The sequence below is a fragment of the Reichenbachiella sp. genome (genome assembly GCF_039969095.1).
Taxonomy (GTDB): Bacteria; Bacteroidota; Bacteroidia; order Cytophagales; family Cyclobacteriaceae; genus Reichenbachiella.
The window spans coordinates 692056-749153 of sequence record NZ_JBDVOL010000010.1; the positions used below are offsets into that span (position 1 = coordinate 692056).

59 protein-coding genes (2 of these 59 only partly in view) are annotated in these 57098 nt (G+C 38.7%); 20 read left to right on the plus strand and 39 right to left on the minus strand.

Annotation, left to right across the window (positions count from 1 at the left end; translation table 11 throughout):
* Nucleotides 1-87, plus strand: the final stretch of a protein-coding gene (locus tag ABJH98_RS06245; RefSeq protein WP_348306776.1) for a HAMP domain-containing sensor histidine kinase. 1248 nt of this gene lie to the left of the window's left edge; the window shows 87 of its 1335 coding nt (coding positions 1249-1335); its start codon lies beyond the left edge, outside the window; the stop codon is at nucleotides 85-87.
* On the opposite strand, the gene ABJH98_RS06250 is transcribed toward ABJH98_RS06245, so the two are convergent.
* From ABJH98_RS06250 to ABJH98_RS06345, 20 genes are all read right to left on the minus strand, one after another.
* A complete protein-coding gene (locus ABJH98_RS06250) occupies nucleotides 88-576 on the minus strand; it encodes a CAP domain-containing protein (RefSeq protein ID WP_348306777.1) in 489 nt (162 codons plus the stop codon).
* 71 nt (nucleotides 577-647) lie between these two features.
* Complete coding sequence (locus ABJH98_RS06255) at nucleotides 648-2735, minus strand: thiamine pyrophosphate-dependent enzyme (RefSeq protein ID WP_348306778.1); 2088 nt, start codon at nucleotides 2733-2735, stop codon at nucleotides 648-650.
* A gap of 64 nt (nucleotides 2736-2799) precedes the next feature.
* A complete protein-coding gene (locus tag ABJH98_RS06260) occupies nucleotides 2800-3558 on the minus strand; it encodes an enoyl-CoA hydratase/isomerase family protein (RefSeq protein WP_348306779.1) in 759 nt (252 codons plus the stop codon).
* 120 nt (nucleotides 3559-3678) lie between these two features.
* On the minus strand, nucleotides 3679-5724 hold the full coding sequence (gene paaZ, locus ABJH98_RS06265) for a phenylacetic acid degradation bifunctional protein PaaZ (protein ID WP_348306780.1): 2046 nt from the start codon (nucleotides 5722-5724) through the stop codon (nucleotides 3679-3681).
* 83 nt (nucleotides 5725-5807) lie between these two features.
* Nucleotides 5808-6404, minus strand: coding sequence for a transferase hexapeptide repeat family protein (locus ABJH98_RS06270; protein ID WP_348306781.1), 597 nt, complete (start codon nucleotides 6402-6404; stop codon nucleotides 5808-5810).
* 60 nt (nucleotides 6405-6464) lie between these two features.
* A complete protein-coding gene (locus ABJH98_RS06275) occupies nucleotides 6465-7082 on the minus strand; it encodes a YdeI/OmpD-associated family protein (RefSeq protein WP_348306782.1) in 618 nt (205 codons plus the stop codon).
* A gap of 3 nt (nucleotides 7083-7085) precedes the next feature.
* Nucleotides 7086-8291 (minus strand): 3-oxoadipyl-CoA thiolase, encoded by a 1206-nt coding sequence (gene pcaF / locus ABJH98_RS06280; RefSeq protein ID WP_348306783.1) that lies wholly within the window; start codon nucleotides 8289-8291, stop codon nucleotides 7086-7088.
* A 56-nt stretch (nucleotides 8292-8347) separates the two neighbouring features.
* Entirely contained in the window at nucleotides 8348-8791 is a 444-nt protein-coding gene (gene paaI / locus ABJH98_RS06285) for a hydroxyphenylacetyl-CoA thioesterase PaaI (protein ID WP_348306784.1), read from the minus strand.
* Complete coding sequence (locus ABJH98_RS06290; protein WP_348306785.1) at nucleotides 8791-9948, minus strand: 3-hydroxyacyl-CoA dehydrogenase NAD-binding domain-containing protein; 1158 nt, start codon at nucleotides 9946-9948, stop codon at nucleotides 8791-8793. Before ABJH98_RS06290 ends, paaI begins: the two co-directional genes overlap by 1 nt.
* Nucleotides 9945-10724: an enoyl-CoA hydratase-related protein gene (locus ABJH98_RS06295; RefSeq protein WP_348306786.1), complete on the minus strand. Its 780-nt coding sequence runs from the start codon at nucleotides 10722-10724 to the stop codon at nucleotides 9945-9947. Before ABJH98_RS06295 ends, ABJH98_RS06290 begins: the two co-directional genes overlap by 4 nt.
* A gap of 36 nt (nucleotides 10725-10760) precedes the next feature.
* The gene (paaD, locus tag ABJH98_RS06300) at nucleotides 10761-11255 is read right to left on the minus strand and encodes a 1,2-phenylacetyl-CoA epoxidase subunit PaaD (RefSeq protein WP_348306787.1); all 495 of its coding nucleotides are present in this window, start codon (nucleotides 11253-11255) and stop codon (nucleotides 10761-10763) included.
* On the minus strand, nucleotides 11249-12007 hold the full coding sequence (gene paaC / locus ABJH98_RS06305; protein WP_348306788.1) for a 1,2-phenylacetyl-CoA epoxidase subunit PaaC: 759 nt from the start codon (nucleotides 12005-12007) through the stop codon (nucleotides 11249-11251). The genes paaD and paaC overlap by 7 nt, the downstream gene beginning before the upstream one ends.
* Nucleotide 12008: 1 nt before the next feature.
* Nucleotides 12009-12296, minus strand: a complete 288-nt coding sequence (paaB, locus tag ABJH98_RS06310) for a 1,2-phenylacetyl-CoA epoxidase subunit PaaB (protein WP_084370801.1) — start codon at nucleotides 12294-12296, stop codon at nucleotides 12009-12011.
* Nucleotides 12297-12313: 17 nt separating this feature from the next.
* Nucleotides 12314-13252 (minus strand): 1,2-phenylacetyl-CoA epoxidase subunit PaaA, encoded by a 939-nt coding sequence (paaA, locus tag ABJH98_RS06315; protein WP_348306789.1) that lies wholly within the window; start codon nucleotides 13250-13252, stop codon nucleotides 12314-12316.
* Between the two features lie 51 nt (nucleotides 13253-13303).
* The gene (gene paaE, locus ABJH98_RS06320; protein ID WP_348306790.1) at nucleotides 13304-14377 is read right to left on the minus strand and encodes a 1,2-phenylacetyl-CoA epoxidase subunit PaaE; all 1074 of its coding nucleotides are present in this window, start codon (nucleotides 14375-14377) and stop codon (nucleotides 13304-13306) included.
* Between the two features lies 1 nt (nucleotide 14378).
* Nucleotides 14379-15722: an NAD(P)/FAD-dependent oxidoreductase gene (locus ABJH98_RS06325; RefSeq protein ID WP_348306791.1), complete on the minus strand. Its 1344-nt coding sequence runs from the start codon at nucleotides 15720-15722 to the stop codon at nucleotides 14379-14381.
* Nucleotides 15719-16306 (minus strand): TetR/AcrR family transcriptional regulator, encoded by a 588-nt coding sequence (locus ABJH98_RS06330; RefSeq protein ID WP_348306792.1) that lies wholly within the window; start codon nucleotides 16304-16306, stop codon nucleotides 15719-15721. The genes ABJH98_RS06325 and ABJH98_RS06330 overlap by 4 nt, the downstream gene beginning before the upstream one ends.
* 78 nt (nucleotides 16307-16384) lie before the next feature.
* On the minus strand, nucleotides 16385-16936 hold the full coding sequence (locus ABJH98_RS06335; protein WP_348306793.1) for a YfiT family bacillithiol transferase: 552 nt from the start codon (nucleotides 16934-16936) through the stop codon (nucleotides 16385-16387).
* 91 nt (nucleotides 16937-17027) lie between these two features.
* A complete protein-coding gene (locus ABJH98_RS06340; RefSeq protein WP_348306794.1) occupies nucleotides 17028-17324 on the minus strand; it encodes an SCP2 sterol-binding domain-containing protein in 297 nt (98 codons plus the stop codon).
* A gap of 1 nt (nucleotide 17325) precedes the next feature.
* A complete protein-coding gene (locus ABJH98_RS06345; protein ID WP_348306795.1) occupies nucleotides 17326-18402 on the minus strand; it encodes a glutaminyl-peptide cyclotransferase in 1077 nt (358 codons plus the stop codon).
* A 142-nt stretch (nucleotides 18403-18544) separates the two neighbouring features.
* Between ABJH98_RS06345 and ABJH98_RS06350 the strand changes: the two genes are divergently transcribed.
* The gene (locus tag ABJH98_RS06350; RefSeq protein WP_348306796.1) at nucleotides 18545-19384 is read left to right on the plus strand and encodes a universal stress protein; all 840 of its coding nucleotides are present in this window, start codon (nucleotides 18545-18547) and stop codon (nucleotides 19382-19384) included.
* 2 nt (nucleotides 19385-19386) lie between these two features.
* Here the strand turns inward: ABJH98_RS06350 and ABJH98_RS06355 are convergent, their stop codons facing one another.
* Complete coding sequence (locus ABJH98_RS06355; protein ID WP_348306797.1) at nucleotides 19387-20637, minus strand: sodium:proton antiporter; 1251 nt, start codon at nucleotides 20635-20637, stop codon at nucleotides 19387-19389.
* A gap of 255 nt (nucleotides 20638-20892) precedes the next feature.
* Here ABJH98_RS06355 and ABJH98_RS06360 point away from each other — a divergent pair, with 255 nt between their 5' ends.
* On the plus strand, nucleotides 20893-21438 hold the full coding sequence (locus ABJH98_RS06360) for a DinB family protein (protein ID WP_348306798.1): 546 nt from the start codon (nucleotides 20893-20895) through the stop codon (nucleotides 21436-21438).
* Nucleotides 21439-21673: 235 nt separating this feature from the next.
* Entirely contained in the window at nucleotides 21674-22108 is a 435-nt protein-coding gene (locus ABJH98_RS06365) for a hypothetical protein (protein ID WP_348306799.1), read from the plus strand.
* On the opposite strand, the gene ABJH98_RS06370 is transcribed toward ABJH98_RS06365, so the two are convergent.
* The 3 genes from ABJH98_RS06370 to ABJH98_RS06380 are packed head-to-tail and all read right to left on the minus strand — an operon-like array spanning nucleotide 22105 to nucleotide 23718.
* Nucleotides 22105-22533 (minus strand): cytochrome c, encoded by a 429-nt coding sequence (locus tag ABJH98_RS06370; RefSeq protein WP_348306800.1) that lies wholly within the window; start codon nucleotides 22531-22533, stop codon nucleotides 22105-22107. The genes ABJH98_RS06365 and ABJH98_RS06370 overlap by 4 nt on opposite strands.
* Nucleotides 22533-23195 carry an SCO family protein gene (locus ABJH98_RS06375; RefSeq protein WP_348306801.1) on the minus strand — a complete coding sequence of 221 codons (663 nt, stop codon included), beginning with the start codon at nucleotides 23193-23195 and terminating at the stop codon, nucleotides 22533-22535. The genes ABJH98_RS06370 and ABJH98_RS06375 overlap by 1 nt, the downstream gene beginning before the upstream one ends.
* Complete coding sequence (locus ABJH98_RS06380) at nucleotides 23188-23718, minus strand: CopD family protein (protein ID WP_348306802.1); 531 nt, start codon at nucleotides 23716-23718, stop codon at nucleotides 23188-23190. The genes ABJH98_RS06375 and ABJH98_RS06380 overlap by 8 nt, the downstream gene beginning before the upstream one ends.
* Nucleotides 23719-23870: 152 nt before the next feature.
* On the opposite strand from ABJH98_RS06380, the gene ABJH98_RS06385 reads away from it, so the two are divergent.
* Nucleotides 23871-24515 carry a Crp/Fnr family transcriptional regulator gene (locus tag ABJH98_RS06385; protein WP_348306803.1) on the plus strand — a complete coding sequence of 215 codons (645 nt, stop codon included), beginning with the start codon at nucleotides 23871-23873 and terminating at the stop codon, nucleotides 24513-24515.
* A gap of 6 nt (nucleotides 24516-24521) precedes the next feature.
* On the opposite strand, the gene topA is transcribed toward ABJH98_RS06385, so the two are convergent.
* Nucleotides 24522-27053 carry a type I DNA topoisomerase gene (gene topA / locus ABJH98_RS06390; RefSeq protein WP_348306804.1) on the minus strand — a complete coding sequence of 844 codons (2532 nt, stop codon included), beginning with the start codon at nucleotides 27051-27053 and terminating at the stop codon, nucleotides 24522-24524.
* 115 nt (nucleotides 27054-27168) lie between these two features.
* Between topA and ABJH98_RS06395 the strand changes: the two genes are divergently transcribed.
* Nucleotides 27169-27669 carry a histidine phosphatase family protein gene (locus ABJH98_RS06395; protein WP_348306805.1) on the plus strand — a complete coding sequence of 167 codons (501 nt, stop codon included), beginning with the start codon at nucleotides 27169-27171 and terminating at the stop codon, nucleotides 27667-27669.
* A 5-nt stretch (nucleotides 27670-27674) separates the two neighbouring features.
* Nucleotides 27675-28691, plus strand: coding sequence for an agmatinase family protein (locus ABJH98_RS06400; protein ID WP_348306806.1), 1017 nt, complete (start codon nucleotides 27675-27677; stop codon nucleotides 28689-28691).
* A gap of 1 nt (nucleotide 28692) precedes the next feature.
* On the opposite strand, the gene ABJH98_RS06405 is transcribed toward ABJH98_RS06400, so the two are convergent.
* From ABJH98_RS06405 to der, 3 genes are all read right to left on the minus strand, one after another.
* Nucleotides 28693-29433 (minus strand): hypothetical protein, encoded by a 741-nt coding sequence (locus tag ABJH98_RS06405; protein WP_348306807.1) that lies wholly within the window; start codon nucleotides 29431-29433, stop codon nucleotides 28693-28695.
* Between the two features lie 188 nt (nucleotides 29434-29621).
* Nucleotides 29622-30236 carry a SprT-like domain-containing protein gene (locus ABJH98_RS06410; protein WP_348306808.1) on the minus strand — a complete coding sequence of 205 codons (615 nt, stop codon included), beginning with the start codon at nucleotides 30234-30236 and terminating at the stop codon, nucleotides 29622-29624.
* A 2-nt stretch (nucleotides 30237-30238) separates the two neighbouring features.
* Complete coding sequence (gene der, locus ABJH98_RS06415; protein WP_348306809.1) at nucleotides 30239-31555, minus strand: ribosome biogenesis GTPase Der; 1317 nt, start codon at nucleotides 31553-31555, stop codon at nucleotides 30239-30241.
* 309 nt (nucleotides 31556-31864) lie between these two features.
* Here der and ligA point away from each other — a divergent pair, with 309 nt between their 5' ends.
* Genes ligA through dapA form a run of 3 tightly spaced genes read left to right on the plus strand, consistent with a single transcriptional unit; the run spans nucleotide 31865 to nucleotide 35289 of the window.
* The gene (ligA, locus tag ABJH98_RS06420) at nucleotides 31865-33874 is read left to right on the plus strand and encodes an NAD-dependent DNA ligase LigA (protein WP_348306810.1); all 2010 of its coding nucleotides are present in this window, start codon (nucleotides 31865-31867) and stop codon (nucleotides 33872-33874) included.
* A gap of 10 nt (nucleotides 33875-33884) precedes the next feature.
* Nucleotides 33885-34403, plus strand: a complete 519-nt coding sequence (locus tag ABJH98_RS06425) for a hypothetical protein (RefSeq protein WP_348306811.1) — start codon at nucleotides 33885-33887, stop codon at nucleotides 34401-34403.
* A complete protein-coding gene (dapA, locus tag ABJH98_RS06430) occupies nucleotides 34396-35289 on the plus strand; it encodes a 4-hydroxy-tetrahydrodipicolinate synthase (RefSeq protein WP_348306812.1) in 894 nt (297 codons plus the stop codon). Before ABJH98_RS06425 ends, dapA begins: the two co-directional genes overlap by 8 nt.
* A gap of 33 nt (nucleotides 35290-35322) precedes the next feature.
* Here dapA and ABJH98_RS06435 read toward each other — a convergent pair whose 3' ends face one another.
* The gene (locus ABJH98_RS06435; RefSeq protein ID WP_348178874.1) at nucleotides 35323-35499 is read right to left on the minus strand and encodes a histone H1; all 177 of its coding nucleotides are present in this window, start codon (nucleotides 35497-35499) and stop codon (nucleotides 35323-35325) included.
* 106 nt (nucleotides 35500-35605) lie between these two features.
* Nucleotides 35606-36853 (minus strand): pyridoxal phosphate-dependent aminotransferase family protein, encoded by a 1248-nt coding sequence (locus ABJH98_RS06440; RefSeq protein ID WP_348306813.1) that lies wholly within the window; start codon nucleotides 36851-36853, stop codon nucleotides 35606-35608.
* 169 nt (nucleotides 36854-37022) lie between these two features.
* Here ABJH98_RS06440 and ABJH98_RS06445 point away from each other — a divergent pair, with 169 nt between their 5' ends.
* The 3 genes from ABJH98_RS06445 to ABJH98_RS06455 are packed head-to-tail and all read left to right on the plus strand — an operon-like array spanning nucleotide 37023 to nucleotide 40379.
* Nucleotides 37023-38510, plus strand: a complete 1488-nt coding sequence (locus ABJH98_RS06445) for an acetyl-CoA carboxylase biotin carboxylase subunit (RefSeq protein WP_348306814.1) — start codon at nucleotides 37023-37025, stop codon at nucleotides 38508-38510.
* A gap of 17 nt (nucleotides 38511-38527) precedes the next feature.
* On the plus strand, nucleotides 38528-39829 hold the full coding sequence (locus ABJH98_RS06450; RefSeq protein ID WP_348306815.1) for a DUF1015 domain-containing protein: 1302 nt from the start codon (nucleotides 38528-38530) through the stop codon (nucleotides 39827-39829).
* Nucleotides 39804-40379: a Maf family nucleotide pyrophosphatase gene (locus ABJH98_RS06455; RefSeq protein ID WP_348306816.1), complete on the plus strand. Its 576-nt coding sequence runs from the start codon at nucleotides 39804-39806 to the stop codon at nucleotides 40377-40379. The genes ABJH98_RS06450 and ABJH98_RS06455 overlap by 26 nt, the downstream gene beginning before the upstream one ends.
* Here ABJH98_RS06455 and ABJH98_RS06460 read toward each other — a convergent pair.
* From ABJH98_RS06460 to ABJH98_RS06475, 4 genes are all read right to left on the minus strand, one after another.
* Nucleotides 40376-40825, minus strand: a complete 450-nt coding sequence (locus ABJH98_RS06460; protein ID WP_348306817.1) for a hypothetical protein — start codon at nucleotides 40823-40825, stop codon at nucleotides 40376-40378. The genes ABJH98_RS06455 and ABJH98_RS06460 overlap by 4 nt on opposite strands.
* Before the next feature lie 94 nt (nucleotides 40826-40919).
* Nucleotides 40920-42209 (minus strand): citrate synthase, encoded by a 1290-nt coding sequence (locus ABJH98_RS06465; RefSeq protein ID WP_348306818.1) that lies wholly within the window; start codon nucleotides 42207-42209, stop codon nucleotides 40920-40922.
* 75 nt (nucleotides 42210-42284) lie between these two features.
* The gene (locus ABJH98_RS06470; protein WP_348306819.1) at nucleotides 42285-43109 is read right to left on the minus strand and encodes a prohibitin family protein; all 825 of its coding nucleotides are present in this window, start codon (nucleotides 43107-43109) and stop codon (nucleotides 42285-42287) included.
* Between the two features lie 86 nt (nucleotides 43110-43195).
* A complete protein-coding gene (locus ABJH98_RS06475) occupies nucleotides 43196-44458 on the minus strand; it encodes an asparagine synthetase B (protein ID WP_348307244.1) in 1263 nt (420 codons plus the stop codon).
* Between the two features lie 116 nt (nucleotides 44459-44574).
* Here ABJH98_RS06475 and ABJH98_RS06480 point away from each other — a divergent pair, with 116 nt between their 5' ends.
* The 4 genes from ABJH98_RS06480 to ABJH98_RS06495 all read left to right on the plus strand — a co-directional run bounded on the left by ABJH98_RS06480 (nucleotide 44575) and on the right by ABJH98_RS06495 (nucleotide 49514).
* Nucleotides 44575-45804 carry an ABC transporter permease gene (locus ABJH98_RS06480; protein ID WP_348306820.1) on the plus strand — a complete coding sequence of 410 codons (1230 nt, stop codon included), beginning with the start codon at nucleotides 44575-44577 and terminating at the stop codon, nucleotides 45802-45804.
* Between the two features lie 76 nt (nucleotides 45805-45880).
* Nucleotides 45881-46651, plus strand: coding sequence for a hypothetical protein (locus ABJH98_RS06485; protein ID WP_348306821.1), 771 nt, complete (start codon nucleotides 45881-45883; stop codon nucleotides 46649-46651).
* A 185-nt stretch (nucleotides 46652-46836) separates the two neighbouring features.
* On the plus strand, nucleotides 46837-47400 hold the full coding sequence (locus ABJH98_RS06490; protein WP_348306822.1) for a Crp/Fnr family transcriptional regulator: 564 nt from the start codon (nucleotides 46837-46839) through the stop codon (nucleotides 47398-47400).
* Between the two features lie 143 nt (nucleotides 47401-47543).
* Nucleotides 47544-49514 carry an MAC/perforin domain-containing protein gene (locus ABJH98_RS06495; RefSeq protein ID WP_348306823.1) on the plus strand — a complete coding sequence of 657 codons (1971 nt, stop codon included), beginning with the start codon at nucleotides 47544-47546 and terminating at the stop codon, nucleotides 49512-49514.
* A gap of 80 nt (nucleotides 49515-49594) precedes the next feature.
* Here the strand turns inward: ABJH98_RS06495 and ABJH98_RS06500 are convergent, their stop codons facing one another.
* Together ABJH98_RS06500 and ABJH98_RS06505 are read right to left on the minus strand one after the other, a co-directional pair.
* The gene (locus ABJH98_RS06500) at nucleotides 49595-50986 is read right to left on the minus strand and encodes a sodium-dependent transporter (RefSeq protein ID WP_348306824.1); all 1392 of its coding nucleotides are present in this window, start codon (nucleotides 50984-50986) and stop codon (nucleotides 49595-49597) included.
* A gap of 156 nt (nucleotides 50987-51142) precedes the next feature.
* Nucleotides 51143-52558, minus strand: a complete 1416-nt coding sequence (locus ABJH98_RS06505; RefSeq protein WP_348306825.1) for a TonB-dependent receptor — start codon at nucleotides 52556-52558, stop codon at nucleotides 51143-51145.
* Between the two features lie 159 nt (nucleotides 52559-52717).
* Here ABJH98_RS06505 and ABJH98_RS06510 point away from each other — a divergent pair, with 159 nt between their 5' ends.
* Nucleotides 52718-53269, plus strand: a complete 552-nt coding sequence (locus tag ABJH98_RS06510) for a hypothetical protein (protein ID WP_348306826.1) — start codon at nucleotides 52718-52720, stop codon at nucleotides 53267-53269.
* A gap of 16 nt (nucleotides 53270-53285) precedes the next feature.
* Here ABJH98_RS06510 and ABJH98_RS06515 read toward each other — a convergent pair whose 3' ends face one another.
* The gene (locus ABJH98_RS06515; protein WP_348306827.1) at nucleotides 53286-54167 is read right to left on the minus strand and encodes a hypothetical protein; all 882 of its coding nucleotides are present in this window, start codon (nucleotides 54165-54167) and stop codon (nucleotides 53286-53288) included.
* Nucleotides 54168-54372: 205 nt separating this feature from the next.
* Nucleotides 54373-54807 carry a peptidylprolyl isomerase gene (locus tag ABJH98_RS06520; RefSeq protein WP_348307245.1) on the minus strand — a complete coding sequence of 145 codons (435 nt, stop codon included), beginning with the start codon at nucleotides 54805-54807 and terminating at the stop codon, nucleotides 54373-54375.
* 96 nt (nucleotides 54808-54903) lie between these two features.
* Between ABJH98_RS06520 and ABJH98_RS06525 the strand changes: the two genes are divergently transcribed.
* Together ABJH98_RS06525 and ABJH98_RS06530 are read left to right on the plus strand one after the other, a co-directional pair.
* On the plus strand, nucleotides 54904-55908 hold the full coding sequence (locus tag ABJH98_RS06525) for an amidohydrolase family protein (protein ID WP_348306828.1): 1005 nt from the start codon (nucleotides 54904-54906) through the stop codon (nucleotides 55906-55908).
* Nucleotides 55909-55923: 15 nt separating this feature from the next.
* A complete protein-coding gene (locus ABJH98_RS06530; RefSeq protein ID WP_348306829.1) occupies nucleotides 55924-56418 on the plus strand; it encodes a hypothetical protein in 495 nt (164 codons plus the stop codon).
* A gap of 54 nt (nucleotides 56419-56472) precedes the next feature.
* Here ABJH98_RS06530 and ABJH98_RS06535 read toward each other — a convergent pair whose 3' ends face one another.
* A protein-coding gene (locus tag ABJH98_RS06535) for a universal stress protein (protein WP_348306830.1) crosses the window boundary here: on the minus strand, nucleotides 56473-57098 show its 3' portion. Its footprint extends 217 nt past the window's final position; 626 of the gene's 843 nt are visible here — the last part of the coding sequence; its start codon lies off the right edge, out of view; it ends in the stop codon at nucleotides 56473-56475.

The following is a 57098-nucleotide window of genomic DNA, read 5'->3' on the forward strand; positions in this document are numbered from 1 at the left end:
GCAGAACTTTTGCAAGGACGTGTGTGGTACGAAGGTGAATTTGGGGTAGGGTCTACATTCGGAGTAGAGTTTCCAGTTCTGAAGTAATCAATAAGGCTTTTGACCTACAAAATTTCCAGGTGGGTTATAATTACAAATCCAAATAACAGAGCCATCACAGAGAGTTTTGGCACAGCCAATTTCTGTTGTGTTCTTCCAAACAATTTGGGTATAATGGCCGCAGATTTTCCCAGTTTCACACTTGTTCTTTTTGTAGTCATAATTTTGTTTTTCGGCACCCCATGAATCTACCGCATCGCCAACAGTGAAATAACCAACAGTTCCTTTGAATATATTCTCTCCATAGGCATTTTGGCTCGTGCTAAAGTTACATCCCTGTTTTTTTAATTCAATAGCCCAGCTATTGGCTGCTGTCGCCAATTCATCAGAATAGCTGATGTCTCCAATTCCAACTTCTGAGCGCCAATAATTGTGTTTTTCAATCAATAATTTCATCTCTTGATCATTAGCCTTTTGAGCTAAAAGGAGCTGAGAAGAAAAAATCGTAATTATGAACAGTGCAGCAGATTTTTTCATTTTGGTTATTTTAAACCAAGTTACTCAAATCTTACTGCTACATTTATCATTTTAGGATTGAATATTATGGGTTAATCATTCAATATCTGAGCGATCACAGATTCTACCTTCTCCGCTGAAGGTATCATGGCCGCTTCTAATGTCGAATTCAAAGGTATAGCAGGCATGTTTTCAGATCCAATGGTACGAACTGGCCCATCCAAATACTCAAAACAATTTTCTTGAATTCTTGCAGCAATACTTTGTGCGAAAGTATTGTTTACCGGTTCTTCAGTTACCACTAAGCACTTTCCATGCTTTCTTACGGACTGATATATGGTAGCCGTATCCAGTGGATGTATCGTTCGCAAATCTACAATCTCTACTTTTCCTTTGAATTTTTTGGCAGCGTTTAGCGACCAATGCACACCCATGCCGTAAGTAATGATTGTCATGGTTTCACCATTGGCAACAGCTTCTTTATCAGCATTCAGCGCAATTCTAGCTTTTCCAAATGGAATGACATAGTCAGCATCTGGTTCAACTGTTTTCGCCGCATCTGTTCCCCTTACTTTAGACCAATACAAACCTTTGTGTTCAAAAATCACTACAGGATTGGGATCATAATAGGCAGACTTCATCAGACCTTTCATGTCTGCCCCTGTACTTGGGTAGGCAATTTTAATCCCACGGATGTTGGCCACCACTGATTCCACACTAGATGAATGATATGGTCCACCACTGCCATAAGCTCCGATGGGTACTCTAAGAATCATGCTGACGGGATATTTACCATTGGTGAGGTAGCATGAGCGACTCACTTCTGTGAATAACTGATTCAATCCAGGCCAGATGTAGTCGGCAAACTGTACTTCAACGATTGGCTTTAAACCCACCGCTGACATTCCTACCGTACTTCCTACAATGAAGGCCTCTTGAATAGGCGTATTAAACACTCGATCCTTTCCAAATTTTTGAGCAAGGGTAGCTGCCTCACGGAATACCCCGCCGAGTCGATGCCCAACGTCTTGGCCATAGAGTAAGCATTCTTCATGCTTCTCCATCAATTCTTGTACAGCAAACAAGGCACTATCAACCATTACCGCTTTTTCTTTTCCTTTTGGCGTTCGCTCTCCCTTTTCTTCAGTGATGGGAGTTGGCGCATAGTCATGAGTAAATAGATCTTGGGGACTAGGATCTTCTGCTTTTAAGGCTCTGTCATAATGGTCATCGACAAGTAATCTGGCGTCTTCTTCACGATTGTCTAATTCTGATTTTTTGATGCCTATATCTTCCAATTGTTTTCTAAAGAAAGGATAGGGGTCATATTGCATATGTTCCTCTAAATCATCGCGATACCATTCCATTCGTACGCCAGAAGTATGGTGATTAAGTAATGGAACTTTGGCATGTACAAGCACTGGTTTTCTCTCCTTGCGTACATATTGGATGGCTTCTTCTATGGTTTCATAACACTTCAAGAAGTTGGTACCATTTACCTTCATGGCTTTGATACCTGGAAATCCTTTGATGTATGCTGATGCATCTCCTGATCGGATCTCACTGGCATGAGCTGAGATATCCCATTCATTATCTTGTACCAGATAAATAATTGGTAATTGCTTTAATGCCGCCATTTGAAAGGCTTCGGAAACTTCTCCCTCCGTGATGCATGCATCTCCTAAGGAACAGACTACTACGGGAGCCTCATTGTGTTGTTCTCCTATTTTTCTCAATTCCTTGTATTGAATCCCCATGGCTATTCCAGTGGTTGGTATAGCCTGCATGCCAGTCGCCGACGATTGATGAGGAATTTTAGGCTTGTCATCATCCTTCAAACTAGGGTGGGAGTAGTAGGTTCGGCCACCAGAAAATGGATCGTCTTTTTTAGCCATCAATTGAAGCATCAAATCGTAAGGTGTACATCCTATAGCAAGCAATGTGGCGTCGTCACGATAGTAGGCAGACAAATAATCTTGTGGCAATAATTGCATGCCTGTCGCAATTTGAATGGCTTCATGTCCTCTGGATGTCGCATGTACATACTTAGAAACCACTTTAAAAGTTTCCTCATATTTATCAGCCAGTGTTTTAGCTGTAGCCATGAGTTTGTACGCTTTTAGAAGAGTTTGCTTACTAATGTTTGTTAGTTTATTGCTTGCTTTTTTCGTCGTTGCCATTATTGGGTATTTAATGATTTATATCGACCGACTTTCCTTGTTGTATAAGAAAAGACGAAATGATTCAATTACTTGTTTTAAATGTATTGATTGCGTTTCGAGTAAAGTCCGAAAGCACCAGTTTCCCACTCATTCCTGCTCGCTCAGCTAACAGCTCATCCCAGTGCTCAGTTCCTTCCCAGAAAATTTGTTTGAGAAGAAGCATGGCCTGCGGATTTGAAGAAGCTAACTTATCAGCTAACACTTGAATGGCCTCATCCATTTCTTCCACACTTTCATAAATGTCAGTGTATAATCCCTTTGTTTTTGCCCATTCGGCCGTTTGCCACTCTGTAGCATTGATGGACATTTGTGACATGGCTGAAACTCCAATCTTGCGTTCTACAGCAGGACCTACTACAAAGGGGCCAATCCCTATGGCCAACTCACTCAACTTCACTGCCGCAAATTTGGTTGCCATACAATAATCTACGGCACTGGCCAATCCAACTCCTCCGCCCACAGCTTTTCCTTGTACCCGTCCTATAATCAATTTAGGGCATTTTCTTGAGGCATTAATTACCTTCGCAAAACCAGAGAAAAACTCCTTTCCAGTTTCAAAATCCTCTATTGAAATCAATTCATCAAAACTTGCACCAGCACAAAAAGCTCGGTCACCTTCGCTTTTTAGAACAATTACTTTAACGTCTTCGTTCTCACCAGCTTGAGTTATGGTATTGGCCAATAGGTTTAATATTTCACCTGGCAATGAATTGCTTTGTGGGTGAAAAAAGGTGATGGTACCTATGCCGCTTTTAATTTCAATATTAACGCTTCCGTTCATTTGCTTATCTGTTGTTTTTAATTCGTCATCGCCAGGCTTGTCCGGGCGATCTATTGTTCAATCCTCTGCTCTCATCGGCGCAGATACCCCGAATAAATCGGGGTATGGCATAAAGGAACGCTAGGACTGATCCAATTTTCTAATCATCGTTAAAATCGTAGCAATAGCTATGGTCTCTCCAGTTTCGTCATAGACATCCACTAAGAACTTAACTATACCTTTTGCTATATCGTCTTTCTTTTCCTGATCAATTTTTTCCTTTACCGTCAGGCGTACGCCAATGGTAGCACCAGCATAAACAGGCTTGGTGAATCTACACTCTTCTAAGCCATAGTTCAGTAACACAGGTCCTTTCTTAGCCTGAACGAACAATCCTGCTGCAGCAGATAGAATGAAGTAGCCATGTGCGACCCGCTGTTCGAAGATGGTGCCGTCAAGTGAAGTCTCATCAGTGTGCGCGTAAAAGTGATCCCAGCTCACATTGGCAAAGTTGACAATGTCACCTGTGGTCACTGTTCGTTTCGCAGTAATGTATGTCTCACCAATTTCTAGTTCTTCCCAGTGCTTGCTAAATGGATGAGCTACATCTTCTTTGTACGCTCCTCCATATTGATACACATTGGCAATTTCTGTGACAGTTGTTGGATGTCCTTGCACCGCACATCTTTGCATGTAGTGCATGACGCCACGCTTACCACCCATTTCTTCACCGCCTCCAGCTCGTCCAGGGCCACCATGCGTAAGCAGTGGCATCGGTGAACCGTGACCAGTACTTTCTTTTGCAGAGTCCTTGTTTAGGGCCAAAATTCTTCCGTGGTGTGAGGCTGCTTCTAGGACGTAATGTTTGGCGATTTGATGATCTGCTGTCACGATAGACGAACAAAGCGAACCCAATCCTTTCTTCGAGATAGCAATGGCTTCGTCCAAATCTTTGTAAGGAAGAATCGTACTCACTGGACCGAAAGCCTCAACGCTATGAACCTCGTCGCTATTCATAGGGTCTTTATTGAGCAACAGCGTAGGGGAGATGAAAGCTCCCTTAGATTTATCTGCGCCAAGCACTTCAAAGTCTTCATTACTATAAACAACCTCAGAGGATTTTTTAAGTAGGTCAATTTGCTGCTTTACAATGTCTACTTGCGTTTGATTGATCAAAGCACCCATGCGTACGCCTTCTACATCAGGATCACCAATGGTGGTTTTAGCCAAAGCTTTGCCTAAAGCAATTTGAACGTCTTCGACGAGTTTTTCAGGAACGATGATTCTTCTTATCGCAGTACACTTCTGTCCACATTTAACAGTAATTTCTTTTCTGACTTCTTTGATAAATAGATCAAATTCCTCCGTGCCTGGAACTGCATCTATTCCTAGTACTGAAGAGTTTAATGAATCAGCTTCCATGGTAAATGGAATGGAATGTTCAACCAAATTAGGGTGCTGCTTTAGCATCTTTCCAGTTTTGGCCGATCCAGTGAAAGTCACCACATCCTGCATGCCCACATGATCTAAAATCCCTTTGCCTGAGCCTGCAATAAGTTGTAGCGCACCATTTGGTAAAATTTTAGAATCAATAATTTCTTTCACCATCAATTCGGTCAAGAAGCAGGTTTGCTCTGCGGGTTTGACTACCGCTGGCATGCCTGCCAACCAGTTAACAGCTACTTTTTCGAGCATACCCCATATTGGAAAGTTGAAGGCATTGATATGTACTGCCACACCTTCTTTAGGAACCATAATGTGCTGACCAATGAAACTGCCACCTTTGGATAGAGGTGCAGTGTCACCATCAATGTAGTGTGCTTCATTTGGGAATTGCCTTCTTAAGCTCGCATAAGCAAATAAGTTTCCGATACCCCCTTCAATGTCGATCCAAGAATCCACTCTTGTGGCACCTGTAGCCTTACTGAGCTCATAAAACATTTCCTTTTTGCTATGCAAGTGCATGGCTAGGGATTTAAGCATTAATCCTCTTTCCTGAAAGGTCATTTTGCGCAAAGCAGGATTCCCTACATTTCTTCCATAATCCAAAATGTCTTTAAAGTCTAGGCCCTCTATGGAATGGGTGAAAATAGGATCGCCTGTAATGGCATGATGTAGCACTTCGCCGTCGCCAGCTCCGGTGATCCATTGTCCATGGGTGTAGTGTTGTATTTTTTGTGGGTTCATTGTTCGTTATTATTTACGTCATTGCAAACGGAGTGAAGCAATCTTTTCTATTGATGAGATCGCATCGTTCCTCGCGATGACGGTCAAGTTTGTTTGGTGCTTTTCCAAGTTTTAAAATTTACTACTTGTTCAGGTCTATTAGGTTCTTCTTCTGTTAATGGCTCGCAGGAGACTAAAGATTCCATGCAGTCCTTTGGTAATTCTTGATAGAGTTTCGTGCCCTCTGTTTTCCAAGCAATCATTTCATCAGAAACTTCTTTAATGATTTTAGCTGGATTACCAGCGACAAGGCTTCTATTTGGTATTTGCATTTCACCTTTCACAAAAGCCAATGCTCCAATAATACATTCTTTGCCAATCACTGCATTGTCCATCAATACGGCATTCATTCCTACCAATGAGTTTTCACCCACTTCTGCTCCGTGAATGATGGCTCCATGGCCAATATGAGCACCTTTTCTCAGATAGACGGTTGTACCTGGAAACATGTGGATGGTACAATTTTCCTGGACATTACATCCATCTTCTATCACGATCTTACCCCAATCTCCACGAATAGCCGCTGATGGACCAATATAGACATCCTTTCCAATGAATACATTGCCAGTTACGGTCGCTTGTGGATGCACAAATGCACTAGGGTTAATGACAGGTTTTAATCCTTTGAATTCGTAGATCATTTTTTCAGATTCAAGATTCAAGATTCAAGACTGTTTTAGGTCTTGGATCTTGAATCTGTATTAACAATTCATATATTTCCAGTTTCTTACTTTGCCTTCGGCAATCCATTCGATAGCCTGAACCATTCTTTTATCTCTTGTTGCTTCACGTTTGGCTTCAGTTAGCCATTCGATATAGTCTCTACGCTGTGCATCAGTAAAGTTGTCGAATACAGTTTGTGCTGCCTTGTTCTTAGCCAGTGCTTCCTTGAAATAAGAAGGAGTGTCTAATACTTTTTTGGGTAGTTCAACTTTGATATTTTGCTCATTGAGTGTGATAGCTTGCTTCACATAGTCCTGAAGTGCATTTGTATCTACTTCTTGAATCGTATGATAGTGAATCATTCGATTGCCTTTTTCAGCTCCTTCTGCTTCAATAAAAACTTTGTGTGTATCCTTGATCAAAGCACCTTTATAGAAGTTTACTCCCACATGGTTTTTAAACCCAACAAACCAGCAGATCAAACCATCTAAATAAAAACAGGGTGCTCCCCACTTCCAATCTTCAAGAATTCGATCGTCTAAACTGTTTAAAGTCTTTCTAATCAACTCAAGGATGGGACGTTGCTCATCGGATGCTTTGGCTAGGTAAGCATCGATGTTTTTCGTAGCATCTGGATTTACTTTAGGTTTTGCCATGATTTATGCCTTTTCTAAAACTGCAGCGTAACCCTGGCCAACTCCGATGCACATAGTCACGAGCGCATATTTTTTGTTTGTCAAATTCAATTCTAAGGCTGCAGAATAAGCGATTCTTGCTCCTGTCATACCTAATGGATGGCCAATGGCTATTGCACCGCCATTCGGATTTACTCTAAGGTCATTGTCTTCCAATCCCCATTCTCTAGTGCAAGCCAAACTTTGGGCTGCAAAAGCTTCATTCAACTCAATCACGTCCATATCAGCCATGGTTAAACCTGCTTTTTCTAAGGCTTTCTTTGAAGCTTTGACAGGACCAATACCCATGATCCTTGGCTCAACTCCAACCACAGCTGAAGATACAATGCGAGCCATTGGTTTAAGGCTGTGGTTCTTGATTGCATCTTCGGAAGCGACTAAGACCGCAGCAGCACCATCATTTAACCCTGATGCATTTCCTGCTGTTACTGACCCGTCTTTTTTGAATGCTGCTCGAAGGCCGGCTAGGGCTTCAAGTGTTGTATTGCCTTTGATAAACTCGTCGTCTGAAAATACAATGGGATCTTTTTTTCTTTGAGGAATAGAAACTGGTGCAATTTCTTTTGCTAGTCTTCCAGAAGCTTGAGCAGCCGCTGCTTTTTGCTGAGACCAAAAGGCAAAAGCATCTTGATCTTCTCGACTGATATTGAATTTTTCAACCAAATTCTCTGCAGTCATGCCCATGGCATCAGTGCCATATTGTGTATCCATTTTGGGGTTGATGAATCTCCAACCGAAGCTAGAATCATACATTTTCGAGTCTGTGCCAAACGGTTTGGCCGATTTAGCAATGACTAATGGACTTCGAGTCATATGCTCTACACCACCGGAAATAAAGATTTCTCCATCGCCAGTTTTGATGGCACGATTGGCTTGAATGATCGATGAAAGTCCAGAAGAACACAACCGATTGACAGTTTCGCCAGGAACGGAATAGGGGAGCCCAGCCAATAACGCTGCCATACGAGCCACATTTCGATTGTCTTCACCAGCCTGATTGGCACAGCCCAAAATACAATCATCAATGAGTGCAGGGTCTAGTGACTCATTTTTTGCCATCAATTCACGAATAACATGAGCTGCTAAATCGTCTGTTCGAACTGGGCTGAGTGTTCCTCCAAATTGTCCAATTGGAGTTCTGACTCCATCTATGATATAAGCTTCTTTCATTTATAAAGTTTCCTTTCTGGTTCGTTGTTTATTTGCACCAATGTTCAAATCACTCGTTATGTTTTCTTGTTTTGCTCCGGCCATGCCGGTTCACTCCAAGGCGTGTCTTTTCTAAATACTGTTCCCTTAAATAATGCTACCACTTCATTATCTTGATTGGTGACTGTGATGCTGTAGATACCTAACCGATTAGCTAGATTATCTTCTTGGGCAATCGCTGTTAGTTTGTCACCTTCGTTCACTGCTTTGGTGTGTGAGATTGAAGTCTCAATTGAAACTGCGTGTCTGCCTTGAGAATTAGAGGCAAAGGCGAAAGCACTATCGGCCAAAGAATAGGTGATGCCGCCATGGGCAATTCCAAAGCCATTGAGCATATTTCCTTTAACAATCATGCTGATTTTAGCAAATCCTTGTTCAATTTCTTCCACTACGATTCCCATCCATTGACTAAATGTGTCATTGGCATACATCTGATCTACTATTGCCTTTGGGGTCATCATTAATAAAATGCTTTTTTATCTCTCACCATTCTACGAAGCAATGGACTGCATCTATACCTGTCTTCCAAGTACTCATCATACAACTGATCCATTTGTTTTACGCAATTGTCGATACCAAATTCATCTGCCCATCGAAGAAGGCCAGCAGGATAATTGACTCCTTTTGTCATGGCCAAATCAATGTCTTCCTTGCTGGCGATATTCCAGAATAAAGCATCTGCTGCTTCATTGATCAGCATCACTAAGATTCGATTGAATATTTTAGTGCCTAAAGCCTTGTCAAAATTCGGCTCTGGATTATTGGCGTTTTCTGAATAATCGTAATATCCCTTGCCTGACTTTCTACCTAGATAACCAGCTTCAGCCAATCTTTTTTGAGTAAAAGCAGGTTTGTATCTGGGATCGTAGAAAAAGGATTTGAATACCGTTTCTGTAACCGTGTAATTGATATCATTTCCAATGAAATCCATCAGTGTAAAGGGGCCCATTCGGAATCCACCGATTTCTGTCATGGCCCAGTCGATGGTAGCAACATCGGCGATTCCTTCTTCTAATATCCTTAAAGCTTCGCCATAGAAAGGTCTTGCCACACGATTCACAATAAAGCCTGGAGTATCCTTAGTTAGAACTGTGATTTTCCCCCAACTGTCGATAGTTTTTTTAGCTTCTTTTAAAACTGCTTCATCCGTCTGGATGGCAGGTATGATTTCAACCAAAGGCATCAAAGGTGCTGGATTGAAGAAATGAATACCCAAAACTCTTTGAGGATTGTCGCAAGCGCTGGCGATGGCTGACACAGATAGAGAAGAGGTGTTGGTTGCAAGGATGCATTTTTTGTCTACAATGCTTTCTAATTCTCTGAAAATTTGCTTTTTGATATTCAAATCCTCGATGATGGCCTCAATAATCAAGTCACAGGAATCAAATTCTTGTAATGTATCAGTGAATTGAATACGATCTAAAATTGTTCCGGCTTCAGTCTTGGTCAGTTTTCCTTTTTCAGCTAGACGGTCTAAGATTTTCTTTAAACTCTGTTTTGCCTTTTCAAGCATGGGTTTACTGCTATCCAATAGAATAACTTTATGGCCTGCAGTAGCCGCCACTTGAGCAATACCGCTGCCCATGGATCCTGCGCCGATGATTCCTATTACTTTCATTTTCCTGTGAATTCTGGTTTGCGTTTTTCCAAAAATGCTTGAACTCCTTCTTCATAATCAGCAGTTTTCCCTGCCTTTGATTGATAGATTTCCTCTTGATCAAGTTGCTCGTTTAAGTTATTGGTCAAACCTGCATTCAATAATTTCTTAGTGTACACTAATCCCTTTGTTGGCATTTTTGCTATGGTCTGTGCGATCTTCATAGACTCAGCTTCAAATTCTTCAGGGCTAAATACTTTGTATAACATACCTAGTTTTTCCGCATCTGTTGCGGAAACTTTATCACCCATCATCATCAATGCGCTGGCTTTTTGGAAGCCAATGAGCTTAGGTAAGAAGAATGTTCCGCCACTGTCTGGAATCAAGCCAATTTTACTAAAAGCTTGTATGAATGATGCCGTCTCTACTGCCACTACGATGTCACAGGCTAAGGCCATGTTGGCACCAGCACCAGCAGCTACTCCATTGACTGCACAGATGATTGGTTTCTCTATTTCTCTGATACGACAGACGATAGGATTGTAATGCTCGGCCACGATATTTTCTATGAATGGTGCATCTGAAGCTGTGACTTCTGCTAAATCTTGACCTGCACAAAAGGCTTTTCCGTTTCCCGTGAGATAAATAGCTCGGACTTCATCGTTTTGACCACATTGATCTAAAAGCTCCTGAAAACCAAGTGCCATTTCCCGATTGAAACTATTGAATACATCTGGTCTGTTAAATTTTATGATGGCAATACCATCTTTGATTTCGTGCTCTAAGGTTTGGGTCATTTTAGTGTTTTTGTGTTTGTTTTTAAGTGTTTGGCGTTAAATACATTTAAAATAGTCGAAGGGTTCTAAGCAGTCTTTGCACTTGTATTGTGCTTTACAGGCTGTAGAGCCAAATTCGCTGACTAGTATTGTGTTTTTGGATTCACACTGTGGGCAGGGAACAGTTTCGTCCTCTAGAAACAAAGCTCGTTTTGAGGTACTTCCTTGCGGAGGCGCAATGCCATAAGCTTTCAATTGTTCTCGGCCATGCGCTGTTAGCCAATCCGTGGTCCATGCAGGTTGCAAGACTGTTTTTACATCCACATTCTTATGTCCATTGTCAAGTAAACATTTTTTAATGTCCTCTTCTATCGTATTCATAGCAGGACATCCAGAATAAGTAGGAGTGATGGTCACCACCAAATGATCAGTTATTTCAATATGTCTGATGACTCCCATGTCAACCACTGACAGCACTGGAATCTCAGGATCCATTACGGATCGTAACGTTTCCAGCACTTTTTCAGGTGATATGGTGGGGGGTTTTACCATTCGGCGCCTGGATAAGCTCTTTGTAAATGTTGCATTTCGGCTAATAGATAGCCTAGATGCTCAGAGTGCATGCCTGTTTTTCCGCCAGTTTGATTCCAAGTACTTTCAGGTATTTTTAAGGTCGCTTCTCGTAAATGAGATTCGATTTCTTTTCGTACGATTGGTGCAATCTTATCTAAATCAGCACCGATTCCTTCAGATGCCATTTGTTTGTCCAAATCATCTTTTACAATACTCTCAAAAGCATAAGACCAAAAATGATCTAGCGCATCTTGCATTTTTTGATTGCTTTCTTCGGTTCCATCTCCTAAACGTAAAACCCATTGACCACTCCATCTTTTGTGATAGGTTACTTCTTTGATGCTTTTTTGAGCAATTGAAGCTATTTTTTCATCCTTGCTTGAAGCCAATTCATTCAACAAATGAAAATGGAAAACATCAAATAAGTATTGTCTGATGATGGTATAGGCGAAGTCTTTATTTGGTTGCTCAACGAGTAGTAAGTTTTGGTATTCCCTATCATTTCGAAGAAACGCCACATCGTCTTCTGATTTTGCACCACCGGTGAGTTCAGAAGCATATTGATAGTAATTTCTGGCTTGACCTATCAAATCCAAAGAGATATTGGTCAAGGCAATGTCTTGTTCTAAAACAGGGCCATGTCCACACCATTCGGCCAATCTTTGTCCAAGGATCAAGCAGTTGTCTGCTAATCGTAGGACGTAGTTATATGTATCGTTCTGTTCAGCCATCTTACATGTTTTTCAACTCGTCGGGTAAATTGTAGAAGGTTGGGTGACGGTAGACCTTGCTTTGTGCTGGTTCAAATAACTCCGCCCCTTCTTCTGGATCCGATGCCGTAATCTCACTCGATGGAACTACCCAGATACTTACACCTTCGCTTCTGCGTGTATAGACATCTCTGGCGTTTTCTACAGCCATTTCTGCATCTGCAGCGTGTAAACTACCCACATGCTTATGGTTGATGCCTGATTTACTTCTTATAAATATTTCCCACAGGGGCCAATTTTTGTTGCTCATGATTATCGAATTTTGGGTTATGCTGCTGATTTTTTCTTTCTTTTCTCAGAATAGGCCAAAGCCGCTTCGCGAACCCATGCTCCTTCTTCATAGGCTTTTTTTCTGGTGGCGAGTCTTTCCTTGTTGCAAGGACCATTGCCTTTCACTACTGCCCAGAATTCATCCCAGTTGATTGGTCCAAAGTTGTAATGACCCGTTTTTTCGTCCCATTTCAAATCTGGATCTGGAATAGTGATGCCCAAAATATCAGCTTGAGGTTTGGTTGCATCTATAAATTTTTGTCTCAATTCATCGTTGGTGAATCTTTTGATCTTCCAATTCATGGATTGTGCCGTGTGTGGTGAGTCCGCATCGTTGGGCCCAAACATCATGATCGAAGGCCACCACCATCTATTGAGCGCGTCTTGCGCCATGGCTTTCTGCTCAGGTGTTCCGTTACAAAGCTTCAGCATGATTTCATAGCCTTGTCTCTGATGAAAGCTTTCTTCTTTGCATACACGTACCATCGCTCTGGCATAAGGGCCATAAGAACATCTACAGAGTGGTACTTGGTTCATAATGGCTGCGCCATCAACTAACCAACCGATGGCACCCATGTCTGCCCAGGTGAGGGTAGGGTAATTGAAGATAGAAGAATACTTTGCGGTACCAGTATGTAATTGATCGAGTAAATCGTCTCTTTCTACACCTAGGGTTTCACAGGCACTGTACAAATACAAACCATGTCCAGCTTCGTCTTGTACCTTGGCTAATGCGGCCACTTTTCTTCTCAGTGATGGAGCACGAGTCAACCAATTGCCTTCTGGTAGCATACCAACAATTTCAGAATGAGCATGCTGTGAGATTTGTCTGATCAATGTTTTGCGATAGTCATCGGGCATCCAGTCTTTGGGCTCGATTTTCTCCTCAGCGTCTAGCTTGCGCTGAAATTCCTTTTCTAAATCTATCGTATTCATCTTTTTGGGTCTTTCTATAAATTTACTGAATATCCAATCCGAATTCAATTCTTAATTTTCGTCAAAACTTAGTACTACACGGTCTGTTTTAGGATGTGCCTGACAGCTCAAGACATATCCTCTGTCAATTTCATCTTCTTCCAAAGCATAATTGACAGCCATGTCGACTTCTCCTTCGATCAATTTGGCCTTGCAAGTACAACAAACACCACCTTTGCAGGCATAGGGGAGGTCAGCTCCTTTTTTAGCAGCAGCATCCAAAATGGAATCGTTGCTGTTGTAGTCAAAATCCATCTTGACTCCGTCAATCTGTATGGTGACCTTACACTTTACTTTTTCGTAAGATTCTTTTTTCTGACCTGTGCCTGTCCCTAGTTTGCCAACTGGGCTGGTGAATAGTTCGATGTGCACTTTTGACTTATCCACGTTCAATTCCAACAATGCCGCTTGAATCCCTAACATCATGGGTTCTGGTCCACAAATAAAGAACTCGTTTGTCGACTCCAAGTCAATGATGGTTTTAGAAAATGTAGTTACCTTTTCTTTATCTACAAACCCTTCAAACAGAGGGAATTCAGTGTGTTCCTCACTAAAAACATGGAAAACGTTCAGTCTTTCCATGTATCGATTTTTCAATCCCTCAATTTCTTCTTTAAAGACAATCGTGTCTGTACCGCGATTGGCATAGATCAAAGTGAATTCACTTTTGGGCTCAGTATCCATTACGGATTTGAGAATAGATATGATAGGAGTAATGCCACTTCCTCCAGCAAAACCAACATAGTTTTTGGTTTGTGTTGCCTTTAGTTCTGTATTGAAGCTACCTGAAGGAGGCATCACTTCCAGTTCTTCGCCTGCTTGAAGTTTTGTATTGGCATAAGTAGAAAAGGCTCCGCCATCTACCTTTTTAATAGCTACTTTCAGTCTATTTTCTTTCGGACTGGTGCAAATAGAATAGGATCGTCTGACATCCTCCCCATCGATGATTTTTTTCAAAGTAACATGCTGCCCTTGCTTATAGCTGAATAGGCTTTTATGTTCTTCAGGCACATCAAATTCTAAAGATACACAGTCGTCCGTTTCTTTGGTAAGCTTTGATATTTTGAGTGGATAAAAATGTTGCATTTTAGTTTGGGATCATGTGGTTTGTCTCGACGAACGATTTAAAATCTCCTCTTTCGATAATATCAAGAATATCCTCCTTGTTGACCAATTCGTCTAATATCAGGTCTTGTTGATTTCCTTTTCTTACGGCTTCACTGTAGGGGGTATTGGTGAATGAGACCATTGAATATTGTGGTATAAATCGTTCTGGAAAGGTCTCGTACAAGGCTCTTTCTATTTTCTTTCTTTTTAAGAACCATTCTTGCCCCACCAAATCCCTCATTTCTATAAAATTCTTAAGTGCTAGATCTGCGATGGCATCAGCGTCAGGTTTTCTGGAATTTTCAAATTCCTGAAACAATTCAATCCAATTGTCGCCATGCTGATCCATTAATTCATTGAGGATAGACACATCTTCGAATCCAGCATTCATGCCTTGCCCGTAGAATGGAACAATCCCATGTGAAGCGTCACCAATTAGAGTTACTTTGCCTTTGTAACTCCATGGGAAGCATTTTATAATTACCAGTGGAGATGTAGGGTTTTCATTGAATAACTCTATTAGGTTAGGAATTAATTTAAAAGCGTCTGGAAACTTACTTTTGAAGAAGGCTTCTATTTCTGATTCATTATTCAGTTTTTCAAAGGAATTTTCTCCTTCATAGGGAAGAAAAAGGGTGCAAGTAAAACTGCCATCTGGATTTGGTAATGCAATGAGCATATGGCTACCTCTCGGCCAAATGTGCAAAGCATGCTTTTCCATTTGAAATTCACCATTTTTAGCTTCAATGCTCAGTTCTTTATAGTCATGGCTGATGTACTCTTGAGAAAAATTGAAGTGTTTCAATTTTTGCATGACGGATCGTACGGCTGAGAATGCTCCATCTGTACCAAAAATGAGATCTGATTCTACATACTTCGTCTCATTGTCATTTAATTCAAATGAAGCAATCGTGCGATCCAAATCGATATCTATACACTTATGTTCGAATTGAAAATTGACATTTTCATATTCATCAGCATGATCTATTAGAATTTGATTCAACCCTGCTCTAGATATTGAATAAATGGCTTCATTTTCTTTGCCATATGGCTGAAAAGTGAGTGATTCGTCTATACCATGCATCATTCGGCCATTCATTGCGATAGCCGCTTTACGTACTTTATCACCAGCACCTACAAGATCCAGTGCTTTCCATCCTCTGGTAGAGCATGCCATGTTAATTGATTTACCAGCCGAAATGTTTGCATTTCGAATGTCAGCTCTCCGTTCATAAACATTAACTTGATAGCCTCTTTTTCCCAATAGTGCAGCAAGCAGAGAACCCACCAATCCTGCGCCGATTATGGTTATTTGCTTACTCATGACTTTTTAATTCCATTCATTAACAACCCAATAATTGTTTCTTTAACTGATTCTACATTCATATCTCGGTTGGAATGATACCAATGCTGCAACCATCTAATCGAAGAAAGCATGGTATATAAAGCTACTTTGGCATCTGAAACTACTACCGATCCATCGGCTATGCCTTCATTTATGATTGCTAAAAAATGGTTCTCATAAGTTCGCCTTTTTTCTAAAAATTCTCCTCGCTCAGGCTCAGTCAAGTGGCGCCATTCGTCATTCATTACACTAGCAAGTGGGGAACTCATCGCGTTGATCTCAACATGAAGTAGAAGGAGCTCTTTGATCTTAGCTATAGCTGATTCATTGGAATTGACAATTACATCCATTTTTGAAGTGTAAGTGTCAGCTAATGAAAAACAAATTTTGGAGAGAATCTGTTCTTTGCCTGTGATGTGATTGTATAGACTAGCAGCTTCTACACCTACTTTGGAGGCAATGTCTCTCATAGTGGTGGCTGAGTATCCTTTCTCTCTAAATAAGGTTGCGGCCTCCTCTAATATGATCTGCTTCTTAGATTTTTTAGATTTTGTTTTTGACATCTTTTTCAAAACTAACAAATGTTAGTTAACATGAAAAAGAAATTCGAGACATTAAGTTAAAAAGATTAAATGAGACAATTATGAATTATTCCACTTCATTCTTTCAACCAAGTTCATAATATGTGCTAAATGATGATTGCAATGCCAGGCATACAATTCAATATTTTCATAAAGTTTAATCTTTCTGCCATTTTGAGGATGAACGAATGCTTTATGCATATCGGCTTCTGATAAGTTGTTAAGGATTTTTGTCCATTTCAAATGTAAAGCTGTAAGTAGAAGTAGTGATGGCTCTATGGCATCATGTTTAGCCTCGGATAGTTCAGCCCAATCTTTTTCATTATAAGCTTTTATGGTAGGTTCATCTTCAGTCAAAGTCCATTTAAAGCGAATATAGCTATTCATATGACTGTCTGCTAAGTGATGAACAAGTTGACGAACTGTCCAGCCATCCGGGCGGTAAGGGGTGTTCAGTTGATCATCAGAAAGATATTGTACACTTTCTCTTAAGACCTGTGGAAAGTGACATATTGTATGAATGCCATTTTCAATGTCTTGTTTCGCATATGACTTTGGAAAATCAAATTTTCCAATAGGGTATCTTAAATCTTCTAATTCTTCTATGCTCATAATTTTTACAATAAAGTAAGTGTGTCTGGTTTTGAAACACCATTAATCATCTTGAGAAGAACTAATAGGTTAGATTAGTTTATTGCAAGGTTTAAAAAAGATTAGATAATTTCATAGCAATGGACATGTCTCCGTCTACTTTGATTTTACCCATCATGAAGGCCCCCATGGCATTCATGTCGCCAGACATCAATTTATTAAAATTGGACAGGCTTACACGTACTGTACAGTCTGCATAATCGTCCGCATTGGTCACCACATTAGGTGATACGGTATCATCCAAATAAATCACACCTTCGTCAAATTGGAATTTAATCTTTGAGCCAATGGCTCCGCTTTTTTTTGATGCCAAGTCTTGTACTTTGGCTGTTGTTTCTTCTAAAGTCATATTATAAGTTGTTTGCTGCAGCTACTAGCTGGATTTCAAATAATTTTGGCCACCATTTTCCGGTAATATAATAACGATCTAAGTTTTTGTCGTAAGCAATGCCATTGAGAACATCATGGCGCTTATCGTACGTGGAGAAATCAAAAATACCTTTTAAGTCTAAGATTCCTTTTACTTTCCCACTATTGGGTTCAATGATATAAATTTGTTCGGTTTGCCATCGAACGGCAAACAAGTCTCCATTTATATATTCAAGTTCATTCAAAAAGTCAATTGGGCCATTTTGGTCATATACTTCAATTCGTTTGATTTCTGAGAAACTCTCAGGTTCCATAAAGTAAATCATATGAGTTCCATCGCTCATAATTAAATTCACTCCATTTGAAGTTAATCCCCATCCTTCGGTAGGGTAAGAAAATTGCCTGACTAGCTCAAATGAGTTTTTATTGAATACAAAACCAGTTCTTTCCTTCCAGGATAGCATATAGATATTTTCATTTAACAGTCCGATACCTTCTCCGAAATATTGCGAAGCTATGTCTATTGATTGAAGTACTTTTCCAGTTTTTAATTCAACTTGTCTTAACGTTGACTGTCCTTTTTCGCCTGTACTCTCATATAGTTTACTATTATCAATTAAAAGACCTTGGGTAAATGCATCTGGATCATGGATATAGGTGTTCGTAATTCTATATGTATATCGTACTGGTTCAATATCTGATAATAGTGTAACAAAGTGTCTTTTCTTCTCAATTGTCCCATTACTTAGAAATACGGAAATAGTCAATGTCTTCTTGCCAGGAGTTTCATTTATGGTATTCCAGATGGATTGTTGACTGATTACATTTTTTCCATTATAGATTACTTGAACAGAATCTATTGCAATGTCAGCATCATTCGAGCTTATGCTAAATACTAGCGTATCTCCAATCGTGCTATTGATGCCATTTTTTGGTGCATCAACTTTGCTAATATTTTTTACTCTAGGGCTTATGGAAACCTTCTTTTCATTAGCGGAATCGCATCCGATGAGCGTGGCAAATGATATTAAAAAAAGTATTGATTTGAATGGATTCATTTTTAATTCACAATTAAGAGGGCAATAATATGATGATTGATCTGCTTACAAAAATGAATTATGGATTAATAATTCAAGTTCCGATTCGTATTAGTTAAATTTAGCTGTAAGCTTTAAAATTTTACCTTAAAAACATATTTAGATGAGACGAATATTAGTTCCAATTGACTTTTCTGAAGAATCAATGAATGCATATAATGCAGCACGATCCGTGGCATTAAATACTGATTCGGAAATTCTTTTGCTTCATATAGTGGAAGACCCAAATATTGAAACCATGAAAGTATCTGGTGAAGCGCACTATGATCCTATGGATAATTTATACGTGAAACTATTGCTTAATAAGACAAAAGAACGACTGGAGGAAATAGTAAATGATCCGAAGAATAGTGATGTGACCATCAGTTATAAAATTGAAATTGGGAATCCCTATTCATCAATAGCCAAGAATATTGCTTCACATAATTCTAGTTTGATCATTATGGGATCTAATGGAGCATCAGGATTACAAGAGATTTTGGTAGGGTCTGTGGCTGATAAGACGGTGAGGTATGCTACATGTCCTGTAGTAGTGATCAAAGGTGAATGTTCTATTGAGAATGTGAAAGATATCGTTTTTGCTACCGATTTAAAGGATGATCAAGCACAGATCATGAAGCATTTGAAGAGTTTACAAGAATATTATGATGCTAAAGTTCACCTTTTGAAAGTGTACAATTCAGAATGGACTACCTCAGAGGAAGTTCAAAAAAGACTCAAGATGTTTGTTTCTGAGTATGATTTGAAAAATTGTACGACAGTAGCTATGAAATCAGCAGATCTGGCAGAATCAATTTTGGATTATGCAGAGGAAATTGATGCAGGTATGATAGCAATAGGCACACATGATAGACATGGTTTGTTACATTTGCTAGCTAGCCATGTTTCTAAAAGTGTACTGAATCATGCGCATCGCCCGATCTGGACGATGGCCATTAGGTAATTTTATTTTCTTGGGAATGTGATCCTCATCAGCTTAGGAATGGTAAGCCCCTGATAAAGTACAGAGCAAACTACCACAGTATAAGTCATGGTGATGATCACTTCTTTTCCTTCAAACTCAGGAAGCGATAAGGATAAAGCGATAGGTATACCACCTCTAAGACCACCCCAGGCTAATACATGAATGGTGTTTTTCTCAAAACTTCGATAGGTACTCATAGCTGCAATAGGTACACTTACACTAACGTATCGTGCGAATAATACAATATTGAAAGCGAAGAAACCGGCTGCAAAATAGTCTAATCTCCAAGGGATAATCAACATTTCTAAACCTATCAAAACAAAAAGCATAGCATTTAATGTTTCTTCAATCAAATGCCAAAATTTGAATACATAGTCACCAGCTGCGCTAGTGACGTGGCCACTTTTACCTTCGTTGCCGATAACCAGACCCATCACTACGACCGCTTGTTTGGCCGATACATGAGCAAATTCCGCCAGCTGTGTACCTGCCATGACTAGTGCTAAAGTCATAAGTACTTCTACTTCTACTTCGTCATTGTCGATATACTTTAGCAGTCGATAGCCTAAGTATCCCAAAAATAATCCGATCACAATTCCTCCAACGATATCTGTTCCAAATACCCAAACTATATCTACAAAACTTAAAAAGTGATCTTCACCTGCATGTGCCAAATCCAGAAGTGTCAGAGCAATTACAACTGCCATACCATCATTAAACAATGATTCGCCGGCAATTCTGGTTTCTAAATTTTTTGATAAACTATATTTTTTAATAGTTGAGGTAACGGCAATAGGATCGGTAGGAGAGATCAAAGCCCCAAATACAAGGCAGTACATGAAATCAAGCGGAATTCCTATCCAAATCAGTAAATAATAGACAAAACCACCAATTATAAATGTAGAAATAAGGACACCTAAAAGGGCCAATATTAACACTGGAGTACGTTCTTCAGCTAATTTTTTAAAATCGATTTGAAGTGCTCCAGCAAAGAGCATGAAGCTCAATACCAATTGATAAAGGACCTCATGATAATCATAATCCTGTAAAATCCTTTCAGTTCCCAGTTTAAACTCAGGAATAATTTGCTCGATCACCAACAAAGCAAAAGAAAGTCCTAATGCCAAAATCATTAGACCAACAGAAGAAGGGAGTTTGAGGTAATAAGTATTGACGTAGATAAAGATGCCCGCTAAGCAGATAAACAGGGCTAAAATATCTAAAATATTCATGTTGTTGTATTAAAAATGTCCTGATTAAAGTGGTGGTCTTTAATTTTCTATGGCAATATTAATACAAATCCATATAGATTTTCACCGCTATATTAACTAAAAAAATATAAAAAATTCAATAATTCATATTAAATAAAGAGCATCAGATTACGTATGGTATTTGAAAAATACAAATATTACAGGCCTTTGAAATGAACTTTGACGCATATTAAAAAAGGTACTAAAGGATTTACTCTAAATTTTTAAATTTCTCTTATGATAGTTCGAAATGATATATTAGCTGCTTTTGATTTGTTTGAGTTGAAACGAATTGAGCTTGAAAATAGACTTGATAATTTGAATCCTGAGTTGTTTTCTATTCCAGAAAAAGAAGGTAAATGGTCTGTCAATCAGGTATTAGCTCATTTATCTAATTCAGAATTTGGGACATTGAGATACATCCAAAAGAAAATGCAAGGGTTGGACGATGTTGGTGTGAAAAACATCTCGTCTTCTGTTCGTTCAAAACTGCTGAAATGGTTGCTTGATTCACCTCTCAGATATAAAATGCCAAAACAATTGCCTGAACCTTCTACCGAAATAACTTTTGAAGAGTTGAAAATGCAGTTTGAAAAGAATAGAGCATCAATAAAAGAATTAATCGAAACTTTTCCTGAAGAGTCAATTGATAAATTGATATTCAAACACCCATTTGCTGGCAGATTTTCTCTGCTTCAGACTATTGCTTTTCTAGAAGATCATTACAATCATCATGTAAAACAGATAGATCGAATTTTGGCATCGGTTGAGAATAGGGGGTAAATGGAAAAATTTAATTATGATGCTGCTTTTTAAGGATAGTCTTGTACCTATAATAGCAAACACCCAATATACTTACTGAAAAAAATAAGAGAATAGAAACCATAGCTAGTAATTTTTAATTCTTACTAAAGATACAAATAAAAGAGGCCTAATCAAAATATGAATTGTTAGGTGCGATTATCCACTTGGAGGCTATGATTTTTTTACCTTTGTCATTATTTAACTATTAGAACAGATGATTAATAAAATATATAGTTCATTCTTCTTAATTGTATTAGCATTCACAATAGTGGCTTGTAATTCAGATAAGAAAGAGCAACAAACCTTGTTTGAGCAAGTGATGCTCGTGCACGACGAGGTAATGCCAAAAATGGGAAACCTTAGAGCTTTAGCCTCAGAACTTTCAGGAAAAGCGGATTCTCTTGCTCTAGATTCTCTGAATGATAATTCCTCTGAGATACAGCAACTGAGAAACCTTTCGAAAAACTTGAAAGATGCCAATGAAGGAATGATGGAATGGATGAGACAATTTGAACAGCTCAGGGAAGGAACACCACATGGAGAAGTAATGGAGTATCTCAATGAGCAACGCAAAAGCATTCAAAAAGTGAGAGAAGATATGCTCAACTCAAAAGATGAGGCAGAAAAATACATGCTGAACTTTAATTAGTTATTGCATTTTTTTAATGCTTTGTTTACTTCTGATGTGGTGACCATACCAAAATCATTTCCCCAAGAATTGCTTATGTAAGTCATGATTTCTGCGATTTCGAGCGGAGTGAGTCTTGGATTGTTCGGCATTATCCCATCGTAAAGGGTATCGTTGACCGTAAGAGGGCCTTGCAATCCATGTTTAATTCCACAAATAGCCACTTCCTGTTGTTTTGAAATGAAATCAGTGGTAAGGGGAGGGATCAATTTGCCTAATCCTGAACCATCTTTTTGGTGACAGTTGAGGCAATGGGAAATGTATAATTGCTCTCCTTGGAATTTATACTGATTAAATTTGATTGCTTGGTTTCCGGAGTATTTATTGTCAGGTCTGCAGCTTAAAATAAAAAAGCTAATTGCAGCTACGATAATCTTAAATCTCATTACTTTTTGTCAGACACTTCTTTGAGTAATAAATCGATATCCGATAGCAGAATGTCTACTTGTTCTGGCATGGTGCCGTCATAAACGCCGCGAATCCTTCTTTCATCGTCGATAAGTAAAAAAGCACCACTATGGATGTACCCTCCTGGAGCATCGTCGTCTTCACCAGCTGTTACCATATAACTTTTTTCTCCCAATTTGTAGATTTCATCTTCATCGCCTGTGACGAAGTGCCATTTAGAACTTTCAACACCAAGTGCTTCTGCATATTCATTAAGTACTTGTACATTGTCAAAAGTTGGGTCTATTGTATGAGACAGCAGGGCTACCTGAGAGGTGTTTTTAAATTTATCATACACACGAAGCATTTGTTTTTTCATTTTTGGACAAATGGTAGGGCAGGACGTAAAGAAAAAATCAGAGATATAGATTTGGTTTTTGAAAGTCGCATTAGTAATTAATGTGCTGTCTTGATCATAGAAAGCGAAGTCTGCAATCATATGATCCAAAGTATCCATCACTATTTTGCCTTCCACTTCTTTTTCTACAATTTTTTTCCTCCCCATGATTGGTAATTCATTTTTGCCGTAAGGTTGGCTACAATAGGTAGTCAGGATGGCAATTGAGAATAAAAGAAGAGAGGATAATGTATTTTTAATCATTTCTAAGTTTTTTATAAATCTTGATCCCAAGCATTAACATCATACCAATTACAAAAATACCTACCACTCCCCAAATCCAGCTCAACGTGTTTTTGAGGACCACAATAAATACTATAGCAAAGAGTAATAAAGTGGCTACCTCATTCCAGATACGAAGTTTGGTGGAAGAATACTTAAATATGCCATGTTTCATTTGAGAGAATAATTTCTGACAAATGAAATGGTAAAGAAAAAGCCCAAGTACAAATAATACCTTCAGGTGAAACCAAGGCATAGTCCAGAAGCCGCTTTCTATGGCCAGCCAGGTACCAACGATTAATGTAATGATGGCTGAAGGCCAAGCGATAATATACCAAAGCCTACTTTGCATTAAAAGAAACTGTTTTAGTAGAATCGATTGGTCAGGTTCTTCTTTTTGCGATGCTTCCGTAGTATAAATAAATAGCCTTACCATATAGAATAATCCGGCAAACCAGGTAACCACGAAAATGATGTGAAGGGATTTTAAATATAAGTAAGTCATCTTTTAAGATATAGGCAAATATATAAGCGTTGTAGATAATCTCAATGATTGACTGGAATTAAAGAGTATTTCTCTTTCAAGTGCTAGTAGTGGTAATTGATAATTGGGGTGTTAATGTATTTAGTTGGTCAAAATAAAAATACCTCAAGAATATGAAGAACAATGGATCAGATATACTTCTAGAGTATGGAGAAAGAATACTTTCTTCGAGCCAAATTGTCTATCAGAAAGATGATTATGTATTTAAGATAAACGAACCTTCAGATTTAATTTATTTTATTGAGAAGGGGAGTGTGAAATTGGCCAAAGAAGATGTTTCTGGACATGAAGTTGTAAAATCAATTCTGAGTGAAGGTAGCATTTTTGGAGAGATGGCTTTGGTAGAGGAGGATAAAAGGTCTGAATATGCTCGTGTCCTTTCGAATGACACCACGATTCGAGTGCTAGTCGTTAGAGAACTGCTAGATGCTGCTAAATCGGACCAATCTTTATTTATGAGAGTGTTGGGTCTGATGGGGCGTAAAATAGAGAAACTGGACAAGCGAATTGAGTCGATTACATCGAAAGACTCTCGAACTCGCATAGTTGAATTTTTAAAAGAATTGGCCGTTGAAAGTGGTCAGAAAGTAGGTTTTGAAACATTAATTCAAAACAACTTCACTCACAAAGATATTGCTAATCTGACTGGTACCTCTAGGCAAACAGTGACCACCACATTGAATCAACTCAAGGATAAGAACATCATTAATTTTGACAGAAGAAGGATACTGATCAGAGATGTGGATTTACTAGTCTAGCAAATCCTATTTCTTCTTAGCCTTGGTCTTTTTCTTCGTAGCGGCTTTTTTAGCTGGTGCTTTTTTCTTCTTAGCTGGTGCATTCTTCTCAATTATCGCCTGTACTTCATCTAAGCTTAATGCAGCTGCATCTACTGTTTTAGGAAGTTCAATTTTCACTTTTCCTTTTTTGATAACTGATCTTCCCCATCTTGCCTTTTCTACTACAATGCCTTCTTCTTCCCAATTGTGGATCACCTTGTCGATCTCTTTTTGGATTTTTTCCTTGATGAGTTCAATGATATCCTCCTCGCTTAAATTGTCAAAGTCATATCTTTTGTTCACATTGATGAACATGCCATTCCATTTGATGAATGGTCCAAATCGTCCCACGCCTTTTTGAACTGGAAGCTCATCGTAAAAAGCAACAGGAGCATCAGCTTTTTGCTTGGCTCGTATTAATTCGATGGCACGATCCAAACTTAATGTCATCGGATCTTCATCTTTTCCTAGAGAGATAAATTTATCATCATGTTTAACATAAGGGCCAAATCTTCCGATCGCGACCGTTACTATTTTACCTTCAAATTCGCCAATATCCCGCGGCAATTTGAAAAGTTCAAGTGCATCTTCCAGCGTCAGGCTCTCAAGGAATTGACCTTTTCTGAGGCTGGCATATTTAGGCTTTTCTGCATCTTCATCTTCGCTAGTTTCGCCCATTTGAACCATTGCACCGAATCTCCCCATTCGAGCGATAATTGGTTTTCCCGTTTCGGGATCGTTTCCTAGTTCTTGTACTTTGCCAATCTCTGAACGCTCTACTTGCTCCGTTTCTTCCACGGTTTTATGAAATCCTCCATAGAAGGATTCAATCATGGCATTCCAATTTTTTTGACCGTGAGCTATTTCATCGAATTCTTTTTCAACGTTAGCTGTAAAAGAGTAGTCAATGACATCCGGGAAGTAATCCACCAAAAAATCGTTGACGATCATAGCGATATTGGTAGGAAATAATTTATTTTTTTCAGCTCCTGTGATTTCAGATTTTTGAGTGCTGGTTACTTGATCATTTTTTAAGATAATTTCAGCATAATGTCTTTCATGACCATCTCGAGCCTCTTTCACCACATATTCTCTTTTTTGAATAGTGGAAATGGTCGGCGCATAGGTAGAAGGACGACCAATACCCATCTCTTCCAATTTTTTCACTAAACTAGCTTCTGTGTATCTAGCTGCATGTCTGCTAAACCCTTCTCGAGCCTTCATCTGGTTTAAGTCAAGCGTTTGACCAATTTCCAATGGAGGCAGCATGCTTTTGTTTTCCTCTTCTTCATTTTCATCATCCGTTGATTCTGTATAGACTTTTAAAAATCCTTCGAATTTGACTACTTCACCAGAAGCGGTTAAATTTTCTTTTCTTGATGAAATGTTTATCGTGGCAACTGTTTTTTCGATTTCAGCATCTGCCATTTGAGAAGCGATGGCTCGCTTCCAAATTAATTCATATAATCTTCTTTCGCTATCGTCATTTCCAGCGTGTCTTTCAGAAAAATTTGTTGGTCTAATAGCTTCGTGAGCTTCTTGTGCAGAAGCATTCTTGGTTTTGAATTTTCTGGTTTTCACGAAGTTGTCTCCATAACTCGATGAAATTTCTTTTTTTGCACCTGAAATTGCTTCGTCAGACAAGTTCAATGAGTCTGTTCTCATGTAAGAGATCTTACCCGCTTCATAGAGCTTTTGTGCTACGCTCATCGTACGTGAAACAGAAAACCCAATTTTCCTACTCGCTTCTTGTTGCAGGGTAGAAGTGGTAAACGGAGGCGCAGGAGTTTTTTTACCAGGTTTCTTTTCTAAATTTTGAATGTCATATGACGCACCAACACAATCATTGACGAAAGACTCAGCCTCTTCCTTTGTCTTGAATTTAGAGGGGAGTTCAGCATTTAATATTTTGCCTTTTTCTAATGAGAATTCTGCCGTTATTTTGAATGAGGAGATAGCAGTATGAGAATCTATTTCTCTTTCTCGGTCTACAACTAACCTTACAGCAACAGACTGAACTCTTCCAGCAGATAAACCAGTTTTAATTTTCTTCCAAAGAATTGGCGATAGCTCAAAACCAACCAAACGGTCCAAAACTCGACGCGCTTGTTGTGCATTCACCAAATCCACATTTAGTGATCTTGGATTATTGATGGCATTACTAATGGCATTTTTTGTAATCTCATGGAAGACAATCCTCTTGGTTTTGGATTCATCCAATTTTAATGCCTCTTGTAAGTGCCAAGAAATGGCTTCTCCTTCGCGGTCATCATCACTTGCTAGATAGATCGTCTCGGCGTTCTTGGCTAATTTCTTCAAGTCTCTGATGACATCCTTTTTATCTTTAGAGACTTCGTAGGTAGGCAGAAATCCATTTTCTATGTCAATGGCATTGTTTCCCTTCTGTAGGTCTCTGACATGGCCATAGCTCGATGCTACTTTATAGTCTTTACCTAAGTACCCCTCAATCGTTTTCGCCTTGGCAGGCGACTCTACTATTACCAGATTCTTCGACATAGAATTTGAAATTAATTTCTAAAAGCGTCAAAGATGAATAAAAAAAATTGATTTTAGCAAATACGAAATTTAGATTTCTAAATAAATTACCTAATTGTATGAAGGATTACATCAGATGAACAAAGAACTTTTTCTAGTCAGGCACGCAGAGGCGGACTCAACTAATTTTGATATCAAGGATATCGAAAGACCACTCACTTCGGATGGAGAGATAGATGCTTCTAAATTGGGTAAAATGATGGCTGAATTGCTTGGTACTCCAGATTTGATCATTTCTAGTACGGCTATTAGAACCAGAACTACTACGGCCTTGATAGGTGAGCAATTGGGGTATGATCCAGTAAATGTGGACTATCTGGAGGACCTTTATGAGTCATCCACACGCATCTTACTTCGAGTGATCAATGAGCTAGAGGATAAAAATAATAAAGTGGTGATTGTCGCACACAATCCTGCTATTACCTACTTGGCCGAGTATGTGAGCGGAGCGGTCATTGGAAATGTTTCGCCAGCAGGATTGGTTCATTTAAAGTTCGATGGGTCTTGGGCTGAAATTTCAGAGAAGACGATGGATTTGGTGAAATACCACAAACCAGTTCGTCCAGCTCAGATCTGATTCCAATGGCTAACTCTTCCAACTACGATCCTAGCGCAGTAGGAGTCAAAGGATCGATTTTCGGTTTACCTTTTACAGAAGATGATTCTTCTATTGTCATTCTTCCCGTGCCTTGGGATGCGACAGTTTCTTATTCTGCCGGTACAGCTGACGGCCCTCAAGCTATTCTTGATGCATCTGCACAACTGGATCTAGAGGTAGTAGGGAAAGAGGCACCTTGGAAGCAGGGGATTTGGATGGCTCCGATAGATAAGATGGATAGAAGCAAGAGTCAAGATTTAAGACTTTTAGTGGAGCCGTATATAGAGGTACTTGAAGCTGGAGGCGATTATACTCAAGCTGCTGAAGTCATTGAGTCAGTGAACAGTGGGACTACTGGCCTTAAGAATCAAGTCAAAGTCAAAACCTTAAATTATATAAATAAAGGCAAAACCGTCGGCTTGCTAGGTGGCGATCATAGCTGTCCGCTGGGCTACCTGGAAGCGCTGAGTGAAAAACATGATGATTTTGGGATACTCCAAATTGACGCTCACATGGATTTGCGCAAGGCTTACGAAGGCTTTCAACATTCTCACGCCTCGATCATGTACAATGCCTTGCAGCTTCCTTCTATTTCTAAATTGGTGCAAGTAGGCATTCGCGACTTTTGCGAGGAGGAAATGGCTGTAGTCAAAGCAGACCCAAGAGTAATAGTTTATTTTGATCAGGAATTGAAATGGCAACAATTTGAAGGTACGACATGGCAATCCTTGTGTAAAGAAATGGTTGCTCAGTTGCCTGATAAGGTATATGTCAGTTTTGATATCGATGGGCTTCAGCCGTCGCTTTGTCCAGGGACTGGAACGCCTGTGCCAGGTGGTTTGGCGTATGAAGAAGCAGTATATCTGATCAATCAAGTCAAGTCCTCAGGTAGAGAAATAATAGGCTTCGATCTCTGTGAAGTAGCTCCGCAATCCGATGACAAAGAATGGAATGCCAATGTAGGAGCGAGGGTGTTGTATGCGCTTTGTGGGGTGGTTTGAGTTATTCGATTACTTCAACCAATTCAAATTTTAAAAGTTGATTTTTATAATTTTTAATGATCATTTTCACGAATCCATAATCGACGTTATACCAAAAATCGTGATAAGAATTTCCAAATTTAGCATATCCTATACTGCCTATATGCCATGCCTCAAGGTTGCCAATAGAAAGTTGGATAGAGTCTTTACTTATGACTTTATATTGGTTATTTATTTCTGAATTAGACCAATCTCCCCAGCCTTCATGGATGTTTAGATTCGATTCCCATTCCTTTCCTGTTTCTAATGGAAAATTAACCGAAGGAAAAGGAGCGATTTCTGTGAAATTGTATTGATTTTGTCGAATAGGATGCATCCAAGTAAGATTGCCATTTTCAATAATTCCTGTTGTTGTTTTCTCTTCCCAAGAATGAGTTAGTTGGCTATTTATATTGAATCTATCTATTTTATCAATTTGATTTTCCTTAAAATCGTATTGAATAACAATTTCATCCTGACTTTCGGGTTGATGTTCCCAATCTTTTCCAGTTGCCATAATCGAGATGTACTCATCAGAAATCAGATTGTAGTTTTCATCCCAATATTTAGCTTGATAGATGAATTGAGGACAAGGCTTGAATATCTGTCGTAGATTATTATTCTCAGATATGTCACTTGTGGAACAAGGAATACTTTCAAAGCTCTTGTTTTCAGAACAGCCTAATGCTATAAAAAGAAGGGTGAAAATCAGGTTGGTTTTCATGTATAATAAGTTATTTATCCACTAAATAAATCAATTCTTCGCTCTGTGGCAATTTTGAGGTGCTAGTTTCTAACAGCATAGATTTGATTGGTAGGTCTCCTTCGCACACTTGTTGTATGATCTGCCTGAATATACAGCAGCTGTGTCTTATAAGGATGCCGCAACAGGTGCGGCATGACGGGTTAAGCTTAATTCTTAAAAACCTGCACAGGAGCCGTTTCCGAAATCAAATATTTTCTCTGATTGCTGGTGAGCTCACAAAGACTTCGAGTACGGCGAACTTCTAGCTTTCTGTAGACCTTTTTGTTGAAAAGAAATTTACTTCCAGTTTCTACTTCTCGAAGTAGGAGACCACTTTTATTTTCGTCGTGATTACGGAGTGCAATAAACAAAGCCTTGTCCGATGTACTGGTCGCTTTTGGGTTCTTCATGTGCCTTGCTAAAGGTCCTAGTACATCCATGGGAAAGATGTCCTCTCGTAGCATAGGTAGCATCAGTTTTTTAAATTGAAGTTTCCACTCCTGTCCGTGTGGCGAAACACTTCGCTTGTGCTTTTCGAAAGTGAAAAGATGTGCTACTTCATGGATGTAAGTCACTAAGAAGGCATAGGGATTCAAATCGTGATTGACCGAGATCGTGTGCGACTCAGTGGTCGGATCAAACCTATAGTCTCCATATTTAGATTGCCGTTTTCGAGTAATTCGGAAATTGAATCCCAGCTCACTCCAAAGCGAGTAGCAATAATCCACTGCCTTTTCGGGCAAGTGGTTTTCAAACAATCGACGATGTTTGGCCTCTGACAATCTTATTTCTGTCTAAAGTAGATTTTGATTGGAACACCACGGAAATCAAAATGCGAACGTAACTTATTCGTTAAGAATCTTTCGTAAGGCTCCTTGATGTACTGTGGTAGGTTACAGAAGAAGGCAAATGAAGGTGTTCTCGTAGGTAGTTGTGTGACGTACTTGATTTTGATGTGCTTGCCTTTGAGTGCTGGTGGGGGATAGTGCTCGATTTCAGCTAGCATCGCATCATTGAGTTCAGAAGTTGTGATTCTTCTGGTTCTGTTGGTGTTTACTTCTATGGCTAATTCAATCGCTTGAAAAATTCTTTGTTTCTCAGTGACTGAGGTGAAAATAATTGGAATGTAAGAAAGGGGATTTCCTAATTTTTCTAGGATCTCTTTTTTGAAATTATCAGTCGATTTGTTGTCCTTGTTTTCGATCTTGTCCCATTTGTTGACCATGATCATGATGCCTTTCTTGTACTTATCAGCCAGGGTGATGATATTCATGTCCTGCGCTTCAAATCCTCTTTCTGCATCTATCATAACGATACACACATCGCTATCTTGAAGTGATTGAATCGCACGAAGTACAGAATAAAATTCGATGTCCTCTTTGACTTTGGATTTTTTCCTGATTCCGGCTGTATCTGTGAGAATAAAGTCCTTGCCGAAAAGTTTGTATCGCGTATTGATTGCGTCTCTGGTCGTACCTGCAATATCTGTGACTATAGATCTGTCCTTTCCCAGTAACGCATTCAAGAAAGATGATTTACCAGCATTTGGTCTACCTAGAATGGAGATTCTCGGCACACCTTCTTCTGGGTTCTCTACATCACTATCTTCGAAATGTTCAACTACAGCGTCCAGTAAGTCACCCGTTCCAGAACCACTGGTAGAAGCAATCACATGAATGTCGCTTTCTAGTCCAAGGCCATAAAATTCGTTGGACATCAAAGTCAAATCTGGATTGTCCGCTTTGTTGGCCACGACGAAAACAGGCTTTTTCAATTCCCTCAGGATATTGGCAAAGTCCTTGTCCATATCCGTCATGCCATCGTGGCAGTCCACCATAAAAAGAATGACGCTGGCTTCGTCTAAAGCTAGTTTTACCTGATCTCTGATGGCTTCTTCGAATATATCGTCAGAGCCAGTCACGTATCCGCCTGTGTCAATCACGGTAAAGTACTTGCCATTCCATTGGCCGAAGCCATAGTGACGATCACGCGTAACCCCACTTTCATCATCCATGATGGCTTTTTTTCTCTCGACAAGTCGGTTGAATAGAGTGGATTTACCTACGTTTGGGCGGCCTGTTATTGCTAATATATTCGACAAAGCGATTTGATTTTTTTGAAGTTGCAAATTTAGACATAATAAGGTATATCCGGCGATTCCTTGTGGATTTTCAATACTGAATCAGATATTATTCAGATGGAGTTTGAATTGTAATTTTTGATTGACAAATTTCGATTACTCAGGACATCTGAATTTTCAATTCTTGAATCGTAAATCTGAATTCGTCAATCCATTAACAATTATTATCAATTGAGTTAATATTTTAAAATAGATGTTTATAATTCAACATAACACGATTTGAAAAGCTAAAGTCTTTATAGATTTGTCATATTAGAATAGTGAAAATCCATGTCGGTAGAAGAGGCAAAAAAAGAAATAGCATCCCTTAGTGAACAGATCAATTATCATAACCAGAAATACTATCAGGAAAGTGTTTCTGAGATTTCAGATTATGACTTTGATCAGCTGCTAAACAGACTTATTCAGCTGGAAATCGAGTTTCCAGAACTTAAAAAATCCGACTCGCCTTCGCAGCGAGTGGGTGGTACGATCACTAAAAATTTTGAAACTGTTACGCACAAATATCCCATGCTCTCATTGGGGAATACCTATTCGTCAGAAGATTTGAAAGATTTCGATGCGAGAGTAAGCAAAGGATTGGAAGGAGAATCTTATGAATATGTTTGTGAGTTGAAGTTCGACGGTGTAGCCTTAAGTTTAACTTATGAGAATGGATCGTTGACCAGGGCGGTAACACGTGGTGATGGAACCAAAGGCGATAATGTGACGGCTAATGCTAAAACTATTCGATCCATACCAATGACTTTATCTGCGAATGATATTCCTGAAAATTTTGAAGTACGCGGTGAAGTTTTTATGCCCAATCATGTATTTGAGGAGCTGAATAAACAAAAAATAGCTGATGGAGAAGAGCCTTTGGCTAATCCCAGAAACACGGCTTCTGGTACGCTGAAAATGCAAGATTCAACGGTGGTCGCCTCGAGAAAATTGGATTGTTACTTATACAGTTTGATGACGGATCGCCATGCCGTCCCTACACATTCCGATGCCGTGGAATCATTAGCTAAATGGGGATTTAATGTTTCTCCGACTTATCAGAAATGTAAGAATATAGATGAAGTGCTAGCGTACATTTCTCTTTGGGAGGAGAAGCGCCATGAGTTGCCGGTTGAAACTGACGGCATAGTGATTAAGGTCAATAGTCTAAAACAACAGAATGACTTGGGATTTACAGCCAAAAATCCAAGGTGGGCGATTGCTTATAAGTACAAAGCAGAAAGTGCTACAACAAGATTGAATGGAGTAACCTATCAAGTGGGACGTACAGGGGCTGTTACCCCTGTGGCAGAGTTGGAACCTGTTTTGTTGGCTGGAACTACTGTGAAAAGAGCTTCTCTCCACAACGCCAATGAAATCCAAAGGCTTGGAGTCAGAATTGGAGATCAAGTCCATGTAGAAAAAGGAGGAGAGATCATTCCTAAAATTACTGGAGTTGATTTGGCCCTTCGACCAAAGGATTCACAGGAGTTGCGTTACATAGAATGCTGTCCTGAGTGCAAGACGCCGTTAGTCCGGTATGAAGGAGAGGCCAATCATTACTGTCCAAATATCGAAGGATGTCCACCCCAAATCAAAGGGCGAATTGAACATTTCATACATCGTAAAGCCATGGATATCGATTCTATGGGAGAACAGACGATTAAGGTTCTTTTTGAAAAAGGGTTACTCCAAGATATTTCAGATTTGTATGAGTTAAAATATGAAGACCTGATAGACCTAGAAGGTTTTCAGGACTTAAGTGTGAAGAATCTATTGAAAGGAATTGAAGAATCGAAACAGATTCCATTTGAGCAAGTGCTCTTTGGAATGGGCATTCGATTTGTTGGCAAAACTGTGGCGGAAAAACTGGCCATACATTTTAAAAATATGGATGCCTTGATGGCGGCAGACTTTGATGCATTAATAGCTGTACCAGAAATTGGTGATCGTATTGCTGAAAGTTTGATTCAGTATTTTTCTAAAGATGCGAATAGATCATTAGTTACCAAATTGAAAACTGCGGGACTTCATTTTGAAATCGACGAAAGTCAGTTTCAAACCAGTAGTGACGTACTTGGTGGAAAGTCTTTTGTGATATCTGGTGTGTTTGAAAAATATGGAAGAGATGAGCTCAAAGGAATTATAAAAGACCATGGAGGAAAAGTAGTAAGTTCTATCTCAGGAAAACTAGATTACCTTGTGGCTGGTGATAAAATGGGTCCGGCTAAGTTAGAAAAAGCTGAAAAACTCAATATCAATATCATCTCCGAATCTGACTTTGATCAGATGATCAACTGATACTTAAAATATGATTAGAAAATTACTTTTAAAAATTAAAACAGCTCTTGCACTAAAAAAGAATGACGCCATTCGTGTGTCTGATGCTTACAAGGAAGCTAAAAAGATAGGTTTGTTGTATAGTTTGGATGAGAATAGATCACAAGAATTAGTGGAGGAATTGATTGCAAAATTCGAATCGGATAAAAAACAAATTAGCAAGATGACCTTTGTGCCTGTGGCTGCTAAACTAAGTGATCCTGGATATGCCTATTTTAATGAGAAAGATTTAAATGCTAAAGGCAATTGGTCAAAGCATACTGTAAGCGAATTTAAGAATGAACCTTTTGATTTTTTGGTTAGTTTAGATTGGAATCAAAACAAATACACGCAAAATATTTTAGCAGGATCAAGAGCCAAATGCCGGGTAGGTAGATATGAAGAAGGTAAAGATCAATATTTTGAAATGATGATCAACCCAACTGATAATCAATATGCATCATACCTGGAGCAAGTATATCACTATTTAACAAATGTAAGAAATGGATAAGTTTAGAGGAACTGGTGTGGCGTTGGTGACGCCATTTATGGATGACCTGAGTGTGGATTTTGATGCACTCGAACAATTGGTCAATCATGTGAGTGAAGGTGGAGTTGACTACCTAGTGGTCATGGGTACTACAGCAGAATCTCCTACATTGACAGGAAAAGAGAAGTTGGAAGTATTGAAATTTGTAAAGTCAAAAAACACAAAAAACCTGCCCATCGTTTATGGATTGGGAGGAAATGATACACAGGCATTGGTTACTAAATTTAAGAATTTTGATACTGAAGTAGATGCTTTTCTAGTGGTTTGTCCTTTTTACAATAAGCCATCACAGCGAGGGCTGCAATTGCATTATGAAGCCATAGCAGATGTAGCTCCTAAGCCTATTATCCTTTACAACGTGCCGAAAAGAACGTCTGTGAATATGGTAACTAAGACAGTGATAGCGCTTGCTCAGCACCCAAATATTATAGGAATCAAGGAAGCTTCAGGAGATACAGTAGTTCAAGCTGAAGAAATTGCTAGAAAGATGCCTGATGATTTCATTCTAACTTCAGGTGATGATGATTTGATTACGCCTTTTATTAAGTGTGGCGGAATAGGAGTCATCTCAGTAATCGCTAATGCGCTTCCGGGACATACTTCTGACTTGGTAAATGCTGCTCTGGCAGGAGATTATTCAAGGTCAAAAGTAATGGCCAATGATATGGAAGACATGCTGAGACTTATATTTTCAGAAGGTAACCCATCAGGAGTGAAAGCCTTGTTGCAACAAATGGGTATTGGTAATGGAAAACTCAGACTTCCATTGGTAGAAGCTAGCGAAACACTTCGGACACAGATCGCAGAAGAATATAAAATATTGGACACAAAAAAAGGGATGATTTAGTCATCCCTTTTTTGTTTCTTATTAATCGTTAGATTAACCTTTGTTCTTGATATCTTGAACCTCGATTCTGATTTCTTGAGCAAGGTTTTTAAGGTCTTGCATTCCTTTTCTTACTCTAGTTCCAGCAGCCTGGTTCTTTTTGTCGTAGAATTTTTCGAAATCTCCCTCTAAAGAAGCGATAAGGTCTCTTACTTCATTAAATCTTTTCATATTATTTTACTATTTAAGGTTATTGAATATTAAACAAGAGTTGGCAATTTATACTAAAAAACCATAAATCAATGGCGTAGGCCATGTTTTTTAAATTTTTTTTAAGTTATGCCAATTGTGATATTTCTGCGTCCCTATATACACCTGCATCTAGCTTTTCTTTGATGGCTTCGAATACCGTAATGGTTTCTTTTACATCGTCTAAGCTGTGAGCAGCTGTAGGAATAATTCTTAGCATGATAACCCCCTTAGGTACAACAGGATACACAATCATTGAGCAGAATATGTTGTAGTTGTTTCTAAGATCTGTAATCATATTGGCAGCCTCTTTCCATCCACCGTTCAATAGAACTGGAGTAACAGGAGATTGAGTTTTACCTAAATTAAATCCTTTTTCTCTTAAACCAGATTGGATTGCATTTACAATCGTCCAAAGCTTATCTTTCATTTCTGGTCGAGTTCTCAATAGCTCTAGTCTCTTCAATGCACCTATTACTAAAGGCATTGGAAGCGATTTAGCGAAAATTTGAGATCGGACATTATATTTCAAGAATTCAATAACGTTTTTGCTACCAGCTACAAATGCCCCAATGCTTGCCATAGATTTTGCGAATGTAGAGAAGTAAAGATCAACGCCATCCTGACAATTTTGGTGTTCGCCAGTTCCAGCCCCAGTTTTACCCATAGTTCCAAATCCATGAGCATCATCAACTAATAGTCTAAATTCAAATTTCTTTTTAAGCTCAATTACACCAGCTAGGTCGCCCATACTGCCAGACATCCCGAATACACCTTCAGTGATGACTAAAACACCACCGCCATTTTCTTTGGCCAGCTTCTCTGCTCTAACTAATTGTTTCTCTAAGCTCTCCATGTCATTGTGGAGATAGACAAATCTTTTACCTACATGAAGTCTCAATCCATCAATAATCGATGCATGACATTCAGCATCGTAAACCACAACGTCTTTTCTGTTTACCACAGCATCAATAATAGACATAATGCCTTGATAACCGTAGTTAAGGAGCATACAAGACTCTTTTGATACAAAGTCTCCAAGCTCATTCTCCAACTGTTCGTGATATTTTGTGTTACCAGTCATCATTCTGGCACCCATTGGATAGGCTAGTCCCCAATCTTCCGTAGCTTTTGTATCAGCTTCTCTCACCTCTGGCATATTGCCGAGACCGAGGTAGTTATTCAAACTCCAAGTCAAGACTTCTTTACCTCTGAACTGCATACGAGGAGCTATTGGTCCTTCTAACTTCGGGAACATGTAGAAGTTAGTGTTATCCATGTCAGAGTGCTGACCTAGAGGACCTCTATCCTCATTAAATTTTTCAAATAAATCCATTAATTTGCTTTGATTTAATGCAACAATGCTGTTTTAAAAACGAGTGCAAAGTTAACATTTCTGTTAACATTTACGCAATATTATTTGATATTCCCGATTGCAATTTCTTTGCCAGATTTTAATCTATATTCGCTATTAGATTGAATTTTCGAACAATACTTTATCCCAAATGAAGAATATTAAGAAGATATTAATAGCCAATCGAGGAGAGATTGCTATCCGTGTAATTCGCTCAGCAAAAGAAATGGGAATAGCCACAGTAGCTATTTTCAGTGAAGCTGACCGCTTGGCTCCTCATGTGAAATTGGCTGATGAAGCGGTCTGTGTAGGCCCTGCTGCTTCTGCTCAATCTTATCTTGTGATTGATAATATTATCAAAGTATGCCATGATCTTAATGTAGATGCTGTACATCCTGGATATGGATTCCTTTCAGAAAATGCTGAGTTTGCCAGAAGGCTAAAAAAGGCAAATGTGATATTGATCGGACCTTCAGCAGAATCTATGGAAGTGATGGGAGATAAATTAGCCGCTAAAAAAGCAGTTGCCACTTATGACATTCCTATGGTACCCGGAATCAATGAGGCTATTGAGGACTTGGAAGTCGCAAGAAAGGTGGCTGACGAGATTGGCTATCCAGTACTCATCAAAGCCAGTGCTGGTGGTGGTGGAAAAGGAATGAGAGTAGTCGAAGCCGCCGACGGATTAGAAGAAGGAATGACTCGCGCGATCAGTGAAGCGAAGTCTGCTTTTGGAGATGGGTCCGTTTTTATTGAAAAATATATTGGATCACCTAGACACATAGAAGTACAAGTATTAGGTGACGAACATGGAAATATTCTTCATCTTTTCGAGAGAGAATGTAGTATTCAACGTCGACATCAAAAAGTAATAGAGGAAGCACCTTCTTCTATATTCAATGAAGAAAAAAGAAGAGCGATAGGAGAGACCGCTATCAATGTGGCCAAAGCATGCAATTATGTTGGAGCTGGGACCGTAGAATTTATTGTTGATGAAAATCATGACTTCTTCTTTTTGGAAATGAATACTCGTCTTCAGGTGGAGCATTGTGTGACAGAAGAGATTACAGGAATTGATTTAGTAAAAGAACAAATTAAAATTGCGAGAGGAGAGCAAATAAGTTTTGCACAAGAAGATTTGAAAATCAATGGTCATGCCTTGGAGGTTCGGGTTTATGCAGAAAACCCAAAGAATAACTTTCTTCCAGATATTGGTAAATTAATTACCTATAAAAGACCTCAGGGCCCAGGAGTTAGAGTGGACGATGGGTATGAAGAAGGCATGGATATTCCTATTTATTATGATCCCATGATCGGTAAGTTGATTGCCAAAGGAGCCACAAGGAAGGAGGCCATCGATCGAATGACCCGTGCGATTGATGAATTTCAAATCAATGGCATTGAAACCACCTTGTCATTTTGCAAATTTGCCATCAATCATGAGGCTTTTGTGAGCGGCGACTTTGATACCAAATTTGTTGAGAATCATTTTACTCCAGACATGCTTGATTCTGGTTCAGAAGATGAAGAAAAAATAGCTGCAGTAATGGCTGTGATGGCGTTGAATGAAACAAATCCGACTACAGCGAGTACAAATAAAAGTTCCAAACAATGGAAATCTAGAAATAGTTATCGTTAATTCTATTTAAGTGCTCAATGGCTGAAATCAAACCTTTTCGCGCTTGGCGTTACAATGAGAAATTAGGGGGAAATATTGATGAATTGACGTCTCCTCTTTTTGATGTGGTGTCTGAAAAGTACCGCGAGAAATTATATAAAAACGAATTCAATAGTATTCATATTTCTGTCCCGCTAGAAGGGCCTGATGGCGAATTATTGGATAGACGCATTGAAGATTGGAAATCAAAAGGAATTATTGTTCAAGATAAGACCCCGGCGATTTACGTCTATTATCAATTTTTTAAACTACCTGGAGAAAGTAAGGAATATTGCCGTAAGGGCTTCATTTGTAATATTAGACTTTACGATTGGGAAGAGGAAGTTTTGCTCAGACATGAAGATACGATGCCTCATTCAGTGGATGATCGTAAAAAGCTATTGGAGCATACTCAAATGCATGTAAGTCCGACTCATGGGCTGTATACGGACGCCAATCATCGTATTGAAAATTACATGGAAGAGGCTATCGTTGATCCTATTTATGATTGTGAAGATTATCAAGGAGTAAGGGATGTACTTGGGGTAATACATGATTATAAAATCATCCAGGAGATCATGGAATTGCTAAAAGATAAGCAAGTTATTTTAGCAGATGGTCATCACAGATATCAAGGGGCGTTGGCTTATTTACATGAACAACGTCATAAAAACCCTGCTCATACAGGTGATGAACCATATAATTTTCACACCATGTACCTGACCAATACCGAATCTGATGATTTGCGTATTTTCCCGACGCATCGTTTGATTCGAAAGGTAAAAAAGTTCAGCCCTGAGCAGTTTTTAGAGCAACTATCAGAGTTCTTTCATATTCGTTCTTTGGACAATGAAGAAGATGTGACTGAAGTGATTTCAGGAAAAAAATGGGCTTTTGGATTGATGATCGGAGATGAGGTTTACAAAATCCGTCTAAAGCAAGAGAAATACTATGAAATAGAATGGGAAATCCCTGAAGTACTCAAGCAATTGGATATTACGATTCTTCACTATTTTATCATGGAAAAAGTACTAGGGATAGTGAAAGAAAAGCAACCTAGTTCAAAAAAAATTAGGTTTGAGCGGAGTATGTCGACCTGCATTAAGAAAGCCATTTCAGGCAAGGTTCAGGCCGCTATCATTACCCAGGAAATCCCAATGCAGACAGTGAAGGATGTATGTTTTTCTGGTTTTACGTTGCCTCAAAAATCAACTTATTTTTATCCTAAAGTAATCTGTGGGTACTTGTTTGGATCAATTAAAACAGAAGATAATAATGCCAAAATTGATCGTAGCTTCTAATTCCGCCAGAAGGCAGCAACTGATGAAAGATGCTGGATTTGAATTTGATGTTCATGTATTAGATGTAGATGAGTCTTTAGAGAGTGGAATCCCCAACGAAGAAATTGCCGAGTTTTTAGCCGAAAAGAAAAACAAAGCTTACCGTGCCATTTTCAAAGATGAAGTTATTTTATCTTCAGATACAGTGGTTTTGTCAAATGGTACAATTTTAGGCAAACCAAGCGATGAAAAAGAAGCTTTTCTAATGATCGCTTCTATGTCTGGGAAATCACATGAAGTGGTATCAGGTGTATGTATATCAAGTCCTGATCATAAAGTGAGCTTTAGTGATGTGACTACCGTCAAATTTGAGGAACTATCACCAGCCGAAATAGAACATTATATAAAAAACTACCAGCCTTATGATAAAGCTGGTAGTTATGGTATTCAGGAGTGGTTAGGTATGATTGGCATCCAATCTATCCAAGGCTCCTTTTATAATGTCATGGGTTTACCGATCAATAAAGTGTATCAAGTGCTCAGATCGGATTTTGGTATATCTCCCTTCTAGTATCGGAACAATCGGCCTGCTTCTCCCCAAGGAATTCTTGAAAGCATCAATACCAGAGCAATCGAAAAGAATATCAGTTGAGCTTTAAATTTTTCTGGATCCGTTGCTGCCTTTTTTGCTTTCGCTTTTCCAATAGAAGCTGCAGCTATGGCTAGAATCATAACGAAAGCGTGTTCAACAGCCCAGAAACGAAGTGTTGCATTTTTCATTACAGATTCTGATCCACCAAATGCCGGATAGGCGAATGGGCTGATGAAATATAAGATAAGCCCTAATACGAATGTCAGGTGCAAGGTACCTACAAAGGCTGCAGCTAAACCCTTCTCTGATTTTCCATAAGCCAGGTTGCCATTCATTCCCATAAAAGATTTGTAGATATTGACTAGGGCTAAAGCCAATACTACCCATCTAAGCCAAGAATGTATAAATAATACTACTTCGTACATAATTTTGAATTTCTAGTGAAGTCACTAAGGTAATACAGACATAAAAAAACCCTGACGATTTCGACAGGGTTTCTTTCGTTAGATGATAATTTTATTATCTATTATTAATATCTGTATAAGACCTTTCAGTTTCACCAACATATACTTGTCTTGGTCTGCCGATAGGCTCATTGTTTTCTCTCATTTCTTTCCACTGAGCGATCCAGCCTGGTAGTCTACCCAATGCGAACATGACGGTAAACATTTCAGTTGGGATGCCTAAAGCTCTGTAGATGATGCCAGAGTAGAAATCTACGTTAGGGTAGAGGTTTCTCTCCACGAAGTAAGGATCTTTCAATGCTACTTCTTCTAAGCCTTTAGCGATATCCAATACTGGATCTACCACACCCAATTTAGTCAATACGTCATCAGCTGCTTTTTTGATGATTCTAGCTCTAGGGTCAAAGTTTTTATACACTCTGTGTCCAAAGCCCATCAATCTAAAAGGATCGTTTTTGTCTTTCGCTTTATTCATCCACTTCTCAGTGTCTCCACCGTCAGCCTTGATGTTTTCAAGCATCTCTATAACCGCCTGATTGGCTCCACCGTGCAATGGACCCCAAAGGGCATTGATTCCTGCAGACAAAGAAGCGTATAAGCTAGCTTGTGAAGAACCAACAATTCTTACTGTAGAAGTAGAACAGTTTTGCTCATGATCAGCATGAAGGATTAAAAGGGTGTCTAATGCTTTGGCAACTACAGGGTCAATTTCATATTTCTCGGTAGGTAGTGCAAACATCATTTTTAAGAAGTTGCTACAATAGTCTAAACTATTGTCAGGGTAAACCACTGGCTGTCCTACTTCATTTTTATAAGCCCACGCTGCGAATGTTGGCAACTTAGCCAAAATACGAATAATGCTCATGTCTACTGCAGCCGCTGATCTGTTAGGATCTAAAGACTCAGGGTAGAATGCTGTTAGCGCTGTTACCAAAGAAGACAATACGCCCATTGGGTGCGCATTAGAAGGAAATCCTTCCAATATCTTCTTGATATCTTCGTGAACTAATGTATGGTGAGTTATTCCACTTCGGAATTCTTCCAGCGTTTTGGTGTCTGGCAAGTTGCCATAGATCAACAAATAAGCCACCTCTAAAAAAGTAGATTTTTCAGCAAGTTCTTCTATGGAGTAACCTCTGTACCTAAGGATTCCTTTTTCACCATCCAAAAAGGTAATGGCGCTTTTGGTGGCTCCAGTGTTTTTATACCCTGGGTCAAGGGTAATTAAACCACTTTGAGCTCTTAATTTGCCAATATTGATGGCGGTCTCGTTCTCAGTACCGGTTATTAATGGAAGTTCAATGCTTTTGTCTCCTACTTTGATTTGTGCGGTGTCTTCTGCCATTGATTTATTCTGATTTAGTGAAATGACTAATAAAATTTTACGCGAAAATAGTGAATTATTGCTTTATTTTAAAGCCTAATTATTGTTTAATATCAAAGGAAGGCCTTCATCGCCACCCCCGATCACTACAACTTTTGAGTTTGGTGATTTTGATAGTTCAATAGTAGCTTCAATTCCTCTCATTTTCAGTAATTCGTCTGTTAAACTACTGTTAATAATTTTGTTGGCTGCTGCTTCTCCCTCAGCTGCGATTCTTTTTCTTTCAGCTTCACTTTTTTCTTTATCTAGTCTAAACTGATAAGCTAGGGCTTCTTGCTCTTGCTGCAATTTGTTTTCGATCGCCTGCTTGATTTGTGCTGGCAGATTGATTGCTCTGATAAGAAAGGCCTTCATGATCACATTATTGCCTTCTTCACCTAAAACTTCCGCAGTTTCACTTTTGATGGCACCTTCTACTTCTGATCGTTTGGTTGAGTAAATTTCTTCTGCTGTATATCGACCCATGACCTGTCTTACTGACGATCTAACTTCAGGAATTACCAATCTACTGATATAATCTTTTTGAAATGTCTCCTGGAGATAGCCAATTTTGGAAGGCATAGGCGTGAAACGAACAGAGACATCTACGCTCACAGATAATCCGTTTTTGTCCAGCACATCCATGCTTTCCTCTACTTTATTTTCAGATACATCAAAAACATACACGCTGTTCCAAGGGGCTTTTACATGAAAACCTGGGCCAATGATATTGTTTTTGTCTAGACCATCACTGAATTTGTAAAAAACCACCGCTCGTTCTGCTGGACCAATAGTATAAAATAAGCTGGAGGAAAGACCAACAATGACGAATAGGCCGAATGCAATGATGACTAAAAAAGGTAAAAATTTTCTATTATCCATTTCGATAAAATTTTGTTTATTTGAAATTCAAATGTACGATAAAGTTGACTGATTAAAGTGGTTACTCAAGTAACATCTTTAATAGATTAAGTCTTTTGTTTTTTCTTCTTGGCCGCTGGGAATAGGATATTATTCAATATCAGTCGATACCCTGGTGAGTTCGGATGAAGATTCAGATCGGTAGGTTCTTCATTGACCAAATGCTGATAGTCTTCGGGGTCGTGTCCACCATAGAATGTCCAAAACCCTTTTCCAAAAATGCCATGTATATACTTGGCCTCGTCGATTGACTTCGTTTCTCCTAGTAAAATCACATCAGATTTCACTAATCTCTTTTTGAATGCAGTAGTTTGCCCCATAAAGCCTTTTATAATATGCTCATGATTTTGGGTAAGCATGGTTGGCACAGGATCCCATTTTGCCGAAAATTGAAATAAAGAGAAATAGTCATTGTTTTCTGTCAACCCTCTTTGATTGGGTTGTGTATCAATATTAGAAAATTCGTAGATATATGGATTACGCTCTAGAGCGAAATTTTCAAATGCAAAGGTCTTCTTGAAATCAAGCTTGTTTTGCGCTTGAGGATCTGCAGGGTCTCCATCGAACATACTTTCGCAAATGTCTACACCTTCTGCAGACAATGCGATGTCATAAGTATCTGTGGCAGAACACATGGCGAATAGAAAACCACCACTGGCGACATAAGCTTGTATTTTTTTGACTATGCCAAGTTTTAAATGAGATACTTTGGTGAAGCCGTGCTTTCTTGCGGACTCTTCATATTCTCTTTGCTGTTGTTGATACCAAGGGTAATGCTGGTAGACCCTGTAGAATCGGCCATACTGACCAGTAAAATCTTCGTGGTGAAGATGCAACCAATCGTATTTTGGTAATTCATCATACATGAGCTCATCATCAAACACAACATCATATGGGATTTCTGCATAGGTGAGTACTAGCGTTACCGCGTCATCCCAGGGCTGCTTACTTTTAGGAGAGTAAACAGCAATTTTAGGATACTTCTCTAGTTTCATGGCATCCATATTGGAAGATGGACTGGCAATTTCACTTAATATTCCATTGGCTTGGGCATCAGAAATGACCAAATAGCTTACGCCACGGATAATCAATTCATTTTCGAAACTCTGAGCGTATTTGAACATAAAGGCGCCACCTTTATAGTTGAGCAACCAATCCACTTCGACCTCATTTTGTAAAATCCAATAAGCAATCCCATAAGCCTTCAGGTGATTAGCTTGTGTATTGTCCATTGGGAGAAGAATGTGTGATCCTTTTAGTCCAAATGAAATGATAAAGAAGAATAAAACTAAACTTTTTCGTATGTCCATCATATTAAGTCATCAATTTACTAACTCCTCATTTTTTAAACTCAATCTTTTAAATATTAGTTGCTTAGTTGTAATAAATTAGCGTCACTCACGTCTAAGTGAATAAGCACTTGTCTATGAATTTACTCGAAAATATAAGAGAGGCCATAAAATCAATAATGGCTAACAAACTCCGAACTATTCTTACCGCTGCCATTATTGCCATTGGTATCACTTCATTGGTAGGTATTCTAACAGCCATTGATGGCATCCAAAACTCAATCAACGATAGTTTCTCCAATTTGGGTTCAAATACATTTGAAATAGAAGATAAACGTGAAGAAAGGGGTAAAAAAGCTGGAGTGTCACAGAAAAAATACCCTCCATTGACGTTTGATGAAGTTTCTCAATTTGTAGACAACTATGACGTCGGGGAAGTGACTACACTCTATACTACGGTCACAAGAAATGCTGAAATTAAATATGGGTCTGAAGTGACTAATCCTAATTTTTCAGTTCTTGGAGGTGATCTTAACTATTTGTATGTTGAAGGATATGATATTGAAGAAGGAAGAAGTATATCAGCTTTTGAGCATCAGAATGGCAGTAATGTAGTTTTAATTGGTAATGAAGTTTTGAATACTTTATTTAAAGAAAACGAACGGAAATTGAATCAATCAATTTCATTCCTTGGTTCCAAATTTAAAATTGTGGGTGTGTTGGCCAAGCAAGGGACCGAAGGGGGCAGGGCTGATCGAGCAGTGGTAGTTCCATTGACTGTTGCGCGTAGATTAGCAAAAAACAGAGCGCTGAATTATAGCATTGGAGTCTCAGTAAAAGATCCTACTAAAATGGATCACCTGATGGGCGAGGCCACAGGATTGATGAAAGCGATAAGACGAGACACCCCTGGGAGTGAAGACTCTTTTGACTTACAAGAAAAGAAATCATTGGCAGAACGCCTTGGTGAGATCACAGGCTATCTACGAATTGGTGGTTTTACTATTGGATTTATTACACTTCTTGGTGCCTCTATTGGGCTCATGAACATTATGTTGGTATCAGTGACCGAGCGTACGAGAGAAATTGGAGTCAGAAAAGCCATGGGCGCTACTCCCAAACGGATCCGCCAGCAGTTTCTTATAGAATCCATTGTGATTACACAGATTGGAGGATTTGGAGGTGTATTATTAGGCTTTATTGTAGGTAATCTAATTTCAAGCTTACTAGCGGATACCTTTGTAATTCCTTGGCTCTGGATGGTCTTAGGGTTTGTTGTAGGCATGATTGTAGGATTGTTGTCTGGATATTTGCCAGCCTATAAAGCTTCCAAACTTGATCCAATTGTTTCCTTACGTTTCGAATAGAATTGTATTATTTTGGGATGGAGTTTCGTTAAAAGTAAAAATATTACGAGATTTACTTCAATTCCTATTAGTAATAATGAAGCGAAATTTAATTTTTCTTATATTCTTGATTTCTCAAGCAGGATTCAGTCAAGAACTCTTACTTACTGGCGTATACAAAGGAGAAGGGCTTTATATTCAGAATCCTTATGATGCAGACTCTGGCGAATTTTGTGTTCAATCTATTTTCATCAACGGAAAAAAGACTAGAACAAATTTGTCTTTAACAGCTGTGCGGTTAGCTTTTAGAGAAGTTGATTTATACACACCAGTTTCAGTCAAAATAGTGCATGGAGATAGTTGCAAGCCAAAAATCGTAAACCCAGAAGCAGTTTTATATCACAGTAATTTCAAATTTGACAGTTTGGTTTTGAATGATTCGATCATGCATTGGTACACGAAAGGAGATCGGCGAGATGGTAAATACAAAATCGAAAAACTCAAGGGAGACTACTGGGATGTAATGAAAGTGCTGCGCTCTAAAGGTAGATTTGATGGTGCTCAATATGTGTACTTCCCAGAACACACTGATGGCGGAAATAAATACCGAATCAAGTATGAATTACCTGAGGGCCGATATTTATACTCTATGGAAATGGAGCATTACCATTACCCAGAGGGAGTGACATTTTCTCCTAGATTGGTCATTGATAAAATGATCTTTTCGCGTGAAGCCCGTTATGAAATACTGAAAGACGGAGACATTATCCTTCAGGGTAAAGCCAAAGAAATACCGCTCAAGCGTTTAGCGCCTGGTGATTACTCAATCATTATAGAGGGAGAAGAGGACACTTTTGTTAAGAAGTAAGGTGTGAGTTTCCAGTAGATGAATTAGAAATATTCTTTTGTTCGAAATTCCTAGTTCTAATATTAATGGACTCATTTCATATAGTTTCGTAATAGCTGTAAGTTAATATCAATTTTAGACCATTATAATATCTCAATATTTAAGTTAAATGGGTAAATTTGGAGACAACCTAATTCTAATCTATTATGAGTATCTCTCAATATATTAGACAATTTGTTGACCCTAATTTTGATGACGAACAATTACCTTTTTCCACTAAAGAATATACCTTTTTTAAAGGTCAGGTGATCACCAGGTGTGGTGAAGTAGAAAAAAAAATATACTTTTTGAATAGTGGTATAAGCTATTTGATAGTACCTCATAATGGTGAGCGAAGAGTGTTAGATTTTTTCTTTCCAGGTGATTTTTTTTGCTCCTATACTTCCCTTTTAAAGCAAGTGCCTTCTGATGTTGAAATATTAGCTCTCACTGAGAGTCAAGTATTGATTATTGACGGCCCAGAATTGGATGATATTTATAATACCTCTCTTTTGGCAAATAAATTGGGAAGGGTGGCTACCGAGCATTTGTTTTTGAAAAAAGTTCAAAGAGAAAAAGAATTATTGACCTTAACTGCAGAGGAAAGGTACGAAAAAATGCTTAATAAAAACCCAGCCATAATTGCTCAAATACCGCTAAAGATCATTGCCCAATATCTAGGAATACAGCCAGAAAGTTTAAGTCGAATTCGGCGGTTGATTAAAACTTAACATCATGTTAACTGAATTCTGAAAGGCAGACTACATCTTCACAGTACATAATTGGTTTACTTCAGTCATTACTATCCAACTCGTTTTGAGCGGATATTTCCAATGACTAGAGCAAATCAAATCACGTTTTAAAAAATGTACTTATGAAAGAGAAAAAAACCAACAAAATCCAAAACTTAGAAACTTATCTGACGCAATCTTTTAATCCTGTAGAAGGTAATTTTACTAGTAGTCCAGTGTTTAAGTTGTCCTACAATGGAGAATCTATCGATTGGAATGGTGCTAATAAGAACATACCAGATCAGATTAGCCTATTAACGGGGCAAGGTTCATCAAAAGTGAAATCTGATTCGATAATGAAGACTAAATCAGAGTTTAAGTCCCAATTCAAGAATACTTTGAGTGCCTCATATAGCGGATTTTCGTATTCGGCTTTAATGAAAACCTCTTTTTTTTATAGTGAAGATCTCTTTAGTGATAATCAGCACTATTATAGCATGAATTTTATCAAGGATACCAAACTAAAATTTGAAAGAAGAGAGGAGAAAATCGAATTAGAACCAGAGTTTATAACGAGTTTAAAGTCGTTGCCTATCGATACTGATGAGCAAAAAAACAAAGATCAATATTTTAATTTTTTCAAAAAGTATGGAACTCATTTTTTAAGACAAGGTGCTTTAGGGGGGTATTTCGTACATGAAACAATTATTAATAAATCCTTGACCAAGGAAAAGTCTGAAAAAGAAATTAAGTTGGCCATTTCAATGGCCTACGATGGTCTAATCAGCAAGGGCGCTTTAGACAGTGATACTGCAAAAAAGTCCAGTGATTTTTTTGAGACTTACAAAGAAAGTGTAGAAGTTAAATGTCGAACCATTGGCGGGGACTACTCTGATGAACGAATAAAATGGGAAGAAAATAACTATGATAAGCCTGTTTTATTGGTCAATCTAGAAGAAAGTGAAGGCGACTTAGAGTTGGTCGAGATCTCAGAACTATTGGGACTAATAGAAGACATTGATGGAGTTTCTGAGAGAAGAAGTAGTCTTCGGGAAATGATTAAAGCCTATATGCCTAAAGACTCACCTGATATATTTACAAATGTTTTTGAAGATCCCGTTCCTGTAGAGCTAAATACTCAAATTGAAGCCAAAGTGGATGGGTTTGTAATGGCTGAAATTCAGAATAGAAAAAACATTGCGTCTACGGGCAGTCTTAAAGCTTTTATAATTGAATCGAATAAGAAAAAGCAGATTGCATGTTGTTCACAGCACATTTATACTGACAACAATAAACATATTAGTGCTAGTTCACTTATGTTTCCTGTGGCTAAAGGCACTACCTATTATGTGGACAGTAAAGGTTTTATGGCAGGTGATCCATCAATTAGTGCCTATTTTATAGGAATTGGTGACGGGATGGAAAATTTACTAACCTTTTATAGCGACTTGAAAATTGAAGACAATCAAACTGCAGGAAGTGATGGGTTTGTAGTAGGATATGTAGATGCTATAGAAACTAACGAGAGTAGTTCTGAATTGCTTCTCGTGCAAAATGGTGAAATTGTAGCTGGAACTTCTCAGCACTTCAGAAGAGGGACAGGTTATGATGATTTGATTTCGAATAACAGTTTCTGCTTCCCGATCAGAAAAGGAACTAAATTTAGCTTGAAAGGCATCAAAGCATCCGATTATGAAGCCAATTCTGAAAAGGATATAAAAATTAGAGGACGGATTTCGGTTAAAGCCTTCTTTATTGGAATAAATGCTGCTAGATATGAATTGGCAGAAGAGATCGAGGTTGGAAGTAAAATAGTCAATATTCCAACACCTTTTTCGGATACTTTTTTAACCGCTTTTTTATCCGCTGGTCCTCAATCTAAGCAAAATCTTGGGTCGGCTCAAATTTGTGTTAAAACAATGGACAACAAGAATTTTGAGCTAGCTAAGCAGGTTGTTCATGCTGATGGAAATTACGATAGTCAAGTGCCATATAACACGATTATGGTGCCCGTGAGTTCCAAACTGGAACAAATCTCATTAAATACAGATTCGTTGAAAAATCATGCACCTAGTATTGTAAGTAAACAATTTCCGTTAAAAATAAAGCAGTAGCTAATTATTCAGAAAGAGTCATTGGCATAGCAAGTGGGCTTTGTCAATGATTTTTAGTTTACAGAAGTTGATTTTCAGTCTTAATTAATAATATCTACTCCAAAGAAGTTGCTCAAAACTACCATGATGAATAATAGGCCTAACAATACTGGGCATAGATATCTTACGGCAAAACCAATGAATACTTTAACCCTTGAGTTTTCATATCCTTCATAACCAATGGCGATTTCTTCATTTAGGTTTTCTTTTTTCCATACATGCCCAGCGAAGGTCACGATCAGAAATCCACCGAGAAGTAGCATGCAATCGGCCAAATGACCTAATAAATCCATAAAGCCAACTGGAGATTCGGCTCCGACATAGGTCACAAAGGAAGTAAACATTTCACTGTAGCCATTACCTACCAATGATGGAAGGCCAGCTACAAATATAATCGCAGCAGTAATGGCTGTTGCTTTTGGTCTGCTGAGTTTGTGTTCGTCTACTACATAAGAAACTGGTACTTCTAATAGTGAAACGGTTGATGTCAAAGCAGCAAAAGACAAGAGCAGGAAGAAAAATGCGCCTAATATACTGCCAAGACCAGAACCTAAAGATTCAAAAACACTAGGTAACGCTGCAAAAATTAATCCTGCACCGCCTTGAATGTTGGACATATCTCCACCTGTGCTGTAAGCTACCAGCGGGAAAAGCATCAATCCTGCTAAGAATGCGATGCCAACATCAAAGAAGGTAACTGATACAGTAGAACTAATAATATTTTCTTTTTTGGATAAATAACTACCGTAGGTGATGATAGTTCCCATTCCCAAGGAAAGGGAGAAGAATGATTGCCTCAATGCTCCTCCGATAGTTTTTAAATTCAATTCACCAAATTCAGGAATCAAATAATATTTTACTCCTGTCATTGCATTTGGTAATGTCAATGAATAAGCCAACAACCCAAGAATCATCACAATCAACGTAGGCATCAATATTTTAGCACCTTTTTCGATACCTGCCGAGACGCCTCTAGATACCACAAAAGCGGTGAAGGCCATAAATACTACCGCATAGATTCCGGTAGTACTGATGTTAGCTACGTAAGACCCAAATTCTTTTCCAACACTGAAATTTCCTTGTGCCATTTCAAAGAAATAGCCTAAGGCCCAGCCTGCAACTACGTTGTAAAAGGAAAGAATGACTATACCAGCCAGGATTCCCATTTTTCCTATGATGTTCCACTTGCTGTATCCTAATGCATTGAATGCACCTACGGCATTTTTATTGGTTTTTCTACCAATGGCTATTTCAGTTACCATTACCGGGAAGCAGAGTAAAAAACAAAAGATAAGATAGATGAGTACAAATGCGGCTCCACCACCAGCTTCTACCTCGAACGGAAATTTCCAAATGTTACCAAGGCCTACGGCCGATCCAGCTGCTGCCAATATGAATCCCAATCGATTACTAAAATTACCTCTTCCTGCCATTTTCTGTTGTTTTGTAAGTTGTCGCAGTACATGGGTCAATGCACGAGTTTTGCGACTGATTTTAAGTTATGCTGTTACTCGAAACCACGAATATAAAAGAGGAAATGGAATAACCCACATTTTTTTTAACAAAGGCAGATTATGAGGATTGACGAACTATACTGCAGCTCTTTGTTCGCAGTATTTAAACATTTTTTTCTTTTTGATCAAATGAGAGACTTTATTCGGGACATATTGCTCCCAGCCAGATGTTCCATTTTTAATCATTTCTAAGACATTATCAGAAATGATGTGAAGGTTTTCCACTTTAGCATTTTTGATGTCACGGATAAAATTGTTAGTTCTCAAATGCTCGTATAGATGCGTGAGGTTTTCGGATGGTAGAAAGTTATCACTAGTTTGTAGCTCATCAGACCGGTCAGTCTTACTTGGGTAAACCAATACTTGTTGATTGGCTGCAAACAATTTACCGAATGCTTCCATGATTCCTCCTGGAAGGTCTGAGTAATACTCTTCTTCAAAAAGACGGGCAAGATTATTAATACCAAGAATGAAAGCTATTTTCCCCTTTTTAGTTATTCGACTTAGGTATACAGCTAATCTATAGTGTTCTTGATAGTTGGAAATGAGAACTGTTTGCCCTAATGAATTCAATAAATCAACCCGATCTAAGAAATCTTGCTCGTCTATTTCACCATCCATTGTAAGATCTTTTAGCGTCAACTCAGCGATCACATCAAATTGCTCATTATTCTCTTCTAATTCTTTCTTGAACTGACGTACACCGGCTAGCATCATATCTACATTGACATGTGTAACAGGTCTAAACCTGCCTCTTAAGACACACACATTTTTCTTGTAAAGAAAAGAGGTGGGTTGTTTGACTATGCCAAGTTGATTGAAAATGGCTGCTCTAGTGAGTTTGTGTTTGACTAATTGTAAACTCATCAAGCGGTTGTCAATGCCATCAAAGGCTGGGCCTTCTAGTCTGAACATATCAATTTCAATTCTATCCTTACTGAAATTGTCTACAATCGAAGTCATTAATTTTTCTGGATCGGCAAAGTGGTTGAAACAACCATAAATCAAGTTGACACCGATCTTTCCTAATACCTCTTGTTGCCATATCATATCAGGATCTTTCAAAACTACATGAATGATGCAGTCGTTTGGCTCTGCAAATGGCGTCAATTGAAACCTGACACCAATCCAACCATGACCTTCGTTGGTCTTTTGGTAATTGATAGTTTCTATAGTATTGGCAAATGCAAAAAATCTAGTTTCGTCTGCTCGGTGATTCAGTCTTTTGGAAAGCAAGTGATACTCCTTGTCAAGCATTTTAAGCAATTTTTCTTCACATACGTATCTTTTGGTCGCACCATAAATAGCATCTGAGAATTTCATATCGTAGGCCGACATGGTTTTGGCGATAGTGCCTGAAGCTCCGCCAGCTTTGAAAAAATTTGATGCTACTTCCTGACCCGCACCAATTTCGGCTAATGTGCCATAAATGGATTCATTCAAATTGAGTGAGAGTGCTTTTTCTTTTGTGGTGTGTACGCCTGCTTCCATAATTCCTTTGCTTGTACAAAATTATCCAGAAGGTAGTCGAATTGAAAGGAGGAACCTTCCAAATTTGCTATTTTTGGATATTATTTTCAATATTTGAAGCTGGTGATCCGTTTCTAATAAAGATCGTAGATTATTATTTGTAAAACCAACAATGAACCTTTGATTTCTCTAATCCTTATTAATGGAACTGCAACACTTGATGAAAGACTCATCTGGGGAGGAATTATATTTTTTACACTTTTTTTTCTAGGTGTTGTAGCTGCTTATATCGATTCACTCAATCTATTTTATTATCGTAAAGTATTTTTCAAAGTAGGAGATTTAGAAATTACGTATTGGTACAAATGGAAACTATTTACAAGCAAGGGGTCTCCATTTTTCATTTGGCGCAAAATGAAAATGAAAAATACGATGATGGGTACCGAGTCTGAGCATATTCTAGATCCAGTAAGTGAAAAAGGTCACATCCTCTATTTCTATTTTGATCATAATTATGAAACGCATACAAATATGCTTTTTGATGCTCTGGTGGTGAGAGATTCAGATATATCTATGGGCTTCGATGTATATTCTCTCGATTACTTAGGCACACATTATGTCTACGAGAGAAGGGAAGAAAAGACGGAATACCTCGGAATGATAGAGCGAGGTAAATTCTACAAGACCGAAGGTATGTTTAGAAATGTAGAAAGCAGGGAGTTGAATTATTGATCAACTCCCAATAGGTTTATTTTACTTCGTATGCCACTATGGATTTCCCAAAGAACGTAGGGACGAGCAGTAATTTTTTCTCAGGGATATAACAGATATCAGCCGCGTTTTGACCTTTCGTCTTAGTATCTAATACCAAAGTTCTATTGCCAGCAGTATCCACAAAATGAACTTCTCCATTCCAATTGGACACGAAGTAGTGATCGCCATAAGAAACAATGCCATCTCCACCAGGAATCGAATCAGTAATCGTTTCTCTCATTTTGGTATTGATATCAATTCTGGAAAATTCGTTTCCTCCATAAGAAGCCACCATGAGATGGCTGCCTTGGTGCAAGAGTCCGTTTGGTCCGACCAACGAGCTGTCATTTAACCAAGATCTTACATCTCCATTGTTCAATACATGAATTGTGTTAGTTCCTGTGTCTGAAATAAAAACTTCATTGCCACTACTAATACTGATATCATTTAGAAATTTTGCTCCATTTATAGGGTATCTACCAACAATCACACCGCTTGGGATATCGATTTCCACAACTTCATCGATGTTGGTTACAAACAGGCTACTGTCTATGATTCCCATGCCTTTTGGAGCTGATATTTCGTTGACCCAATTCAATTCTAATATTTCTCCATCTGTAGAAATGATAGATATGAATCCGTCATCATCTTTTGCGGTAGGAGGTACGGCGTTGATATTTGAAACATAGAGTACGTCCCTGAATTCATCATAGATCACAGATTCAGACGTCAATAAAACAGTATCTGTTTCCCAGGCTTTGGTCAGTACTGGCACCGCTATTTTTTCTGGAGTACTAGCCGTTTCTTCTTTTTGTTTGGTGGGCTGACAAGCAAATCCCAAAACAACTAGGGATGCTAGTAATATGTTGGTTCTCATAGTTTATAGTTTAGATGTTTACTCTAAATTAATAAAATGAGAGCATAAAAAAGAGGCTAACTCAAAAGTCTAACATACGTCATCACGAGAGAAAAGAAGTGATCTTAAACTTAGAAAACGGACCGAATTTCAAGATTGCTTCACGTTGTGCGCAATGACGGATTACTTTTGAGTCAGCCTCTTCTGATTTTAATTCGTGACGGAATTAGTCAGCTACGACTACTTTTTCCATTTTATCTCCTTGATTGATTTGATCGATGATATCTAAACCATCTACAACTTTTCCAAATACCGTGTGGTTTCTGTCCAAGTGAGCGGTGTTTGTTCTGCTGTGACAAATGAAAAACTGAGATCCTCCAGTATTTCTGCCAGCGTGTGCCATAGACAATACGCCACGGTCGTGGAATTGATTGTCGCCGTCCAATTCACAGTCGATCTGATAGCCAGGTCCACCTGCTCCTGTACCGTCAGGGCATCCGCCTTGGATCACAAAGTCAGGAATCACTCTGTGGAAAGTCAAGCCGTCATAAAAACCTTTTTTAGCCAAGTCAGTAAAGTTCTTTACCGTATTAGGAGCGTCCTTTTCGAAAAACTCCAACGTCATTACACCTTTGTTGGTGTGGATTTCTGCAGTCATAATTTTTTTATTCTAATTTCAAAAAGGCAAATCTAAATGCTTAATTTCGGAAATTGATTGAATCGGTCATTAGATTCACAATAGCAATAAACAACGCCCATGAGTAAGAACCTGAAAATAGATATGCACACGCATATCCTGCCTGAAAAACTACCGGATTTTGCTAAGAAGTTTGGTTATGGAGATTTCATCCATTTGGTGCATAAGCGACCACACTTTGCGGATATGATGAAAGGAGGGAAATTCTTTCGGGAAATCAACGAAAACTGCTGGGATCCGAAAGTAAGAATTCAAGAATACAAAAAGTTCAGTACCAACTATCAGGTGGTATGTACCATCCCTGTGATGTTTAGCTATTGGGCGAAAGCGGATGATTGTCTAGAACTTTCAATGTTCCTAAATGACCATATCGCTCAGGTAGTGACTGATTATCCTAAAAACTACATCGGTCTGGGAACCGTGCCCATGCAGTCAGCTGATCACGCAGTAAAAGAACTTCACCGGATCAAAGAACTGGGCATGCCTGGCATTCAGATTGGATCGAACATCAATAATGTCAATTTGGATGATCCTCAGTTTTACCCGATTTGGGAGGCTTGCGAACAGCTAGACTTGGCCATCATGATTCATCCGTGGGAAATGATGGGAAGAGAGCACATGGCGAAGTATTGGCTGCCATGGCTGGTGGGGATGCCGGCAGAGACTTCCCGTGCGGCATGTTCATTGATTTTTGGAGGTGTGATGGAGAAATACCCAAAGGTGCGATTCAACTTCTCTCATGCAGGTGGTTCGCTTTTGGCTACGATTGGTAGGGTAGAGCATGGCTTCAACTGTCGTCCAGACTTAGTAGCCATAGACAATCCGGTCAACCCGAGAGAATACTTAGGTAAGTTCTGGGTGGATTGTATTACGCATGACTTGCCTTATTTGAAATACATCATAGAGATGATTGGTTCTGAGAAAATCACTTTAGGGACAGACTACCCGTTCCCGTTAGGCGATCTGGAGATTGGAAAGTTTATAGAAGAAAGCGACTTACCTCAGTCTGATAAAGACAATATCATGTATCAGTCTACCTTGGATTGGTTGGGGGTGAAGTTGTAGTGTTAACTACCTTTTATGAAAATGTACAAATTTGAGATCATGCAGTGGAATATATATCGAATAAAATGGTTTTGTTATTCCGCTTTAGTTATTGGTTTGAATTCATGTAATTATTCTCCTGGTAGCTACCCGTATGCTGAGAGATACGAAATAGATATGAGTGAAGATGAATTAATAGACAGACTAAAAACTCACAAGGAATTACATCCCGAGCTAAAACTTCCAGCTGGAGTAAATATGAAAGATGGTAAAAGAAATAACGTTGATCATTGGCATCATTTTTATTTCTATCGGAAAGAAAGTGATCAAGTTGTGAAGACTTGGGTCAGAAGAATTGATGAGGAGAGATCTACTTTTGCACTTGTAGCATTATTTGATAGATCATTTCAGCATGGGCTGAAATTTTTTAATAAAGATTTTGATGATGAAGAAAATGAAATTCTAATAAACAGATTTGAAGAAGAGCTTTTAACCAATATAGTTGATCCCTCTTGCTGTGCTCCTTTTTAATAGGAGACTTAAACCTATAAGGTTTTCAAAACCTTATAGGTTTATCTCAAGGAATTACTCATGAATCGTTAATAGCGGAATTTGAATCTGCATCACTACTTTCTTGGTGGTACTACCATGAACTAGTTTGTCCCAGAATCCATGTTGCCTTGGAAACATAGCTAGCATATCCAGCTTTTTCTTCTCAGCGAATTCTACAATACCATCTGTGGCTTCTTCATGATAGATGGTGGTGAAAGTATGCTTGATGTCTTTCAATGATCCTTCCAGAAACATGCGCTCACGAGCTGCTTCACTCAAAGATTCTTCATCGTCCTCTTCGGAGATATGAAAGATGTGAATCTCAGCATCGTACATTTTAGCTAGTAGCGATAAAATACCTAATCTGTTCATATTGTCTATCGCATGTAGGTCAGCAGCAAATCCAATGTGCTTGGGTTGAAAAACGTCGATGTTTTCAGGAATGACTAATACAGGCACATCTGCAGATTTAATGACCTGAGCACTCATGCTACCAAATAGTTTTTCAGCTACATCATGTTCGCCTTTTGTGCCCATGATTATCATATCGACATCATCTTGTTCGGTGCATTCATAGATGGCATCAGCGGCTGGTGCCATGAAGACTTTGGTTGAATAGTTGATATCTTTTAACTGAGGAACTAGATCAGGAAGTGTTT

Bases quoted from the DNA above. Each gene is read 5' to 3' on its own strand.
- ABJH98_RS06250 (WP_348306777.1), bottom strand. From the start codon at position 576: ATGAAAAAATCTGCTGCACTGTTCATAATTACGATTTTTTCTTCTCAG.
- ABJH98_RS06255 (WP_348306778.1), bottom strand. From the start codon at position 2,735: ATGGCAACGACGAAAAAAGCAAGCAATAAACTAACAAACATTAGTAAG.
- ABJH98_RS06260 (WP_348306779.1), bottom strand. From the start codon at position 3,558: ATGAACGGAAGCGTTAATATTGAAATTAAAAGCGGCATAGGTACCATC.
- paaZ (WP_348306780.1), bottom strand. From the start codon at position 5,724: ATGAACCCACAAAAAATACAACACTACACCCATGGACAATGGATCACC.
- ABJH98_RS06270 (WP_348306781.1), bottom strand. From the start codon at position 6,404: ATGATCTACGAATTCAAAGGATTAAAACCTGTCATTAACCCTAGTGCA.
- ABJH98_RS06275 (WP_348306782.1), bottom strand. From the start codon at position 7,082: ATGGCAAAACCTAAAGTAAATCCAGATGCTACGAAAAACATCGATGCT.
- pcaF (WP_348306783.1), bottom strand. From the start codon at position 8,291: ATGAAAGAAGCTTATATCATAGATGGAGTCAGAACTCCAATTGGACAA.
- paaI (WP_348306784.1), bottom strand. From the start codon at position 8,791: ATGATGACCCCAAAGGCAATAGTAGATCAGATGTATGCCAATGACACA.
- ABJH98_RS06290 (WP_348306785.1), bottom strand. From the start codon at position 9,948: ATGAAAGTAATAGGAATCATCGGCGCAGGATCCATGGGCAGCGGTATT.
- ABJH98_RS06295 (WP_348306786.1), bottom strand. From the start codon at position 10,724: ATGACCCAAACCTTAGAGCACGAAATCAAAGATGGTATTGCCATCATA.
- paaD (WP_348306787.1), bottom strand. From the start codon at position 11,255: ATGGTAAAACCCCCCACCATATCACCTGAAAAAGTGCTGGAAACGTTA.
- paaC (WP_348306788.1), bottom strand. From the start codon at position 12,007: ATGGCTGAACAGAACGATACATATAACTACGTCCTACGATTAGCAGAC.
- paaB (WP_084370801.1), bottom strand. From the start codon at position 12,296: ATGAGCAACAAAAATTGGCCCCTGTGGGAAATATTTATAAGAAGTAAA.
- paaA (WP_348306789.1), bottom strand. From the start codon at position 13,252: ATGAATACGATAGATTTAGAAAAGGAATTTCAGCGCAAGCTAGACGCT.
- paaE (WP_348306790.1), bottom strand. From the start codon at position 14,377: ATGCAACATTTTTATCCACTCAAAATATCAAAGCTTACCAAAGAAACG.
- ABJH98_RS06325 (WP_348306791.1), bottom strand. From the start codon at position 15,722: ATGAGTAAGCAAATAACCATAATCGGCGCAGGATTGGTGGGTTCTCTG.
- ABJH98_RS06330 (WP_348306792.1), bottom strand. From the start codon at position 16,306: ATGTCAAAAACAAAATCTAAAAAATCTAAGAAGCAGATCATATTAGAG.
- ABJH98_RS06335 (WP_348306793.1), bottom strand. From the start codon at position 16,936: ATGAGCATAGAAGAATTAGAAGATTTAAGATACCCTATTGGAAAATTT.
- ABJH98_RS06340 (WP_348306794.1), bottom strand. From the start codon at position 17,324: ATGACTTTAGAAGAAACAACAGCCAAAGTACAAGACTTGGCATCAAAA.
- ABJH98_RS06345 (WP_348306795.1), bottom strand. From the start codon at position 18,402: ATGAATCCATTCAAATCAATACTTTTTTTAATATCATTTGCCACGCTC.
- ABJH98_RS06350 (WP_348306796.1), top strand. From the start codon at position 18,545: ATGAGACGAATATTAGTTCCAATTGACTTTTCTGAAGAATCAATGAAT.
- ABJH98_RS06355 (WP_348306797.1), bottom strand. From the start codon at position 20,637: ATGAATATTTTAGATATTTTAGCCCTGTTTATCTGCTTAGCGGGCATC.
- ABJH98_RS06360 (WP_348306798.1), top strand. From the start codon at position 20,893: ATGATAGTTCGAAATGATATATTAGCTGCTTTTGATTTGTTTGAGTTG.
- ABJH98_RS06365 (WP_348306799.1), top strand. From the start codon at position 21,674: ATGATTAATAAAATATATAGTTCATTCTTCTTAATTGTATTAGCATTC.
- ABJH98_RS06370 (WP_348306800.1), bottom strand. From the start codon at position 22,533: ATGAGATTTAAGATTATCGTAGCTGCAATTAGCTTTTTTATTTTAAGC.
- ABJH98_RS06375 (WP_348306801.1), bottom strand. From the start codon at position 23,195: ATGATTAAAAATACATTATCCTCTCTTCTTTTATTCTCAATTGCCATC.
- ABJH98_RS06380 (WP_348306802.1), bottom strand. From the start codon at position 23,718: ATGACTTACTTATATTTAAAATCCCTTCACATCATTTTCGTGGTTACC.
- ABJH98_RS06385 (WP_348306803.1), top strand. From the start codon at position 23,871: ATGAAGAACAATGGATCAGATATACTTCTAGAGTATGGAGAAAGAATA.
- topA (WP_348306804.1), bottom strand. From the start codon at position 27,053: ATGTCGAAGAATCTGGTAATAGTAGAGTCGCCTGCCAAGGCGAAAACG.
- ABJH98_RS06395 (WP_348306805.1), top strand. From the start codon at position 27,169: ATGAACAAAGAACTTTTTCTAGTCAGGCACGCAGAGGCGGACTCAACT.
- ABJH98_RS06400 (WP_348306806.1), top strand. From the start codon at position 27,675: ATGGCTAACTCTTCCAACTACGATCCTAGCGCAGTAGGAGTCAAAGGA.
- ABJH98_RS06405 (WP_348306807.1), bottom strand. From the start codon at position 29,433: ATGAAAACCAACCTGATTTTCACCCTTCTTTTTATAGCATTAGGCTGT.
- ligA (WP_348306810.1), top strand. From the start codon at position 31,865: ATGTCGGTAGAAGAGGCAAAAAAAGAAATAGCATCCCTTAGTGAACAG.
- ABJH98_RS06425 (WP_348306811.1), top strand. From the start codon at position 33,885: ATGATTAGAAAATTACTTTTAAAAATTAAAACAGCTCTTGCACTAAAA.
- dapA (WP_348306812.1), top strand. From the start codon at position 34,396: ATGGATAAGTTTAGAGGAACTGGTGTGGCGTTGGTGACGCCATTTATG.
- ABJH98_RS06435 (WP_348178874.1), bottom strand. From the start codon at position 35,499: ATGAAAAGATTTAATGAAGTAAGAGACCTTATCGCTTCTTTAGAGGGA.
- ABJH98_RS06440 (WP_348306813.1), bottom strand. From the start codon at position 36,853: ATGGATTTATTTGAAAAATTTAATGAGGATAGAGGTCCTCTAGGTCAG.
- ABJH98_RS06445 (WP_348306814.1), top strand. From the start codon at position 37,023: ATGAAGAATATTAAGAAGATATTAATAGCCAATCGAGGAGAGATTGCT.
- ABJH98_RS06450 (WP_348306815.1), top strand. From the start codon at position 38,528: ATGGCTGAAATCAAACCTTTTCGCGCTTGGCGTTACAATGAGAAATTA.
- ABJH98_RS06455 (WP_348306816.1), top strand. From the start codon at position 39,804: ATGCCAAAATTGATCGTAGCTTCTAATTCCGCCAGAAGGCAGCAACTG.
- ABJH98_RS06460 (WP_348306817.1), bottom strand. From the start codon at position 40,825: ATGTACGAAGTAGTATTATTTATACATTCTTGGCTTAGATGGGTAGTA.
- ABJH98_RS06465 (WP_348306818.1), bottom strand. From the start codon at position 42,209: ATGGCAGAAGACACCGCACAAATCAAAGTAGGAGACAAAAGCATTGAA.
- ABJH98_RS06470 (WP_348306819.1), bottom strand. From the start codon at position 43,109: ATGGATAATAGAAAATTTTTACCTTTTTTAGTCATCATTGCATTCGGC.
- ABJH98_RS06475 (WP_348307244.1), bottom strand. From the start codon at position 44,458: ATGGACATACGAAAAAGTTTAGTTTTATTCTTCTTTATCATTTCATTT.
- ABJH98_RS06480 (WP_348306820.1), top strand. From the start codon at position 44,575: ATGAATTTACTCGAAAATATAAGAGAGGCCATAAAATCAATAATGGCT.
- ABJH98_RS06485 (WP_348306821.1), top strand. From the start codon at position 45,881: ATGAAGCGAAATTTAATTTTTCTTATATTCTTGATTTCTCAAGCAGGA.
- ABJH98_RS06490 (WP_348306822.1), top strand. From the start codon at position 46,837: ATGAGTATCTCTCAATATATTAGACAATTTGTTGACCCTAATTTTGAT.
- ABJH98_RS06495 (WP_348306823.1), top strand. From the start codon at position 47,544: ATGAAAGAGAAAAAAACCAACAAAATCCAAAACTTAGAAACTTATCTG.
- ABJH98_RS06500 (WP_348306824.1), bottom strand. From the start codon at position 50,986: ATGGCAGGAAGAGGTAATTTTAGTAATCGATTGGGATTCATATTGGCA.
- ABJH98_RS06505 (WP_348306825.1), bottom strand. From the start codon at position 52,558: ATGGAAGCAGGCGTACACACCACAAAAGAAAAAGCACTCTCACTCAAT.
- ABJH98_RS06515 (WP_348306827.1), bottom strand. From the start codon at position 54,167: ATGAGAACCAACATATTACTAGCATCCCTAGTTGTTTTGGGATTTGCT.
- ABJH98_RS06525 (WP_348306828.1), top strand. From the start codon at position 54,904: ATGAGTAAGAACCTGAAAATAGATATGCACACGCATATCCTGCCTGAA.
- ABJH98_RS06530 (WP_348306829.1), top strand. From the start codon at position 55,924: ATGAAAATGTACAAATTTGAGATCATGCAGTGGAATATATATCGAATA.